Genomic DNA, 56,921 nt, shown 5'->3' with positions numbered 1-56,921 from the left:
GCCGGGCGCGGCTCGAAGGTCGGCTCGTCGTCGAACACGGGAGGCGCCGGCGGTGTCATCGCAGGCGCGGTCTCGTTGCGCATTGCGGCGTTGCGGCTGGTGTCCGCGGCCGTATCGCTGATGTTCAGGGCTTCCTGGATCGCAGAAAGCGCAACTTCTGTCGGGTCTTTGACCTTCTTGGGAGTATTCGCCATGTTCAGTCCGAGCCCTCGTTACTTGTACACGCCCCCCGCGAGCCCTGCGCGCGACGCAAGCTCACAGACCGGATCATGCCGCTTGCGCGGATCTCCGAGCCGTCCCCACCCGGACGGCTTGTCCGCTAATTTCCGCAACATCCTATTGGCAGAGCGTCGCGAATGAAATGCCCGCGATTAAGACAATCTTAATCATCGTTAACAGGATCGCGCCGTAAAGCCTTAGCAATAAATGCAATTCTCCACCGAACTTGGTCGATTGCGGCAACTTTTCGTCAATAAACGGGCAGAATTGCGTAAAACGGCCCAAACATTTCGTTAACCATTTCCATGCTTGGGTGGAGGGGAAGTCACCGCCGAACCGGCGGAACCATCGCGCGATGCCGGGGCCTGCGCCATGACGCCTGAACTGCAACGGATGGACTGGATGCCCTCGCCCCCGCTTGCGCCCATCGACAGCCCGCTCGACCTCGACCACCTCTCCCGCATGACGCTCGGCGATGCCGAGCTGGAACAGGAAGTGCTCGCGATGTTCGCCGAGCAGGCGGTCCGCCTACTCGCCGCAATGACTGCGTTGCCGGCCGAGACCGGCGCGCTCGCGCACAAGCTCAAGGGCTCGGCGAGGGGGATCGGCGCCTTTGCGGTTGCCGACGCGGCCGCCAGCCTCGAGATGGCGATCCGGACCGGCCACGACCGGCCGCACGCCTTCGCCGCGCTGAAGGTGGCCGTGGCCGAGGTCCGCGCGGCGATCGCGGCGATCCTCAAGCACTAGGCTCGCAAGCCCGATTCGTGCGGGGGCCTTGCGCGTTGGCCTTCTGTCTGAACGCGTTTTCCTCCGCGCGAAACGGGGCCCACTTCGCTTGAAAACGCTATAGCGCGGCCCTGACCGACCCGTTATAGGACAGCCCGGATACTCCTTTTTCCCCAACATCGCGGCAGCACGAGCACACATGGCCAAGATTCACTTTGTCGACCACAAGGGCGAAACCCGTACGGTGGAAGTCGAGAACGGCGCGACCGTGATGGAAGCTGCGATCCGCAACAGCATTCCCGGCATCGAGGCCGAATGCGGCGGCGCCTGTGCCTGCGCGACCTGCCATGTCTATGTCGACGAAGCCTGGCGCGAGAAGGTCGGCGGCCCGACGCCGATGGAAGAGGACATGCTCGACTTCGGCTTCGACGTGCGCCCAAACTCGCGCCTGTCCTGCCAGATCAAGGTTTCCGACGAGCTCGACGGGCTGGTCGTTGCGACGCCCGAACGCCAGGCCTGATCTTTCACTCTAGGAGTGCATGATCCCGGAAACCGCTACACACTTTGCGCTGTCGGGGCCCTGCGGGTCCGGATCATGCACTATGAGCCCGGCGGCACGACCTCGATGCCGCGCTTGTGCCAGGGCCTGAGCTTCTCGATCACCTCTGCTGTCAGCGGCGCCGGACGCCGCGTCGCCTCGTCGAGCAGGACGCCGACCGACGTCGCCGACGCAATGCACTTTCCGTTCGAGAACACGACCTGCTCGAAGGTCACTGACGTCCGTCCGAGCTTCACCACGCCGAGGCCGAGCTCGATCGTGTTCGGCCAATGCAGCTCGGCGCGGAAATGGATGTCGAGCCGCACCATGATCCAGGCGAGGCCCGGCGGGGTCAGCCCGTATTCGGGAAGCTTCATCAGCGTGACACGGCCGGTCTCGAAATAGGTGGCGTAGACCGCGTTGTTGACGTGCTGGTTGGGATCGAGATCGCCGAAGCGCACGTTGTCGCTGAGGCGGTAGGGGTAGTCCTCAAGGCGCGGCGTCGTGTCGAGGCGGCTTGGTGCGTTCACCGATTGATCTCCGTCATATCGCAGCCCGTTACAGCCCAGTTATCCTGACCCGGCAAGTGGGCGCGGCTGCGGGGCGCTCCCGCTTTTATGCCTTCCCTGATCCATCCCCGTTGGCTAGACAGGCAGGGTCACCTCTGCCCAACGGGCGCCGTCCAACCGATAACGACCGATAAAGAGACGACATGAGCGACGTGATCAAAACCGATGTGCTGATTATTGGCGCCGGCCCCTGTGGCCTGTTTGCCGCCTTCGAGCTCGGCCTTCTCGACATGAAGGCGCATTTCGTCGACATCCTGGACAAGGTCGGCGGCCAGTGCGCCGAGCTCTATCCGGAAAAACCGATCTACGACATTCCCGGCATTCCGCAGGTCTCGGGGCAAGGCCTCACCGACGCGCTGCTGGAGCAGATCAAGCCGTTCCATCCGACATTCCATCTCGGCGAGATGGTCGAGACTGTCGAGAAGATCGGCGATCCCCTGTTTCGCTGCACCACCGATGCCGGCAAGGTGTTCGAATGCAAGGTTGTGGTGATCGCGGCCGGCGGCGGCTCGTTCCAGCCGAAGCGTCCGCCGGTGCCGGGCATCGAGGTCTATGAGGGCACCTCCGTGCATTACGCCGTGCGCAAGATGGAGACGTTCCGCGACAAGAATGTGCTGATCGTCGGCGGCGGCGATTCCGCGCTCGACTGGACGCTCAATTTGCATCCGGTGGCAAAGCGCATCACGCTGCTGCACCGGCGCGATGAGTTTCGCGCAGCCCCGCACAGCGTCGAGCAGATGCGCGCGCTGGTGGCCGGCGGCAAGATGGATCTGAGACTCGGCCAGGTCACCGCGCTCTCGGGCGCCGACGGCAAGCTGAGCGGTGCCACCGTCAAGGGCAACGACAACAGCATCACCGAGGTGGTCTGCGACACCATGCTGCCGTTCTTCGGTCTCACAATGAAGCTCGGCCCGGTAGCGAACTGGGGCATTGCGCTCGAGAACAATCTGGTGCCGGTCGAGACATCCGCGTTCGAGACCAACGTGCCCGGCATCTTTGCCATCGGCGACATCAACACCTATCCCGGCAAGATCAAGCTGATCCTGTGCGGCTTCCATGAGGGCGCGCTGATGTCGCAAAAAGCCCATCGCTACGTCTATCCGGATAAGCGGCTGGTGTTCCAGTACACGACCTCGTCCTCCAGCCTGCAAAAGAAGCTCGGTGTCAACTGAGGGCGAGGGGCGGGAACGCCATGCCCCATGTTTCTGGTGCTGGAACCGTTCGCGAAATCGCCGTAGTCTGCGGCCATTCCAGTTGCCGCTTAGCAAGGTGATCATAATGCGGAATCTCTTTTCCAGCTTTCGGCTGCTCTCGCTGCTCGCGCTCGCACTGTCGACCGGCGCGGTGAGCCCGGCTGCGGCACAGGCGCAGCAGCCGACCGCAGCGGGCCTGTGGCAGAAGGTCGAGGACGGCAAGACAGTCGGATGGTTCCTCTTCATCGACCACAACGGCATCTTCGAAGGCGTGATCGCAAAGACCTTCCCGCGCCCCGGCGACGATCCGAACGAGGCCTGCACGAAGTGCACCGACGATCGCAAGAACCAGCCGGTGCTCGGTCTGTCCTTCATCCGCGACATGAAGCGTGACGGCTTGAAGTACGAGGGCGGCAACGTCGTCAATCCGCGCGACGGCAACATCTGGAAGGCCAAGATGACGGTGAGTCCCGATGGCCAGACCCTGACCATGCGCGGCTTCCTCGGCATTTCCCTGTTCGGCAAGGACGAGACCTGGCAACGCCTGCCGGACGCCAACATCGCCCAGGTCGATCCCGCCATCGTCGCGAAGTATCTGCCCGCGCAGGCCGCCGCGACCAAGCCGGCGCCCACGCCTGCAGCGAAGAAGGGCGGCGCGATGATGGCGCCCGCTCCGAAGCAGTAGGCGGTTTTCGCATCCCCTGAGAGTCGTCGCCGCGGCGGTCTTGTCCCGACGGCCATATCCGTCGAAAGGCGCATGCCGTTGCACCTTTCTGCCGTAGTTCCCCGGAATGCGCGTTGGCGCCGGATTTGCATAGCTGTCGCAAAGCTGCTGGGGGAACGAGTCGCCATGTCCATGCCTGCCTGACGGCGTGGCCGGCGGGCGACATCGTCTGTCCCTCGCGGCGCCATTGTGATCCGCGGGAAGACGACATGCGATTTGCAAAACCATGTGCGGCAGCGCTGCTAGTGCTGCTGACCAGCCCGGCGCTGGCGCGCGACGACGGCCGCTACGCCAACTCGCCGCTCAAGCCCTGGTTCGAGAGCCTGCACAGCGAATACGGACAGTGCTGCTCGGATGCCGACGGCTATGTCGTTGCCGATGTCGATTGGGAATCCGACAAGGGACGGTACCGCGTCCATCTCGACGACGAATGGGTCGTGGTGCCTGACGGCGCCGTGATCACCGTGCCGAACAAGATCGGCCGCACCATGGTGTGGAAGCACTATATCGACGGCCATCCGCGCGTGCGCTGCTTCATGCCGGGCAGCATGACATAGCATCTCTAAGGCGCGATGAGATCAGGATGAATCGTCATCGCGCTTCAGGTTGTTGTTTGAGCATAGTCTTTTCGAAAAACCGCTGCGCACTTTTTCGGATCATGCTCTAGAACTTATAGGTCACGCTGCCCAGCACGGTGCGGCCGATGCCGAGGAAGCAGTCGCCGCGCGCAAGGCACGTGGTGACGTGACGCTTGTCGAACAGGTTGCTGGCATTGACTTGAAGGCGCCAGGGACCGGTCTCGTAACGGACCATCGCATCGAACAGCGTGTAGTCGGGCGTGCGGATGGTGTCGGTGCCGTCCCAGGAGGCGCCGATGTAGCGCACGCCGCCGCCGAGCGTGACGCCGGGAAGGCCGATCAGCGACAGGCGGTACTTCGCCCAGAGCGAAGCCTGGTGATCCGGCACGGTCTCGACATGCTTGCCGGCGTTGTCGCCGCTTTCCACGCGCGCATCGAGATAGGTGTAGGCACCGATCAGATCCAGATCCGGCGTGAGGCGCGCCAGCACCTCGAGCTCGGCGCCGCGGATGCGCACCTTGCCGGTCTGGACCGAGAGCAGCGGATTGTCGGGATCGCTGGCCAGGCGGTTTCGTTCGGTGGTGTCGAAGATCGCGCCGTTGATCGCGTTGCCGGGTGCCGGATTGTACTTGAAGCCGAGCTCCACCATCTCGCCGCGCTGCGGCGCGCAGACACCCGCCGCGCAGACACCACTGCCGAACACAGGATTGAACGACTGTGCATAGGTCACGTAAGGCGTGACGCCGAACGGCAGCTCGTACATCAGCGCGGCGCGGCCCGTGGTCGCCTGGTAATGCTCGACCGGTGAGCCCTGCGTGTCGCTGGTGACGTAGTCGTGGCGCAGGCCGAGCACAGCGAGCCACGGTCCCAGCCGCAGCTGATCTTGACCGTAGAGACCGAGCTGGCTCTGGCGGAGATCGGGCTCGGCCGACATGTCCGGCGGCGTGACGCCGGTGTAGACCGGCGCGTAGAGATCGAACGGCGTTGCATCGTAACCTCCGCCGGACGAAGCGCGCTCCTTGTAGCCGCGGTAGTCGACGCCGAACAGCGTCTTGTGCTGGACGGAGCCCGTTGCAAATTTCAGCTCGGCATTGCTGTCCGAAGTGAAGTTGTCCTTGACGCTGTCGCGAGCCCAGATATAGCGCGCCACTGTGCGCCGGTCCGCATCGAGGAACGGATTGTCCGGATTGGAGTACACGTCCGGATAAAGCCCGTGATAGATGCCCTCCACATGCGTATAGCGCATGTTCTGCCTGACGACGAGCGCATCGCTGAAGCGGTGCTCGAACAGGCTGGAGACCGCGCCGGTCTCGGTCTGATAGCGGTCCCAGCCCGGCTCGCTGGTGAAGCGGTTGACAGGGATGAAGCCGTTTGGACCGGGATAGAGCGTGCCTTCATGCGGCAGGAAGGCCGTCGACGAGCCGGTGGTGTCCTTCTGGTAGGTGCCGAGCACGGTCCAGCTGGTGTTGTTGGTCGGCCGCCAGGTCAGCGACGGCGCCAGCAGGATGCGGTCGTCCTTGACGTAGTCGGTCTGCATGTTGCTGTCGCGGAACACGCCGACAAAGCGATAGAGCCACTCGCCGTCCTTGGTCAGCTTGCCCGTGGAGTCGAGCTGCACCTGCTTGCGGTTGAAGCTGCCATATTGCACGCCGATCTCGTTCGCGGATTCGGCCCGGGGGCGCTTCGAGATCAGGTTCAACAGGCCGGCGGTCGAGGTGTCGCCGTAAAGCACCGAGGATGGACCGCGCAGGACCTCAATGCGCTCCAGCGTGTAGGGCTCCGGCCGCCATTCGTTGAAGTTGAACGTGTTCACCACGCGCGTGCCGTCGAGATAGATGTTCGGATCCTGACCGCGGATGCGTGGAAAGTCGCCGCGCGAATCCGCACCGTACGCGTCGGCGAACACGCCGGGGACGTAGCGCAGCGCCTCCTGCACGGTGGTCACGCCCTGGTCGGTGACGCGATCGGCGGTCACCACGCTGATCGACTGCGGCGTCTCGCGCAGCGGCGTGTCGGTCTTGGTGCCGGTGCCGCTGCGGGTCGCGACGTAGCCGCGGACGGGGCCCGTCGCGGTCTCCGCGCCAGCACTCGCGTCCGCGGCTGGGGTGTTGGCGTTCGCAGCGGCCCGCTCGGCTTGACGACGACGGCTTGCCGCTTGCACAGCCTGGCGTGAGCGAAGCGGATGGGCGCGCGCCGCTGGTCGCGGCGATGATTGCTGGACGACGACAGCGGGCAGCTCCTGCGACGATGATTGCGCCGCGGCCGGCGCCGCGTCCATCAAGCTTGCCAACATCGGCAATGTGCCGCCGATCAATCCTGCCGTCGTCCTCAGCCATGTAGTCATTCGCGACCCCATCATTTGCGGGGCGGACGACTAACAAGCGCAGTCTCGGGCTTGAAGTGCAGGAAGGACTCAATGGTCCCTCAATCATCAGATTTAGAATTAGTATTCATGTAAGGAGATCGCGCGCCGCTTGATGGCGGCGCGCGGATCGGTGATTGTGAAAATGGCGCGGTGTGCCTTGGCGCGGCGTAGACCGACGCAGGGCCGCCCTACGCGTGGCCTGACGGCAGGCTCCGTCTGACCCGCGGCGAGAGTGGAACGGCTCCGTTGACCGCGCCGGCACGGGCAGCTTCCGTCGCGAGATACTGATTGCCCCACGTCCAGAGCATGCGAACGACCGGCTCGAGGGAGCGCCCCAGCGCCGTCAAGGAATACTCGACCCGCGGCGGGACTTCGGCGTAGATCTCGCGATGAATGAGGCCGTCGGCCTCGAGCTCGCGGAGCTGGCGCGTCAGCATGCGCTGCGTGATGCGGGACAGGCGCCGCTTGAGCTCGTTGAAGCGAATCGTGTCGTCGAGCAGATGATAGAGGATCACGCCCTTCCACTTGCCGTCGATCAGATCGAGGGTGGCCCCGACGGGACATCCAACGGCGCAATCATACGTCTTGCCGCCGAGCTTCTGCATAGTTCACTCCGTGATACTAGAGGACCGGCCTGTGCGTAATTGTCAGTCGCCAAATTAGCGCGCATCGTCGCTCTCGCAAAGACTGATGTCAGCGACGCCGTGATGAACGAGCTTCGGCCTGGATGGAAGTCTCTGCATTCAAAATCCTGCGGCGGCAACCGGCGCAAGACTGGTCGAACGCGCGCGGGAATAACCTTAGAAAACACAGGGAGCGAACGGTGCGAAGCGTGAGGAGAGGAATTCGACTTGTCACTCTGCTGTCGGCGGCAATCGTCACGGGCGCAGCCTGTGCGGAAAGCGGAAGCGGCAACGCTGAAGTTTTCGCGAGGCTGCCTCAGTCAGTCGGCAACATTGCGTTTACGCCCGACAACCAGCTGATCTTCAGCCACCATCCCTTCTTCAGTCCGGACATACGCGTGGCGCGGCTGACGTCGCCGACGACGTTCGAGCCGTTCCCGAATGCCGAATGGAATACGCCACGAAAAGGCACCGATCAGTACCTGGACAATGTGCTGGGCCTTCGTTCCGACGAAAGCGGTGTCGTGTGGATCATCGACATGGGATTCCGGACGCAGATCACGCCGAAGCTGGTGGGGTGGAATACGCGCACCAACAGGCTGGAACGCATCTATTACATGCCGGAGCCGGTGACGGTGAAAGGCTCGCAGCCGCAGGACATCGTGATCGACCAGAAGAACCGGAAGTTCTACGTCGCCGACGAAAACATCGGGCCTGGTGGCGACGGATCTCACGCTGCGATCATCGTCATCGATATGGATACGGGCGTCGCCCGGCGCGTGCTGGACGGCGATCGATCCACGGTCCCCGAGAATGTGCCAATCACCGTGGATGGCAATGATCTGACGGTGCCCGGCAAGGACGGCAAGCCTTCGCTCATCAAGGTCGGCTGCGACGGCATCACGATGGATGCGAGGTCCGAGTGGGTCTATTTCGCGCCGCTCAGCGGCGGTTCGTTGTACCGCATCAAGGCGGCCGACCTCGCCAACGAGAAGCTGCCCGCCGAAGAGCTGAGCGCGAGGGTGGAACGCTACTCGGACAAGCCGAACAATGGCGGCCTGTCGATCGACTACGCGGGCAACATCTACCTGACTGCGGTCGAGACCAAATCGATTGGTGTCGTCGGGACCGATCGGAAGTTTCGCACCTATCTGAGCGATGCGGACATGGTGTGGCCGGACGGGATCACGGCCTCTCCCGACGGCTATATGTACGTATCGGCGTCACAGGTCTCCGCAGCCGCCATGTTCCATGGCGGGAAAGCAGAAAACAAGACGCCGTATCTGATCTATCGATTCAAGCCGATCGCATCGGGCTATATCTCACGCTGACGGCGAGAGCGACGACCCCGGCAAGGACAGCCGGGGTCGCAAATTGTCTCAGCGTTCCTCGCTCGCCGCGGTCGCGCTCGCCAGCCGCTTGACGCGCGGCGACAGCACCGAGACTTGCGCGGGGGAGGCGGGCATGCCGGCGACGATCATCGCGGGCGCGGCCGACTGCTCCTCGACGCCGGCACCGCCGAGCACCTGCACCTGAGTCGTCGAGATCGGAAACGACTTGATTTCGTAAGAGGGAAGTTCGCCGGCGAACGCAGCCGTGGAGCTCGCAATCATCGCACCGGCGACGGCAATCATCGAAAGAAAACGCATTGGAGAATCTCCGTTGAAGATGTCAATCGGAGGTTTGGTCGCGGCGATGCCGCAGCAGGTTCGCTCGCATGCGAACATTCGACGGCGGCCGGCGATCTATTTGGTTGCGTCAGGCGACAGCGATGAAGCAATCCTGAAACATTTCCGCGCTTCGGTTTCATGACCGTTCCGCGCCACGCGACCGGACCCGCGGCAGGTTCATCGGAGCCGTAAAGCGGCAGAGCGGATGTCGGACGGAGTCGCGTTGTAGGCGCGTCGGAACGTCCTGTTGAAATAGGAGATGTCGCCGAAGCCGCACTCGAACGCGATGGCGCTGATGGTGCGGGTGGCGAAGCTCGGATCCTTCAGCATTTGCTGCGCGCAGTCGAGCCGGCGCGCCAGAACGAATTCCGAGAAGCCGGTGCCGTCGCGTTCGAACAGCTTGTGCACGTAACGCGGCGAGACGCCGTGCCGCAAGGCGAGCGTCGTTGCCGACAGTTCCTGATCGCCGAGGTTCTTGCGGATGTCGGTCTTGATGGCCTGAAGCCGGGCGGCCGCGAGGCCGCGCCCTTCCGCTTCATGGGCGACGTCGTCCTCCGCGCCGAGCGCGAGCGCTGCCAGATCGATGATGTGGCTCGCCACGGCGTGCGCGAGCGGCGGCGCATCGAGCGGGCCGGCCGCGTGAAGCGTGTTCACGTACTGCACCAGCAGTCGAAGCGCGCCGTTCTCGGCCGGAATCTGCCGCGCATAGGCGGAGTCCAGATCGCGGAGCAGCACCGCGAGTTCGGGCCGGGGCAGGACGATGGTCAGGAATTGCCCCATGCGGTGCATCGTGCTGACCGACGGATCGGTCCCGGAGATCACGACGGCGGTGCCGGGGCGCCCGACGATCTCGCGCCCGAGCTGTCTCGTCGTGGAAGCGCCGCTGATGAGCACGGAGATACCGAAGCCGTCCCGTGCGCCGGCGAGATGCTGGCGAGTGAGGTGGTAATGTGCCGGCGACCGCGATCCCGACACGATGCCGATGCCGGGCAGGCTCTGGAAGGTCACGCTGGCATGAAACGGCTCGTCGCCGATCGGCTCGATGTCCACATTCGCGATGCTGCGGCCGTAGATCTCCCGCCATTTGGCGAGGCGTTGCTGGACCGGAAATTCGTCCGTGGAGACATGGACGGGCGTGGAGCGGGACTTGGGCGGTGTCATGAAGGAATAGTTGCAGTCCATCGTCCGGCGGTTCGAGCCGATATCACCGATGACGCTATTTTTCAATCGGCGGCGCTTCCGTCGTGTTGTCGGAATGCACCATTGAGCCGGCAATCGGCGGGCGAGTTCATCATTGTCCGGACTTGTTCTCATCGGTCCAAGAGTCGTGCCGCGAGACCTCCTAGGCTTTGCGCAGCTGAAGTCGAGCGAAAGGAATCGGTCGTGAAGAAAGCGTCTCTCGTCGCCGTGGTGATGGTCATCGGCGGAACGGCTGCCGCAGGGGCGGCCGACCTGACCCGGCCGGCCTACGTCAAGGCGCCGCGGATCGAGGCCACGCTTTATGACTGGACCGGCTTCTATCTCGGCGTCAATGCCGGTTATGGCGTTGGCCGCAATCTGACCAGTGCCGGATTTACCGGCACGATCTTTACCGAGATCAACCGCCTCGGGCCGCAGGGCGGGCTCGGCGGCGCGCAGGCCGGCTACAACTGGCAGGGCGGCAATCTCGGTCTCGGCAACGTGGTCCTCGGTGTTGAGACGGATATCCAGGCCGCCGACCTGAAGGACGATCGTTGCGGCGTCTTCTCGCTCCCGGCCTGCAGCGCCCTGGGCCTCACTTATTCGCAACGGCTCGGCTGGTTCGGTACCGTGCGCGGCCGCGTTGGCCTGGCCAATGGCCCCGTGCTGAGCTATGTGACCGGCGGCTTTGCGTATGGCGACGTGCGGACCAGCGTCACCGAGATCCCCGACAGCTTCAGCATCAGCCAGGTCCGCACCGGCTGGACCATCGGTAGCGGTGTCGAGGCTGCTCTCGCGGGCAACTGGACCGGCAAGATCGAATATCTCTATCTCAATCTCGGCACCCAGACGGGCGCAGGCACCCTGCTGGGCACGCCTGCGAGTTTCTCGTCGGATACCCGCGAGCACATTTTCCGTGTCGGCGTGAACTATCGTGTCGGCGGCACCCCCTATCGGGAGCAGCCGGCGGCGAACTGGACGGGGCTTTATGTCGGCGGCAATGCGGGTGCCGCAATTGCGCGCAATGCCAGCACGTATGATGTCGTCGCTTCGACCGATCCCGGACGGCACGACTTGAGCCCGAAAGGCTTCATCGGCGGCGGACAGATCGGCTACAACTGGCAGGCCGCCAATTGGGTGTTCGGTCTCGAAGCCGACATCCAGGGCTCGACCCAGCGCGACAACGAGGTTTGCCTGTTGTGGTGCGGCCCGCCGATCGGCTTCGATCTCACCGTCGACCAGCGGATGACCTGGCTCGGCACGGCGCGGGCGCGCATCGGCTATTCGGTCGGCTCGTCGCTCTTCTATCTGACAGGCGGCGCCGCCTATGGCGACGTGAAGACGACCCTGGTCGACACCAATAATTTCGGTGTGTTCGTCGTGCAGCAGATCACCGCCAGGCACACCAAGAGCGGCTACACCGTCGGTGGCGGCCTCGAGTCGCCCGTCAATCCGTTCGGCTTGCTCGGTCCGAACTGGACCGCGAAGACGGAATATCTGTTCGTCGACCTCGGCAGCGTGACCGACCAGTACACCAGCGTTTTCGGTGCGACGTTCGCCCACACCAGCCACCTCCAGGAGCACATCTTCCGCAGCGGGCTGAACTATCACTTCAACACGCCGGTGGTGGCGAAGTATTGAGAGAGCGGCGAGGGCGCGCTAGCGCGCTTCCAGATCGAGCTGCGGAGATTTCGTCGCCGCCGCTCGTTCGGGAAAGCGCAGGCTCATCGTCGTGCCGTGGCCGGGCGCGGAGAAGATGGCGAGCTCACCGCCATGGGCGGTCATGATCTCGCGGACGATCGACAGGCCGAGGCCAGCGCCGCCGCCTGCGGTGTTGCCGGTCTGAAACGGCTCCAGCAGCTTGTGCTCGGCGCCGTCGGGCAGGCCTGCGCCGTCGTCTTCCACCGCGATGCTGCGGCCGGCGAGCGTGACGACGATGCGTCGGGCGCCATGGGCATGGATCAGCGCGTTGCCGACGAGATTGGCGAGCGCGCTGCGAATGGCGGCATCGACGCCCTGCACCAGCACCGGGCCTTCCTCGGCGCGCTCCAGCGCAAGCTCGATGCCGGCGTCCAGCGCCGAGGGACCGAAATCGGCCAGCACGTCCAGCGTGATCTCGGCAAGATCGATCGGCCGCTTTTCGATCGCATGATTTTGCAGGCGCGCCAGGTCGAGCATTGCGGACACCAGCGACGTCAGGCGGCGGACGTCGCGCACCAGCTCGGCCTTCAAGGCCGGCTCGGGCACGTCCTCGATCTTCGCGCGCAGCAGCGTCAGCGGCGTGCGAAGCTGATGGGCGGCGTTGCCGAGAAAGCGTCGCTGCATCCTGATATAGGCATCGATCTCGCCGAAGGCGCGGTTCAGCGCCTCGACCAGCGGCTTCAGCTCGCGAGGGACCTCGGACAGGGATATCAGACCCTGCGGGGCTGCAGGGTCGATCGCGAGCGCGCGAAGCGCCACCCGTTCGATGCCGCGTGAGACGAAACGCGCGGCCAGCGCCGCGCCGACGGCGACGGTCGCGGCGAAGGCCAGCGCCAGCAGCATGATCGAAAAGACACTGCGGATGAGAAAGTTTCGTGCAATCCGGCCGAACCGGACTTGAGGCTCGCCGATCATCATCGCGAGCTGCAACGAGCCCCTTTGCACGACGGCGAGGCAGAAGGTGCTCTTCTGGTCGAGCGTGTTGAAGACCGATGAGCCGACGGGCCCGTGATAGGGAAACGCGAAGGGAAGGGCCGGCCGGCGTTCGCTGCCGTACTCGCTGACCATGTCGCCTGCGGACACGACGTACCAGAGGTTCGGGCTGTCCGCCTTGAGCTCTTCGAGAGCGCGCGTCGGGCGCACCGTGAGGTTCTGCCCTTCGATCTCGGTGGCGCGGTCGAGAACGGCAACCACGACCCGGCACGCCCTGAACTCGCGCTCCTCCATCGGATAGCGCCACATGAAGAGGCCGAGCATGATCAGGAAGATCGTCGTCGCGGCGATGCCGAGCGACAGCGCAAAGGTCCGGGCGATCGAGGTCATCGCGGCGTGGCCAGCCGTAGGATGTAACCGATGCCGCGCATGCTGCGGATCTCGACGTCGCCGCCGTATGCCGCCAATTTTTTCCTCAAGCGCGAGACCTGCGCTTCGAGCGTGTTGGATTCGATCTCGTCGTCGAAACCGTAGATTTCCTCGATCAGGGCCTCGCGGGTGATGACGCGATCGCGGCGCATCAGCAGCGCGCCCAGGATCAGGGCCTCGCGCCGCCGCAGCAGGACCTTGGTATCGCCGACCATCGCCTCGTTGCTGCCGAGATGCAGCTCGACATTGCCAAGCGACAGCACCGCGGGCGCGAGCAGGCGAGGCCGGCGCAAGACCGCACGCACACGCGCGATCAATTCCTGCGGCTCGAACGGCTTGCCGAGATAGTCGTCGGCGCCGCCGTTGAGGCCGTCGACGACGTCCTCCTTGGCGTCCTTGGAGGTCAACATGATGATCGCGGGACGTTCCGGCGACTGGCTCAGCGCGGTGACCACCTCGAGCGCATCGCCGTCAGGCAGCATCCGGTCGACGATCGCGAGATCATATTTGAAATTGTCCAGCGCCTGGCGGGCATCGGCAATCGAGCCGACGAGGTCGACGACGCCGTGCAATTGTCCGAGCAGCCGGCTGACATAGGCGCCGATCTGCGGTTCGTCTTCGATCACGAGCGAGCGCACGCACCTCGTCCTTCTCTGCTGGGGCAATCGAACCCCGACCATGACGCTTCCTGGCCGAATTCCGGCATTTCGGTTCGTGCGCGAGGTTCCATTAAGGCAGCGAGCTAGGCGAATAAAAGGCAGGAGCCGGGGAGTTGCACCGGCTGCGGCGGCCAAAATTTGAGAGTGTGAGCGGGGGCCGGCAATGTTCGTGCAATGTTGGTCCGGCTGCACGGCTGACCGCGCGAAATGTCGCGGCGACGATCGCCCGTTGCAATCTTGGGGCAATTTTGCCGGGTCACATGCGGGGCTCCGAACCACATCAAGTCGACTCGGCCAGCAAGGCCGGTCCGGGGCCCCGTAATGACTTATCTTGACGAAGCCGCTCTCCGCCTCACGGCGAATGCGCGGCGGACGACCGCCTTGCTTGCCGCACTCGGCACGATCATCGCGCTTCCTCAGGCTGCATCGGCGCAGACCGCATTCACGCTGCCGGCGCCGCCATTCGACCTGCCGATGCTGCCATCGCCCTCCGGCAACTGGACCGTCATGGTCGGCATCGGTGGCGAATACACGCCTGACTTCGTCGGATCGAAGAACGGGAGATTTCTCCCGATCCCGATCTTCACCATCCGTCGTGCCGGATCCATCGACCAGTTTCGCGGACCTCGCGACAGCGCCAGCATTGCGCTGCTCGACGTCGGCAATTTTCGCGCCGGCCCCGCGTTCAAATATGTCTCCTCGCGCAAGAGCGACAGATATGCCGAGCTGACGGGCCTTGGCGACGTCAAGGCGGCCTATGAGCTCGGAGGTTTCGTCGAATATTATCCGGTCGACTGGCTGCGCCTGCGCAGCGAATTGCGCCAGGGCTTGGGTGGCCACACCGGCGCCGTAGCAGATGTCTCCGCCGACGTCATCGTGCCGCTGATCCAGAGGCTGACGGTCTCGGCTGGCCCGCGCTTCACCTGGAAGAGCACCAAGGCGACCGCGCCCTATTTCGGCGTCGACGCAGTGCAGGCGGCAGCGTCGGGATTGCCACTATATGATGCCAGGGGCGGCGCGCACTCGGTCGGCTTCGGCAGCCAGATCTCCTACCGCATCAATCCGCAATGGGAGGTCCATGCCTATGTCGAGTACGAGAAGCTGCTGGGCGATGCCGCTGACAGTCCGCTGGTCAAGCTGCGGGGATCGTCGAACCAGACCACGGTAGGCCTGGGCGCCTCCTATTCCTTCGATTTCAGGATTCGATAGGCGATGCGCCGCATAGCTGTTCTATGGATTGGCCTCGCGTTTGCCTCCGCCGTTCTCGGCGCCGCCGCCGCGTTCGAGACACGCACGAGCCGCCTGCAGGCGATCAAGACCGTCGGCATCATCTCGGCCATCGGCGAGGAGATGAGCCTGACGCAGGCCGGCCTGACCGGGTTCGGCAAGACCGGGCAAAGCGCTTCGATCAGCGCGTGGGGGCTGGACGAGTTCATCGTGCACCAAGCGACGAAGCTCCTCAGCGGCCGCTTTCGCGTGCAGCCGGTGAGCTATCGCCGCGTCGCGTTCGCCGCTGTCAGGGATTCGCCGGTTACGCCCGTCAATCTCCTGCGCAGCGATCCGTTCAAGGAGCTGGTTCGCAGCGATGTCTCTCCGCAAGGCCTGGACGCCTACATCGTGATCACGCGGGCGAAGTCGAAGCTCGGCAACGGCCGCAACGTCGAGGGTGTCGGGCTCGCCGAATACCGGACCCTCCTTGCGGATTACGGCCTGATCCACGCGCTGTACGAAGTCCGCGTCATCGATGGCAAGTCGTTCGACGTGATCGAGAAGCGGGCCGCCGCGCCGCTCGACAACACGGCGACGATGCGGATTGCCGGCCCGAGCGGCGCAGTCGACGCGACGTTTGACGGTCCGGCTTCGAGCGAACGGCTGCGCGCGGCGATTGCGGACCTCATCACGCGCAGCCTGCCGGTCACGCTCGGCGACATGCACCTGCTCGGCAGCCAGTGACCCTCAGGTCACCGGCGCCGGATTGAACAGCGTGAGATCGTTGTGGATGCCCCAGCGGTCCGACCACGGCTTGGTGCGGCCGGAGGCGACGTCGAGGATCAGGCGGAACAGGTCCCAGCCGCATTCCTCGATGGTCTTCTCGCCGGTGGCGATGCTGCCTGAATCGAAGTCGATCAGGTCCTTCCAGCGCCGCGCGAGCTCGCTGCGGGTCGCGACCTTGATCACGGGCGCGGCCGCAAGGCCGTAAGGCGTGCCGCGACCGGTGGTGAAGACCTGCAGCGTCATGCCGGAGGCGAGCTGGAGCGTGCCGCAGATGAAGTCGGAGGCGGGCGTTGCCGCGAACAGCATGCCCTTCTGCGTCGCCTTCTCGCCGGGCGAGAGCACGCCGGTGATGGCGGATGATCCGGACTTCACGATCGAGCCGAGCGACTTCTCGACGATGTTGGCAAGTCCGCCCTTCTTGTTGCCGGGCGTGGTGTTGGCGCTGCGGTCGGCGCCGCCGCGCGCGAGATAGGAATCGTACCAGGCCATCTCGCGCACCAGCGCGCGGCCGACGTCCTCGTTGATGGCACGGCGGGTCAGGAGCTGGATGGCGTCGCGCACCTCGGTCACTTCAGAGAACATCACGGTGGCGCCGGCGCGCACCAGGAGGTCCGCGGCGAAGCCGACGGCGGGGTTCGCGGTGACGCCGGAGAAGGCGTCGCTGCCGCCGCATTGCAGGCCGATGACGAGATCGGAGGCCGGGCAGGTCTCGCGCTTGCGGGTGTTGAGCACCTTCAGCCGTGCCTCGGCCTGGGTCATGATCGCATCGACGATCGCACCAAAGCCGTCGAAGGCCTCGTCCTGCATGCGCACGATGGCATCGCTGACGCCTTCCGGCACCAGCCGCTCCGGCGCGAGCTTCTCGCAGCCGAGGCCGACGACCAGAATCTCGCCCCCGAAATTCGGATTGAGTGCGAGGTTCTGCAAGGTGCGGATCGGCACGACTGCGTCGGGCGCGGTAATCGCGACGCCGCAGCCATAGGCGTGCGTCAACGGGACAACGTCGTCGACGTTCGGATATTTCGGCAGCAGCTCGGCGCGGATGCGCTTGACCGCATATTCCATCGTGCCCTTGACGCATTGCACGGAGGAGGAGATGCCGAGGATGTTTTTCGTTCCGACTGAGCCGTCCGGATTGCGGTAGCCTTCGAAGGTGAAGCCTTCGAGCGGAGGCAGCGGTGCGGGAACGGCGGTCGAGATCTCGAGCTTGTCGAGGGCTGGGGCCTCCGGCATGCGGATGCGGGCTTCATCGACCCATTCGCCGGCTGATATCGGCGAGAGCGCATAGCCGATGATCTCGCCATAGCGGATGATCGGGGCGTCTTGCGCGATGTCGACCAGCGCCGTCTTGTGCCCTTGCGGCACGAAGGCGCGCAGCGTCAGCCCGCTGGCAAAGCGGGAGCCGGCGGGAAGCCCGAAATCATTGACCACGATCGCGACATTGTCGCGCTCGTTGAGCTTGATGTAGCGGGGCTGTTCTTTCGCTGCGACGTCCTGGTCCATCTGCTTTGCCTCAGAAGTCGTAGGGTGGGCAAAGGCGCAACGCGCCGTGCCCACCTTGTTTCACGTCGAACGTAGCTGGTGGGCACGCTTCGCTTTGCCCACCCTACGATGTCTCAACCCGGGAAAGTATAAGCCGTCTTCACCGTCGTATAGAACTCGCGGGCATAGGAGCCCTGCTCGCGGGCGCCGTAGCTCGAGCCTTTCCGGCCGCCGAACGGGACGTGATAGTCGACGCCTGCGGTCGGCAGATTGACCATCACCATGCCGGACTCGCTGTTGCGCTTGTAGTGCGAGGCGTATTTCAGGCTGGTGGTGCAGATGCCGGAGGCGAGGCCGAACTCGGTGTCGTTGGAGATGGCGAGGGCCTCCTCGTAGTTCTTGGCGCGGATGACGGCGGCGACGGGGCCAAAGATCTCCTCACGCGCGATGCGCATGTTGTTGTTGGCTTCGGTGAACAGCGCCGGCTGCAGATAATGGCCGGGGTTCTCGCGCTTGAGCAGCTCGCCGCCGAAGGCGAGCTTGGCGCCCTCATCCTGGCCGATCTTGATGTAGCGCAGGTCCTGGTCGAGCTGGCTTTGGTCGACCACGGGGCCGATATGCACGCCCGCCTTGAGCGCGTCGTCCACCGACAGGCTGTTCAGGCGTTCGGCCATCGCCGCGACGAAGCGGTCATGGATGCCTTCAGTGACGATCAGGCGGGAGGAGGCAGTGCAGCGCTGACCGGTCGAGAAATAGGCGCCGTTGACGGCGACCTCGACGGCGGTCTTCAGGTCGGCGTCGTCGAGCACGACCAGCGGATTCTTGCCGCCCATCTCGAGCTGGAACTTCTTCATCGGGTTGGAGAGCACGCAGGCCTGCGCGATCTTGCGGCCGGTCTGCACCGAGCCAGTGAAGGAGATCGCGGCGACGTCAGGATGTTCGAGCAAGGTCTGGCCGACCACTGAGCCGGAGCCGACCACGAGGTTGAATACGCCGGCGGGAATGCCGGAGCGGGTGATGATCTCCGACAGCGCATGCGCCGAGCCTGGCACCAGCTCGGCCGGCTTGAACACCACGGTGTTGCCGTAGCAGAGCGCCGGCGCGATCTTCCAGGCGGGAATCGCGATCGGGAAATTCCAGGGCGTGATCATGCCGACGACGCCGACCGGCTCACGGGTGAGCTCGACGTCGAGGCCGGGGCGCACCGAGGCGCCCTTCTCGCCGATCAGGCGCAGCGCCTCGCCGGCGAAGAAGGCGAAGATCTGGCCAGCGCGGGCGACCTCGCCGATACCTTCTGGAAGCGTCTTGCCTTCCTCGCGGGCGAGCAGGCGTCCGAGCTCTTCCTTGCGGGCGAGGATTTCGGTCGAGATCTTGTTGAGCGCGTCGTAGCGCACCTGCGGGGTCGACTGCGCCCAGGCGGGGAAGGCGGCCTTGGCGGCGGCGATCGCCTTCTCGGTCTGCGCCTTGTCGGCTTTGGCGTATTCGCCGACGAGATCGTTGGTGTTGGAGGGATTGATGTTCTTCGTGATGCCGGATCCCTCGATCCATTCGCCGCCGATGAAGTTTCTCAGGATTTCTGTCATCTCATTCCTCCAGATTTTCTCTTAGCGCACGAGGCACGGACGCTTGTCGTCGAAGGTCCAGCCGGGGATCAGGTCCTGCATGGCCATAGCGTCATCCCGGGCGCCAAGTCCATGCTTCTTGTAGAGCTCATGCGCGGTCTCGATGGCCGCGCGGTCGATCTCGATGCCGAGGCCTGGACGGTCCGGGACCGCGATCTTGCCGCCCCTGATCTGGAGGGGCTCTTGCGTCAGCGCCTGACCGTCCTGCCAGATCCAGTGGGTGTCGATCGCGGTGACCTTGCCGGGGGCGGCGGCGCCGACATGGGTGAACATGGCGAGCGAGATGTCAAAGTGATTGTTGGAGTGCGAGCCCCAGGTCAGGCCGTTGTCACGGCAGGTCTGGGCGACGCGCACCGAGCCTTGCATGGTCCAGAAATGGGGATCGGCCAGCGGGATGTCCACCGCGCCCAGGCGCAGCGCATGGGAGAGCTGCCGCCAGTCGGTGGCGATCATGTTGGTTGCGGTCGGCAGCCCCGTGGCGCGGCGGAACTCGGCCATGATCTCGCGGCCCGAGAAGCCGGCTTCGGCACCGCAGGGATCCTCGGCATAGGCGAGGATGCCGTGCATGTCCTTGCAGAGGCTGATGGCCTCGTCGAGTGACCAGGCCCCGTTGGGGTCGAGCGTGACGCGCGCGTTGGGGAAGCGCTTTGCAATCGCGGTGACGGCCTCGATCTCCTGCTCGCCGCGGAGCACGCCGCCCTTGAGCTTGAAATCGGCGAAGCCGTAATGGTCGTGGGTCGCCTCGGCGAGCCGCACCACGGTCTCGGGCGTCATCGCCTCCTGATGGCGGAGGTTGAACCATTCCGCCTTGCCGGTCTCGCCCGTGACGTAGTCGAGCTTGCTCTTGCGACGGTCGCCGACGAAGAACAGGTAGCCGAGCGTCTCGACGCTCTTGCGCTGCTGGCCTTCGCCGAGCAGGGCTGCGACCGGCAGCGCGAGATGCTGGCCGAGCAGGTCCAGCAGCGCCGACTCGACTGCGGTGACCGCGTGGATCATGACGCGGAGGTCAAAGGTCTGCTTGCCGCGGCCGCCGGCATCACGATCGGCGAAGGCGGTGCGGATGTCGGCCAGGATGTTGTTCATCGCGCCGACGGTCTTGCCGATCACGAGATCGCGGGCGTCCTGCAGTGTCTGCCAGATCTTCTGTCCGCCCGGCACCTCGCCGACGCCGGTGTGGCCGGCATTGTCGGTGAGGATGACGATGTTGCGGGTGAAGAACGGCGCATGCGCGCCGCTGAGGTTGAGGAGCATGCTGTCGCGGCCCGCGACCGGGATCACCTGCATCGCCGTGACGACCGGTGCGCCGGAGATTTCCGTCTGGGCCATCGCACGCTCCTCCCTGTTGTCTGCTGCTATTCTGCAGCCTGTTGTGACGATCGTGCGGCGGGCAGCTTCTTCACCAGCGCGGCCAGCTCCGCGATCTCCTGCTCGGTGAGGTCGGTGAGCGGCGGACGGACCGGGCCGGAATCGCGGCCGATCACCTTCATGCCGGCCTTGATGATCGAGACCGCATAGCCCTTCTTGCGGTTGCGGATCGCGATCAGCGGCAGGATGAAGTCCTTCAGCCCGGCGTGGATCGCCGCATGGTCGCGCTTGCGCACGGCGGCGTAGAAATTGGTGGCGAATTCCGGCACGAAGTTGAACACGGCCGACGAATAGGTCGTCACGCCCATGTCGAGATAGGGCAGCGCGAAGGTCTCGGCGGTCGGCAGGCCGCCGACATAGGTCAGGCGATCGCCGAGCTTGGTGTAGACACGCGTCATCAACTCGATGTCGCCGATGCCGTCCTTGTAGCCGACGAGGTTCGGGCAGCGCTCGGCAAGGCGCGCGAGCGTATCGGGCTGGAGGATGGCGTTGTCGCGGTTGTAGACGATGACGCCGATCTTCACGGAGGCGCAGACCGCCTCGACATGGGCGGCAAGGCCTTCCTGCTCGGAATGGGTGAGATAGGGCGGCAGCAGCAAGAGGCCGTCGGCGCCGGCCTTTTCCGCGCCGATCGCGATCTCGCGGGCGATCGCGGTGCCGTAGCCGGTGCCGGCGAGCACGGGCACGCGGCCCTTGGTCTCGTCGACGGCGACTTTCACGACTTGCGGAACCTCGGTCGGGGTCAGCGAGAAGAACTCGCCGGTGCCGCCGGCGGCGAACAGACCTGCGACGTCATAGCCGCACAGCCAGTCCATGTTGGCGCGGTAGGTCGCCTCGTCGAAGGAGTAGTCCGCCTTGAACGGCGTGACGGGGAAGGACAGGAGGCCCGATCCGATCTTCTGGGCCATCTCCTGCGGGGTCATCTTGCTCATGGGCGCTGCTCCCTTGCCTCGTGTTGTGGAGGACGCAAGCAGAAGGCCGCGCGTCCATGCGCCGTGGTTTAGGAGACCGTTCGATGCGCGTCCAAGCCAAAGCCTATATCGACCGATGCGGATTGAGCATCAATCTTCCGCCACCTCCGCGGAGGACAATTCGCCGGCGATTTTGACCAGGGCCGACAGCAGCGGGTTCTCGTCGTCGCGGCGCCAGACCATGAACAGCTCGACGGGGACACGGGTGCGCAGCTTGAGCGGCCGCAGCCGCACGTCGGAGATCTTCAGGCTCGCGGCCGCAGCCGGCACGATGGCAAGGCCGAGGCCGGCGCGCACCATGGCGAGGATCGAATGGATCTGGCTGAGATGCTGAACATAGCGCGGCAGCACGTCGGCCCGCGTGAACAGCGCCACCAGGAGATCGTGGAAGTAGCGGCTCTCATAGGGCGAATACATCACGAAGGGCTGGTCGTCGAAGTCCTTGATGGTGATGCTGTCGGCATTCGCCAGCGGATGCTTCTTCGGGATCGCAGCCAGCAGCGGCTCGGCGACGACGCGGCGGCTGGTGAGCTCGGGACGCGCGATCGGCGGCCGCAGCAGGCCGGCGTCGATCTGGCCCGAGGTCAGCGCCTCGAACTGGTCGCCCGACACCATCTCCTTCAGCGAGAAATCGACTTCGGGCAGTTTCGCGCGGCAGGCGGCGACCAGTTCGGGCAGGAAGCCGTAGGCGGCGGCCGCGGTGAAGCCGATCTTGAGCGAGCCGGTCTTGCCGAGTGCGATGCGGCGGGCGACTTGCGAGGCGCTTTCCGCAAGCTTGAGGATGCGCCGCGCCTCGGGTAGGAAGCTGCGCCCCGCCGGCGTCAGCCGCACCGAGCGGCTGGTGCGCTCCAGCAGCGGCGCGTCGATGATGTGCTCGAGCACCTGGATCTGCCGGGACAGCGGCGGCTGGGTCATGTTCAGCCGCGCGGCGGCGCGGCCGAAATGCAGTTCCTCCGCCACCGTGACAAAACAGCGGAGCTGATTGAGGTCGAACATCGATACATGCCTTAGATGGATAAGGCGTTTCCCCGGCACTTCTAGCATCGATCACTCCCAAAACAAAGACGGCGGCTTTTGAGGGCCGCCGTTGAGTTGCCTGGTCAAGCTCCCATGGGGAGCCCTCAGGAGGAACGTTTGAGCACCACCCGCTCGATCTTGCCGACGATGACGAGATAGGCGAAGGCGGCCACCAGCGCGTTGGCGCCGACGAACACCAGTGCGCCGTTGAACGAGCCGGTGGCGGCCAGGATGTAGCCGATCACGATCGGGGTGGTGATCGAGGAGAGGTTGCCGAAGGTGTTGAACAGGCCGCCGGAGACGCCGCCGGCTTCCTTGGGCGAGGTGTCGGAGACGACCGCCCAGCCGAGCGCGCCGATGCCCTTGCCGAAGAAGGCGAGCGCCATGAAGCCGACCACCAGCGCCTGTCCGTCGACATAGTTGCAGGCGATGATCGACATCGACAGCAGCATGCCGCCGACGATCGGGATCTTGCGCGCCATGGTCAGCGAGCCGGTCCTGCGCAGGATCGCATCGGAGATGATGCCGCCGAGCACGCCGCCGATGAAGCCGCACAGCGCAGGCAGCGTCGCGACGAAGCCGGCTTGCAGGATCGACAGGCCGCGCTCCTTGACGAGGTAGACCGGAAACCAGGTCAGGAAGAAATACGTCAGCGTGTTGATGCAGTACTGGCCGAGATAGACGCCGAGCATCATGCGGTTGGAGAGCAGCTGGCGGATGTGGTCCCAGCCGGAGCCAGCCTCGGGCGCACGCTCGCGCAGCAGATCGTCCTTGGGCGCGTCGAGATCGACCAGCGCGCCGCCTTCCTTGATGTAGTCGAACTCCGCCTCGTTGATCGAGGGGTGCTCCTTTGGGCCGTAGATGGTCTTGAGCCAGGCGAGACCCATGACGACGCCAAGCGCGCCCATCACGAAGAACACATAGCGCCAGCCGTAATCATGCGCGATCCAGCCCATCAGCGGCGCGAAGATCACGGTGGCGAAATACTGTCCAGAGTTGAAGAAGGCCGATGCGGTGCCGCGCTCGTTGCCGGGAAACCACGCCGCGACGATGCGGGCGTTGGCGGGGAAGGAGGGGGCTTCAGCGACGCCGACCAGCAGGCGAAGCGCGAACAGCACGGCGACGGCGGCGCCGGCACTGAGGAAGCCGACCCAGCCCTGCATCAGCGTGAACAGCGACCAGACGATGATGCTGAAGGCATAGACGAGGCGCGAGCCGTAACGGTCGAGCAGCCAGCCGCCCGGCACTTGGGCAACGACATAGGACCAGCCGAACGCCGAGAAGATCCAGCCCATGGCGATGGGATCGAGATGCAGCTCCTTGGAAAGCGCAGGGCCCGCGATCGACAGCGTGGCCCGGTCGGCATAATTGACGGTGGTGACCAGGAACAACATGGTCACGATGAACAGCCTGACGCGAGACCTCCTCACGTCCGCTGCGGACACCACTGCGCTCATCATGCGCCTCCTTAGAACTCGAAACGTTTCCTCAAGGCGACTCCTAGAGGCGCGCGCGGCAAAGTGTCCAAGTTGAAGGGAGTATCGATCGATGCCGTTTTTGGATTGATGGAACGGCGGGTTGGGGGAACGATGCGTGGTGACGGCGAACACGTGCCACGCACTCAACTCTCATTCCCCGCGAAGGCGGGGAATCCAGTACGCCGCGGCGTCTCGATTCAAATCACCGCTGTCACGGAGTACTGGATCGCCCGCTCCAGTGCGCGATTGCGCACAAGGCGGACGATGACGGCGTGTGTGGAGGTAGCGTCGCTTCTACTGCCGCGCGCTCGGCAGCAACTGCGGCAGGAATCCGCTCGTCACGCCGGGCGGCACGGCGTCGAGACCCAGCACCGCACTTGCCGCCGGCAGCGCTGCGTCCGCCATCGCCGCATGGCCTTCCGCGCTCGGATGCACGGCGCCGCCATAGACCGCGGAGAGCACGCCCCAGGTGGCATCGTGGATGTCGGTCGGCTGGCTCGCGGCCGGCAAGCCTTGCGGATAGGTCATCGCGGCAAAATAGCTGTCATTGGCGTCGCGGATCCAGCGCGCGCGGGGCAGGTAGGCGCGGTACTCCGAGGCGCCGCGGCCGCACAGCATCGGCTGGCTCGCCGCGCTCACGATGTCAGGGTTGAAGCTCTGGCCGTTCTCCGCGAAGCAAGTGCGGTCGAATTCGGGATCGTTGCCCGAATGCGCGCAGAAGCCGTGATCGGCGAAAGCGGCCTGATGCGCATCGACGAAGGTCATGCGGTCGGATTCGGGATCGCGGCACAGCGCGCCGCGGGTGCAGGTGGCAAGTCCCTTCAGCTGCGGCAGAAACTCGGTGTCGACGAAGGTCGAGACACGCGCGAGGCGTTGCGGGTCGGCGTTGAAGGACGGATGGATGTCGAAGCCGGCGCGGCCGCCGCGGCAGGGCACGCCGCCATCGGCGAGCGCCGGATTGGCGTAGGAGACATAGACCACGTGCGAGAGGTCGCCGCCGACGAGCGGCTTCAAGGCCTCGCGCAAGCGAACGAAATTCTGCGGCAGCTCGCGCGCCAGCGCGTCGCGGGAATCGTCGACGCTCGCCATCACGCCGGAGCGGCGGAACAGCGCGCGCTCGGTCGCGGTGTCGACGATGACGTCGGCGACGAGGCCGGAGAAATAGACGTCGTTGGCGCCGACCGAGAGCAGCACGAGGTCGAGCGTGCGGTCGGGCTGGCGTTTCTTCGCCGCGGTGAGCGCCTCGCGCAGCTCGGCGACCTGCGCGTTCACGCTGGTGTTGCAGACGCCGGTCTTGCCGGGCGGGCATTCGCGGGCGCGCTGCGAGCCGAGCAGCCCGTCGCCGATGCTGGCGCCGGTGCAGGCGAGTGGTAGATAGGTCACGGCGATGTGGGTGTAGCGCACCGCGAGCGCCAGCGCGGTGCGGGCCTGGTAGCTGTAGAGCGAGCGGTGGCACGGCGCATTGAACCACAACGCGCTGTAGTGCTGCCAGTTGGCGAGCGTGTCCGGCGCCTCGCAGGCGCGACCGCCTTTGTAGCCGGCGCGGCTCGGCCGGTAGTATTGCGCGCCGGCGGTGCCGAGATAGGAGCGGAAGCAGAAGCCTTCGTCCGACAGCGCCAGCGGCCGGTCCGGATTGCCTTCGCCCGAGGCGATGCTGTCGCCGAGGCCGGCGATGAAGATATCGCGGACCTGGATTTCGGTCTGGACGCGCTGGGTCGGGTCGGAGCCGGAGGAGACGTCGACGGTTGCGACCGTCTGCTTGCCGTAGCGGACGCGCAGATTGACCGGCTCGGCGCAGTCGAAGGTCGATTGTTGCGGTCCGTCGCCGTCGTCGAAGCTCCAGGCGCAGGTGGCGCCGACCGGCACCGCGCCGGTCAGGCGCACGGTGATGGGGTGGTCGATCGGGGTGATGTAGTTCTCTTTGACGTTGTCGCGGGTGCAGGGCTGGTTGACCCGGCCCTGGAGGTCGATGCAGAGCCGGTTGACCATGTTGCGAGCCCAGCCGCGGCCCTCGCTCTGGAGCTCCAGCGATTGCTCGGCGGCGAGGATGTTGCGATTACGCGCATTCTCGACATGGAGCAGGAAGTCGCGCTCCTCGCGGAACAGGCGGAAGCGGTTGCGCACCTCCCAATTGACCTGCATCGCGCCGGCATCCTGCGCGGCAGCGCGCTCGGACGGCCAGACGGTCAAAATCCCGGCAAACACCAGGGCGCAGGCGGAGAGGGTGCGAAAGGAAAGTCGGATCATGGCCCGCGTCTTCAACGGCAAAGTTGAGGCGGAAATAAGAGAGCATTGCTCCCCCGCCTGCAACCTTCGTCTGCCGCTTTTGCGGGCGGGCGCCGCTCAGCGCTTGCTGGCCTGCCGCACCAGGCGCTCACGCTCCATCGGCGTCACCTGCTTGGGCAGATTGGCCTGCGCGCAGGCCTCCGCCAGCCGCCGCCGCTCCTGCCAGGGCTCGACCACGTTCATCCAGAGCTCGCGGGCGCCCATGATGGAGATGGCGAGGCCGAACGGGATCACGAAATAGAGGATGCGGAACACCAGCAGCGTCGCCAGAAGCTGTTCGCGGCCGAATTCGGGCAGCGCCACCAGCATGGCGGCATCGAACACGCCGATCGACCCGGGGGCATGGCTGGCAAAGCCCAGCAGCGTCGCCAGGATGAACACGACGGCGAGCGAGAGGAAATCGATCTGCGGAGTGGCCGGCACCAGGAGGTACATCGCCAGCGCGCAGAAGCCGAGATCGACCACGCCGATCAGGATCTGCACCAGCGTCAGGGGCGCCGACGGCAGCACCACCTTCCAGCCCTTCTGTCCGAGCTCGCGGCGCTTCTCGCCCATGCAGAGCCAGACCAGATAGGCGCTGATCGAGGCGAGGCCGCCGAACGCGATCAGCCGGTTGATGGAGGAGGGAAGCTGATCCATGTACGAGGCGGCGTCGGGATGGATCGCCATGCCGATCGAGAGCACGAAGATGTTACCGAGCCAGAAGGTCAGTCCCGACAGGAAGCAGATCTTGGCGACGTCGATCGCATTCAGCCCGTAATCCGAATAGATCCGGAAACGGATCGCGCCGCCGGTAAAAACCGTGGCGCCGATGTTGTGGCCGATCGAATAGGACGTGAAGCTGGACAGTGCTGCGATGCGATAGGGCACGTGCTTCTTGCCGATCGTTCGCAATGCAAAAAAGTCGTAGAAGGTCAGCGTACAGAACGCGAAGACGACGCAGATCGCCGCGAGCCCGATATTTTCCCGGGGAATCTCGGTCAGCGCGGTCAGGATGACGCCGGTATCGATGCCTTTGAGGGTACGCACAAGCGTGGTGACCGCGAAGGCGATGATGAAGACGCTCGCGGCAATTCCGAGCCGTCGCCAGCCGATCCATCGTTTGAAGCCGCGTTTCAGCGCGGTCAGCAGTCCGTGCATTCATCCTCCCGGCAGGGGGCAAGATCGATAGGGCCAGGCATTGGCCGGTCGGCCGCGATCACGGCCCGTGGGCGTCGATCGCTAGCATGATGTAGCTCATTTAAGGCAAAAACGGCGGCTTGTGCAGCCCTTGACAACGATAGGTTCTGCTTTGGACCTGCGACCTTTGTCATACGCGGTTCACATCCGGGGCGCGTTAAGCATATGAGTCGTAATGCGCGGCTTGGATCGCGCGTCCGGATTTTGACATGGTTTCAAATCCTGGCGCCCGTGTCCTTGTTCCACCGCAAGCGATGCGGGCTTTTTTGGAACGCCGATGCTGCGTACCCGTTAGCGCCCAATCAGCAATCGAACATGGCGGAATAAGCGGCTTTTTCATGCAAGCCGATGCCTCCGTGTTCCCAAAACCGAAAGAGGATTGGAACGATGGGACTGTTCACAAAAGACATCAAGACCATGAACGACCTGTTCGTGCACCAGCTCCAGGACATCTATTACGCGGAGCAGCAGCTCACCAAGGCGCTGCCGAAAATGGCAAGTAAGGCCACCGATCCGCAGTTGAAGCAGGGCTTTTTGACGCACCTCGAGGAAACCAAGCAGCACGTCACGCGGCTCGAGGAAGTGTTCAAGATGCATGGCGTCGCCGTCAAGGCGGTGGACTGCCCGGCGATCGACGGCATCATCGAGGAAGCCGATGAGACCGTCGGCGAAGTCGCCGACAAGGCAGTGCTGGACGCCGCGCTGATCAATGCGGCGCAGGCCGCGGAGCATTACGAGATCGTCCGCTATGGCAGCCTGATCGCCTGGGCCAAGCAGCTCGGCCGCAACGACTGCGCCAGCGTGTTGGCCAAGACGCTGGAGGAGGAGAAGGCGACCGACAAGAAGCTGACGACGCTCGCCGAGAGCAAGGTCAATCTCCGCGCAGCGAGCTAGCGATCCGGTCTTGATCTGGAGACGCCGCGCGGCTGTGCGGCGTCTCCTTCTATTCGCCTTGCGGGGCCTGCCCGCCCTGGTATTTCAGCCCGAAGATCAGGGCGATCACTGCGAAGGCCGCAATGGTGGCGGCAAACACCAGGCTCGCCACGGTCAGGCTGGTCAGGGTCGAGAGCACGCCGATCCCGATCACCGGAAGCGCGTTTCCGAGAAAGCAGCAGATGAAATAGGCCGAGACCACCTCGGCGCGGCGATCATCCGGTGCGATCTGGTTCACCACCTGCAGGCTGCCGCGATAGCCGAGGCCCGCCGCCACGCCGCAGGTCGCGGTCGATGCGATCATCACGCCGAGCGATCCCACGAATTGTGCCGTCACGAGCAAGGCAAGGCTCGGCAACATCAGGCCGAGCGACCACAGCATGGCGGTGCGGCTGGAGAGTGAGCGTGTCAGCGCGATGACCAGCGCCACGGCTGCCGCAAGCTCGAGGAAGATTGCGCCGGCGACGGCGTGGCTGGTGACATGCAGCTCGTTGGCGAGCACGCTCGGTGCAAGTGCGGCGAAAAAGGCAACGAGGGCCATGGCGCCAAAGCCTGTCACCGCGGGCGCCACGAAGCGCGACCGGATCGACGACGGAACGCCGGCACGCGGCCGGATCGACAGCTGCGTGAGCGCAGCCAGCGGCCGATCCACGGTCTCGCGCGCGAAGGCGAGGAGGGTCGCGACAACCACCAGCACCACGAGATAGCGTTGAACGGCGTTCGCAGCGGAAGCGCGACATATTCGGCAAGCAGGCCGGCGACGAGCGCGCCGAGGCCGAGGCCGGTGAAATTCGCGATCGTCGCGATCACGGTGGCGCGGGAGCGGTCCTGCTCGGCGATCAGTTCGGCGAGCCACGCCGTGCCGGTTCCGGCGCCGATCCCGATGGCGAGGCCGCTCAGCACCCGTGCCACGTAAAGCGAAGCGACCCCGTGTGCGAGCAGGAAGACCACTGCCCCCGCGACGGCGATGCCGATGGCAATGACCGCCGTGCGCCGCCGCCCGACCTCGTCCGACATCCGGCCGAACACCAGCAGTGCAGTCAAATTGCCGACGATGTAGACGGCATAGATCAGCGTCAGGGTGATCTGGGAGAAGCCGAACTGGTGCTTGTAGATGACGTAGAGCGGCGTTGCGATGGTGCTGCCGGCGAACAGGACGCCGATCAGGCAGCCGACGGCAATGACGGTTGCGGTCTTGCCGAACTCCGATCTTGCGCCAGACGGAATTGAGGTGTTGCCAACTCTTGCCATGAGGTCACTGCCGAGAAGGGAACGTGAAGGGATCAACAGAGACAATCTCGCGCTGTTCCCATGCTTCCGCGCGGACGGGAGTTGCACGGCGAGCAGAACGCGAAGTTTCGTTGTTGTTGCTGAAGGATACGATTCCTCGCGCGATGATGCTTCGATCATAATCGAATCATGTTGGCGCGGTGAAAGCGTATGTTTCGCATGGGGCTGCAATCGAGGTGCAGCATGCGAGCTAACACCATCAAATATCAAACCTTCGACGACGGAGCCGGCGCGCCGCGAGCCCGTTCGCCTCTTGCGACCTCGCTCACGCTGGCGGCGATGAGCCTCGGCTATGGCGTGGTGCAACTCGACGTCACCATCGTCAACACCGCGCTGGATGCGATGGGCAAGACGCTCGGCGGCGGCGTCGCGGAGCTGCAATGGGTGGTCAGCGCCTACACCATTGCGTTCGCCGCCTTCATTTTGACGGCCGGCGCGCTCGGCGACCGCATCGGCGCCAAGCGCATCTTCATGGCGGGGTTCGCGATCTTCACCGCGGCCTCGCTGGCCTGCGCGCTGTCGCCCAACGCCATCGTCCTGATCGCCGCGCGGCTGGTCCAGGGACTGGCGGCGGCGATCCTGGTGCCGAATTCTCTCGCGCTGCTCAATCATGCCTACACGGACGATCGTGCGCGCGGCCGCGCCGTCGCCGTCTGGGCGGCCGGAGCGAGTCTCGCACTCACCGCCGGCCCGTTCGTCGGCGGCGCGCTGATCACGCTGGTCGGTTGGCGCGCGATCTTCCTGGTCAACCTGCCGATCGGGCTCGGCGGCCTCTGGCTGAGCTGGCGCTATGCGGCCGAGACCACGCGAGCGACCTCGCGTGAGATCGATCTGCCCGGCCAGCTTGCCGCGATCGGTGCGCTCGGGGCGCTTGCCGGCGCGATCATCGAAGGCGGCGCGCTCGGCTGGGACCATCCGGCGGTGATCGCGGCCTTCGTCGGAGCCGCCGTTCTCGCCGTGCTCTTCATCTGGCGCGAGAGCCGCGCGGCGCAGCCGATGCTGCCGCTGTCGCTGTTCGGTCACCGCTTGTTTACCCTGACCACGATCGTCGGCCTGCTCGTCAATGTCGCGATCTATGGCCTGATCTTCGTGCTCAGCCTGTACTTCCAGCGGATCAACGGGCTGTCGGCGTGGTGGACGGGTCTGGCCTTCGTGCCGATGATGGGGGCGGTGCTGCCGGTCAACCTGCTGGCGCCGCGCCTTGCCGAACGGATCGGCCCATGTCCCACCATCGTCGTCGGCGCCTGCGTCTCGGCGCTCGGCTGCCTCGGTCTGGTCTGGATCGAAGCCGGGACAAGTTACTCCGCGATCTTTGCGCAGATGATTGCGATCAGCGGCGGGCTCGGCCTGCTGGTGCCGCCGCTGACCTCGACCTTGCTGGGTAGCGTCGAGAAAGCGCGCTCCGGCATCGCCGCAGGAGTCCTGAACGCGACGCGGCAGACCGGCAGCGTGCTCGGCGTCGCGCTGTTCGGCTCGCTGGTGGTCTCGGAAGCAACGTTCATGACGGGGCTGCACCTGTCGCTGATCATTTCTGCCGCTGTCCTGCTGCTTGCTGCGGCCGTGATCGGCCTCGGCGCAAGGGCGCAGGGGCCGACAATGTGAGCGACCGCACACATTGTCTGTTCACCATTTTCCGAACCGCTGAATAGCCGGTTACCTGCTATCCATCTCTGCCGGTTCAGATGTCGGGTGGAACAGGAATCGGCAATGTATCAGGTCCTCTACTGTCTCACCGACGAGCATGATTGGCGACTTGTTGCGCTTGGCGGCGCGGTGTGTCTGCTCGCGAGCGCTGCAGCGATCAGCCTGTTTCACCGGGCCCGCGCGGCCCGTGGGAGCGCTCGCGTGGCGTGGATTGCGCTCGATGCTGCCGTTGCCGGCTGCGGCATCTGGGCGACCCATTTCATCGCGATGCAGGCGTACGGGCCGGGCGCCGGCGGCGCTTACAACATCCCCGTGACGGTGCTGTCGCTGATCTTTGCGATCGCAGTCACCTTCATCGGTCTCAGCATCTCGGTGTCGACGACGCGCGGGCTCCTGGTTGCACTCGGTGGCGCCGTTGTCGGCGGCGGCGTGGCCGCCATGCATTACACCGGCATGATGGCGTTCGAGATTCCGGCTCATGTCGGCTGGGCGACCGGTACCGTGACCGTCTCGATCCTGCTCGGCATCCTCTTCGGCTCGCTCGCTCTGTTTGTCGCGGGACGGCGCGACGGCGTGTCCGGTGCCCTCGGCGCGACGGTCCTGCTGACGGTCGCCATCGTCTCGCATCATTTCACCGCCATGGGCGCGCTGGAGCTGACGCCCGATCCTACGCTCGTGGTCAGCGGCCTTTCGATCCCGCCGGCGTCGCTGTCGATCCTGACCGCCAGCGCGGCGGCTGCCATCATCGCGATCGCGCTCGCGGCCGCCGTGCTCGACCGTCGTGCCAAGGGCGAGCTCGGACGCCAGCAGGTCGTGCTGGATGCTGCGCTCGAGAACATGTCGCAGGGCCTGTGCATGTTCGATGCGGACGGCAAGATCCAGCTCTTCAACGAACGCTACGCCGCGATGCTCGGCCGCACCGGCATTCCGCTCGCCGGGCGCCTGCTCGTCGACGTGCTGCGGGAGGAGCAGGCGAAAGGCCAGTGGCAGGGCGATGCGGGCGAGTTCTTCGCGCGTCTCGTCGCCGATGCGCGCGAGGGCCGCACGACCAGCCAGGTCGTCAACCGGCTCGGCCGCTCCATCCGCGTCGTCAACCAGCCGATGCAGGGCGGCGGCTGGGTCGCGACCTTCGAGGACATCACCGAATGGCTGGAGGCGCAGGCCAAGATCTCGCACATGGCGCGCCATGACGCGCTGACCAGTTTGCCCAACCGCGTGCTGTTCCACGAGCAGCTCGAGCAGGGACTGCGGCGCACCATGTCGGGCGACCAGCTCGCGGTGCTCTGTCTCGATCTCGATCATTTCAAGGACATCAACGACTCGCTCGGCCATCCGATCGGCGATGCGCTGCTGAAGGAGGTCGGCCGCAGGCTGAAGGCCACCGTCGGCGAGAACGACACCGTGGCGCGGCTCGGTGGCGACGAGTTCGCCGTGGTCCAGATCGGACGCTCCGAGGAAGCCGCGGCGAGATCGCTCGCCGGCCGTCTCGTCGAGGTGATCTCGGCGCCCTACGAGATCGACGACCATCAGATCGTGATCGGCGTCTCGATCGGCATCTCGCTGTCGCCGCAGGACGGCAACAATCCGGACGAGCTCTTGAAGAACGCTGATCTCGCGCTGTACCGCGCCAAGGCCGACGGCCGCGGCACCTATCGCTTCTTCGAGACCGGCATGGACGCGCGCGCGCAGGCGCGGCGGCTGTTGGAAATGGATCTGCGCGCGGCGCTGCAACGCGATGAATTCGAGGTGCACTACCAACCGATCCGCGACGTCGCCAGCGATCGCGTCGTCGCCTTCGAGGCGCTGCTGCGCTGGAACCATCCGCAGCGCGGACTGATCTCGCCCGTCAACTTCATTCCGCTGGCCGAGGAGACCGGTCTCATCATCCAGCTCGGCGAGTTCGTGCTGCGCGGCGCCTGCGCCGATGCGGCCACCTGGCCTGACGATATCGACGTCGCCGTCAACCTGTCGCCGGTGCAGTTCAAGAGCCCGAACCTGATCGCGTCGGTGACCGCGGCGCTGGCCGCCTCGGGACTGAGCGCACGCCGTCTCGAGCTCGAGATCACCGAATCCGTGCTGCTCCAGAACAGCGAGGCGACGCTGACCACGCTGCACGAGCTGCGCGCCATGGGCGTGCGAATCTCGCTCGACGATTTCGGCACCGGCTATTCATCGCTGAGCTATCTGCGCAGCTTCCCGTTCGACAAGATCAAGATCGACCGCTCGTTCGTGTCGGAGCTCGCAACGCGCGAGGATTCCATGGCGATCATCCGCGCCGTGACGAGCCTTGGCCGCAGCCTCGGCATCGTCACCACCGCGGAAGGCGTCGAGAACGATGCGCAGCTCGAGCTCCTGCGGCGCGAGGGCTGCACCCAGGCGCAGGGTTATCTGTTCAGCAAGCCGCGGCCTGCCTCGGGCGTGGCGTTGATGCTGGAGCGTCCGCGTTTGCGGGCGACCGCCTGAACGGTCAGCCGCGGCGCAGGGCGAAATGCGCGCCGCAGAACGCCATCACGGCGCCGAGGCACAGGGCGGCGAGCCCGGCGAGCACGACCGAGACGGTCGGGATCGGGCTCGGTGCCGAGGCCGCCTGGCCCGCGCCTGCGAGCAGGAGCACGCCGACCGCGATCAGGAACTGCCGCATCCGCTGCGGGATCTGGCCGTCGACGGCGCTCTGCATCAGGCTCGCCGTGAAATAGCCGCCGGAGAAGCCGACGGTTGCGATCAGCCACCAGGCGATCGCCGCGCCCGCAGGCATGAATTCGTGGGTATCGGAACGCCAGAGGCCGCCGAGGTCGAGCCCATAGCGCGCGCCCAGCATGTGCACGGCGAGCGCGAGCAGCACGCCGGAGATCACAGCGGCGCCGAGAATCAGGCGACGCGGAAAAAAGGTCGTCTCAGCCATGGCTCGCTTGTAGGATGGGCGAGGGCGGTCGCGCAAGCATATCGCGGACGGGATTGATTTCGAGATGCAGGTTTCCGGAGCCGAGGCGACCACGAGCTACGCCTACAAGGCATCGCTGATCGGCTCGGCGCATCGCTTCGAGCTGACGCAGGAGGGGCTGTCCTGGCACATCGCCGGCCGCTCGGGCCTGTGGCGCTATGACGAGATCAGTGCTGTCAGGCTGTCGTTCCGCCCGGTCTCGATGCAGCAGCACCGCTTCCGCGCCGATGTCAGCCACAGCGGCGGCGGCCGCATCGCAATCCTCTCGACGAGCTGGCAGACCGCCGCGCTGATGGCGCCGCAGGACAACGGGTTTCGCGACTTCATCCTCGAATTGCATGCGCGGATGGCGAAGGCGGGCAGTCGCGCGGCGCTCACCGCGGGCCTCGGCGCTAAGACCTATGCCGCGGTGCTGGCGTTCCTGGCGCTGCTGACGGTTGCGATGGCGGGACTCCTGATCCGCGCGCTGATGATCGGCGAGTTCGCGGGCGTGCTGTTCATCCTCGGCTTTGCCGCGCTGTTCGCCTGGCAGGTCGGCGGCTTCGTGCGGCGCAACCAGCCGCAGAGCTACAGTTTTGATTCCGTGCCGAAGGCGCTGCTCCCTTAGTCTCCCCGACGCGCTACTCCGTCGAGTCGAAATCTTCTTCCTTGGTGCCGAGCAGCGACACGATCGTGCGCAGGCCCGAATCGAGCTGCTCGAAGCTGGGTGGGGCGAGCGCGAGGCGCACCGCATTCGGCGCATGGCCATGCGCGATCGCGAAGGTGGAGGACGGCGTCAGCGCGATGCCGCGACGGGCTGCGGCGGCCACGAAAGTCTGCGAGCGCCAGTGCGGCGGCAGCGTCAGCCAGAGATGATAGGAGCGCGGATCGGCGGCGTGCTGATAGCCCGCGAGCAGCCTTGCCGCGGTCTGTTGGCGGCGCGTGGCGTCGATGCGCTTCAGCCGCGTCAGCTCGGCGACCGTGCCGTCGGCCATCAGCCGCTGCCCGGCCGCCAGCGCATGGCCGGAGGCGGTCCAGCCGCCGGTGCGCACCGCGCTCATCACGCTCTCGCGCAAGTGCGGCGGCGCGACCAGGATGCCGAGGGCAAGGCCCGGCGCGACCTTCTTGGACAGGCTGTCGATGACGATGCAGCGGTCCGGTCCGAGCGCAGCCAGCGGCGTGTCGTCGGCGAGGAAGCCGTAGACGGTGTCCTCGATGATGGTGAGATCGAGCTTCTCGGCGACGCGCATGATATCGGCGCGCCGCGTCGCGTTCATGGTGACGCCGAGCGGGTTCTGGATGATGGGCTGGAGATACAGCGCCGACAGATGCGCCTCGCGATGGGCCTTCTGGATCGCATCGGGCCGCGCGCCGAATTCGTCCATTGGAATCGGCACCAGCGTGATGCCGAGCCGCGCGGCGATGCTCTTGACGTAAGGATAGGTCAGCGCCTCGACGCCGCAGCGGCCGCCGGTGGGCACGAGCGCGGCGAGCGCTGCCGCGAGCGATTGCTTGCCGTTGGCGGTGAACACGATCTGCTCGGCCTGCGGCGCAAAATCCTTGCGCGCGAGATAGGCGGCGGCCGCGTTGCGCGCGCTCTTGGTGCCGGTGCTGGTGGAGACGCGCAGCGCGGATTCGAGCGCATCGACGCGCTCCAGCCCCGCAAGGCTCTTGGCGATCATCGCCCATTGCTGCGGCAATAGCGGATAATTGACCTCGAAGTCGATCCGCGCATCGCGCGGCTCGCTGACGGTCTCGACCTCGCGCCTGACGTCGCCGGAGATAAAGGTGCCGCGGCCGACCTCGCCGACGACGAGGCCGCGGCGGAGCAATTCCGTATAAACCCGGCTCGCGGTCGAGACCGCGATGCCACGGTCATAGGCAAAATTGCGCTGCGGCGGCAGCCGGTCGCCGGGCCTTAACGTGCCGTTAGTGATATCGGCCGCAATGGCATCGGCAAGCTTCACGTACTCGAACTTGGACATTATTGCACCGAGAGCAATGTTTTACTTGCTCCGAGAAGTGTACTGGAGCATTTAAGTTCCATCAAGTTCCGCGATTGAGCCGAGGAGAGCGAGAGCAATCCGACGGCAAATGAGGTGCAGGCGCTGACCGCGTCTGCGCCAACGGCACCTGCTTCGCCGCGCGGAATGATACGCCGGAGAAGAAACATGACCACGATCTCGCAAACTGCCGGGCGGAGCTTACGCCCATCCTCGTCGAGCGGATTTTTTGCAACGCTTGCCAACGCCGCCTATGCGCTGTTCGACCGCCTGGAGCGCCGCTCCGCCGTCAAGACATTGAACGAGCTCGACGACCGCGCCCTGCGCGACATCGGGATCAACCGCAGCCAGATCGAGGACGCGGTGTACGGGCAGGTCAAGGCCGAGCTGAGGCGCTATCTGTAAGCGCGCCTTCTAGAAAACTTCGGGGCTCAGGCCATCGCAGCCTGACCCCACATCCCGCCGAAAGCTCGATCATCTTCGGACTGGTTGGGCTTGCGGCGAGGCCTCGGCGCCGAACCCGCTCCGCGCCGCTGCCTGGGGTCGATCCGCCGCATGCCGGTGCGAAGGCGCGCAAGCAGTGCCGCGGCGCGTATAGCGGCCCGCTTCACGAGAAACGCGATCGTCGCGGCTCGGCTCAGGATGCTGAGCATCAGCACCACCGAGAAGATGTCGATATAGGCGACGAGGTCGCCGATCAGCATCAGCGCGGGAGGCAGCGGCACGCTGTGGTAATAGGCCAGCAGCAGGACGGCCACCGGGGCGAGGGCCGCCACCTTTCGCCAGGTCAGCCGGTCCAGCAGTGCCGCGAATTGCACGACCAGGATCTCCCACAACGCATCGCCGATCGCGAGCGGGATTTCATAGCTCCACTTGCGCCACCAGTTCTTCACGGCATTGCTCCGCGTTCAGTGCCGGACCACCAGCACCGAGCACTTGGCGTAACGCACGACGTGCCCGGCATTGGAGCCGAGGAAATAGGTGCGCATTGCCGGCCGATGCGAGGTCATCACGATCAGGTCGGCCTTCATGTGCGCGGCCTCCTCCAGGATCTCGTGATAGATGCCGCCCTGGCGCACCACGCTGGAAATGCGTCCCGGCTCGATGCCGGACTCGCGCGCGACGATGGCGAGCGCCTCTTCCGAGGTTTGGCGCTGCTGTTCGTCGAAATCGGCCGGGACGTATTCGGCGAGCATCACCGGCGTCATCGGCAGCACGTTGAGCAGCCGGACCGATCCGCTCCAGTTTTGCGACAACGTTGTCGCGGTCGCGATCGCCGGCTTGGCGAGATCGGTGTCGGCGAGGTCGATGGGCACGAGGATGGACTTGAACATCTGCGCCTCCCTAGGAACCAGGCTGGATCGACCGGTCGAGACGGCGCCCGCGCGTCTCTAGCCCGATCGAAGCAGCTTGGGGCTGACGAACAGCACCAGTTTGCCGCGGCGGTAGGCCACGTCGCTCCAATCCTTCACGTCAAAGTCGAAGATCGCAAGTCCCGCGGTGGGCAGATTGTCGGCGAGCGCCTTGGCGCCGGCGGGATCACCGCCGCCCATCAGCATCAGGGCGACCTCATGCATGCCGGGATTGTGTCCGATCAGCAGCAAACGCCTGGGGTCGGCGGGGGCGGTTGCAGTGCGAATGGATTCCAGGATCTGCGCGGGATCGGCTCCGTAGAGTTCCGGAAGGACCTCGACCTCAGGCGCCGCAACGCGGTCCTTCATCGCCTCCCAGGCGATGTCCCAGGTCTGCCTGGCACGGACGGCGTGCGACACCAGCACGATCTCGGGGACGGGCGGATGCGCGGCGATCCAGTCGCCCATCTGGGCGGCGTCCTTGTGGCCGCGGTCGTCAAGCCGGCGGTCCTGGTCACGGCCGCTCGGCGCGTCAGTCTCGGTCTTGGCGTGACGCAGCAGCATCAAACGGCGCATGGCATTCTCGAATCGTTCCACGTCCAAAATAATCTACAGGCGCCCGTTGAGGACAAGGTGACAGGCGCCCGATCGGTCTTTAATGCGCGACGAGGCTTAGAACAAATCGTCATCGCGATTTAAGTTGTTGTTTTGCGCATGATCTTTTCTGAAAACCGCTGCACACTTTTCCGGATCATGCTCTAAGAAAACTGCATGAGCGAGACTTTCACAAGCGTGTCCCAGCAGGAAGCCGGCTTTCGCGACCGCGTGCGGCTGTCGTTCGATCTCGACGCCGACATCTGCGTGATTGGGGCCGGGCTGGCCGGCCTCTCGATCGCGCTGGAGGCCGCCCGGCTCGGGGCCAGCGTCGCGGTGCTCGAGGGCCGCCATATCGGCTGGAACGCCTCCGGCAACCAGCTCGGCACCGTGATGCCGGGCTTTGCCCTGCCGCTCACCGACCTGATCGAGCGGATCGGTTTCGAGGACGCCAGCGAATTGTGGACGCTGTCGAAGGAGGGCGCCGAGTTCGTCCGCGCCAATGCCAGCAAGGAGAACATGCCGAGCATCGGCCTCAGCGAAGGCGTGCTGGAGGTCTCCAATGTCGATGCCGGCGACCGGCTGATCAGCCGGTTGCAGATGCTGAACGAGGATTTCGACACCGAGGTCGAGGGCTGGCAGGTCGATCGTGTCCGCGAGGCGCTCAAGACCGATCGTTACTTCCACGGCGTGTACTATCCCAGGGCGTTCCAGGTCGACGGACGCAAATATGTGCACGGCCTTGCGGCACTGGCGCGGCGGGCAGGGGCCCGCATCTTCGAGGACACGCCGGTGGTCAGCATCGATCATTCCGGCATCCGCAAGCGCATCGTCACGCCCTCGGCGCGGCTGCGCGCGACCCACATCGTGCTCGCCGGCAACATCCATCTCGGCGCGCCCTTGCGGCGGCTGTCGGAGACGCTGCTGCCGGTCTGGCGCTATGCCGGCATCACTGCGCCGCTCGGCGAGCGCGTGCACGAGATCGTCGCGTTCAAGGGATCGGTGATGGATACCGACGGCGTCGACCATTTCCGCATCGTCGACGGCGACCGGCTGATGTGGGAGAGCCCGGAGACCACCTGGGCCGCACGGCCGCAGCGCTTTGCAGGCGGCGTCAAGCGGCGAATCCGCACCATCTTCCCGGCTCTCGGCGATGTCGAGATCACCGACATGTTCGGCGGCGCCACCGGCCAGACCGTGCACGGCATGCCGCAGATCGGCCAGTTGCGCAAAGGCCTGTGGGTGGCGAGCGGGTTCGGCCGCCAGGGCATGAACACCTCGGCCATGGCCGGGCAGCTGATCGCGCGCAGCATCCTGTGGGGCGATGAACGCTGGAAGCTGTTCTCGCCGTTCGAGCTGGTCTGGGCGGGCGGGGCGACCGGTCGTGTCGCAGGCCAATTGGTCGGGCTCTGGGGCAGGGCGAGTTCCGCCGCCGCGGGCTCGCTCGCGCGCTACCGCGAGCGTGCCAGGGTCAAGGACCGGGAACGCGAGGCACGGCTGGCCGAAGCCAACCGCGCCGCCGGCACCGGCCCGCGCCGTCCGCCGCCGGGCGTGCGGCCTCGGCTCGCTCCGACCCCGAAACCTGCGCCGGAAGCCGTGGAACCGGTTCCGCAGGACGCCAGCGTCTCGCAATAACCCTGAGAAAAATTCCGCCCGGAAGTGTAACGTCGGCCGTTAGAGCCCGTATCTCAGGGCGTGGACTCCCGCGCACGGAGAATGAGATGTTTGACCGCCGCATCCTGCTAACGACTGCCGCCGGCCTGTTCGGCCTTTCCGCCTTCCGCTGGCTGAGAGGATCCCCCGCCGAGGCTGGTGAGAAGGCCGCGGAAAAGTTCGAGATCGAGAAGACGGAGGCCGAATGGCGCGCCCAGCTGACGCCGCAGCAATATGAGATCCTGCGCAATCACGGCACCGAGCGGCCGGGCTCCAGCCCGCTGCTGAAGGAGCACCGCAAGGGCGTTTTCGCCTGTGCCGGCTGTGACCTGCCGCTGTTCGCGTCCGACACCAAGTTCGAGAGCGGCACCGGCTGGCCGAGCTTCTACCAGCCGATCGAAGGCAACGTCGGCAAGACCGAGGACCGCACATACGGCATGCTGCGCACCGAGGTGCACTGCCGGCGCTGCGGCGGCCATCTCGGCCACGTCTTCGACGACGGTCCGAAGCCGACCGGCTTGCGCTACTGCATCGACGGTTTCGGGCTGGTCTTCCACCCGGCCGCGGCGTCGGCGACGTAGTTAGTGAGGTGTCATTTCGGAGCGATGCGTGAGCATCGAATCCGGACTCTCGAACTTCTCAGGTGCGCAAGTGCGCATCATAGTTCGATGCTTCGCATCGCCCCGGAACGACAGGATGTCCCGGCAATTGTTGCCGGCCCGGCAATTGTGCCCCGGTCACCCGACCGGGGCCTGTCTATTTAAGTCATTGATTTCCTGAAGATACCCGCATTGGCATAGCCCTTGCGACTGTCTCTTCCGACTGCGGCCATGGTCGACCGGCCGCCGGGATCGGATTTGGAGACAAAGTTATGGGTATCTTCGATGCAATGAACACCTCGGTGGGTGGCCTGCAGGCGCAATCCTATGCGCTGCAGAACATTTCCGGCAACATCGCGAACTCATCCACCACCGGTTACAAGGGCATCGGCACCAGCTTCGTCGATCTCATTCCCGACGCCTCGGTCCCGAGCAAGCAGGTCGCGGGCGGCGTGACGGCCAACGCCAAGGCGACGATCACGACGCAGGGCACGATCTCCTCGTCCACCGTCGCCACCAACATGGCGATCACCGGCGACGGCTTCTTCTCGATCCAGAAGGCGACCGGGATCGTCGACAACGTGCCGGTGTTCAGCGGCGTCACCTATTACACCCGCCGCGGCGACTTCCAGCTCAATGCCAACGGCAACCTGGTCAACGGCGCCGGCTATTATCTGATGGGCACCACGGTCGACCCCAAGACCGGCAACCCGACCGGCAACGTCGCCACCGTCCTGAAATTCCAGAACAACTTCATTCCGGCGCAGGCGACAACCTCGATCCAGTACGCCGCGAACCTGCCGTCGCAGCCGAACACGGCGGCGAGCTCGACCGCGGCGGCCAAGACGCTGCTGGCGGCCGGGGGCCTGAACCCGTCGGATTTCGCCGCCAACCCGCTGATCGTCGGCACGCCGCCGCCGCCTTATGTGAACGCGACGGTCTCCGGCGCCGCCGCTACCGGCAATCTGCGCTCGGCCTACACGTCGACGACGGTAACCGGCTCGGTGGCCCTGCTGAACAGCGCATCGGCCGCAGCGAGCACCGGTACGTCCCTCGACCCGAGCGCAAGCCCGCATCTCGGCGTGTCGTTGGCCGGCCAGACGTTGACCATCAACAACGGCAGCGGCCCTTATACGATCACCTTCGACAACACCGCGACGGGCATCACGACGACTGCGAACAGCACCGTGATCGGCGTGAAGGCCGGCGCCACGACGACGGTGAACGATATCCTCACTGCGATTCAAACGGCCGGTGGCGCCGGCAACGGCGTCACCGCCACGATCACCGGTACCGGCAACATCCAGATCGCAGGCGGCACCCTCGTCGATCTTGCGATCAGCGGTAGCGCAGCGACCACGCTCGGCCTCAGCAACGTGACGCGCGGTGGCAACGTGCTGTCCACGCCCGCGATCACCGGCAATACGCTGCTCGGTGGTGCCGCTATGCCCGGCGCTTCGGAAGTTCTCTCCTCGGGTTTCCAGGCAGGGTCGGCGGGGCCGCCCGTCGTTAATCCCGATACGATCACGGTGAACGGTCAGACGCTCACTTTCGTCTCGGGTGCTGCGAGCGGCGCGAACCAGATCAGCGTCAACGACGACATCTCGACCTTGCTTCAGAAGATCGACTTTCTCGCCGGCACTTCAGGCTCGTCGATCAGCAACGGAGTGATCACGCTGAATACCGGCACCGCAAACCCCTCTTTGAACGTCTCCAGCAGCAACCCCAATGCGTTCGCGGCGCTCGGCTTCACCTCAGCCGTTTCCAAGCCTCGCGGCGGCGGCGGAACGGCCGGCACGGGCACCGTGATCGGCAACGACGTCGCGACCTTCACCAAGGAAACGATCAGCGGTGGCGCGGTGACCGCCTACAATGCGGCCGGCACGCCGGTGAATCTGCAGCTCCGTTGGGCCAAGACCGACAGCGCCTCGCTGGGAACCGGTCATTCCGACACCTGGAATCTGTTCTATCAGACTGACCCGAACGCGACCGGCACGAACGTTGCGTGGATGAACACGGGACAGGCCTTCACCTTCGCCGCCGACGGCTCGCTGACCTCGCCGAGTGGCTCGGGCATCACCATCAACAACGTCACCGTCAGCGGCCAGCAGCTCGGCTCGGTCGCCTTCAACATCTCCCAGGGCGGGCTGACGCAATATGCCAGCACGAGCGGCGCCGTGACCATCAACACCATCACGCAGAACGGCTACGCCGCCGGCCAGCTCCGCTCGGTGTCGGTCAACAACAGCGGCCTCGTGGTCGGAACCTTCTCCAACGGCCAGAACCTCGATCTCGCCCAGGTGACGTTGTCGCATTTCAACGGCACCAACTATTTGAAGGCGCTGGACGGGGGCGCCTACGCTGCGACCGAACAGTCGGGACCTGCGATCGACGGCGCTTCGGGCACCATCAGCGGCTCGTCGCTGGAAGGCTCGAACACCGACATCGCCGACGAGTTCACCAAGCTGATCGTGACCCAGCAGGCCTATTCGGCCAACACCAAGGTGATCACGACGGCCAATTCGATGGTGCAGGACCTCCTGAACGTGTTGCGCTGATCGGCGCGTGACGTAACCAAAGGCGGTAAGTACACATGGGTTTGAGTTCAGCCCTCGCCAGTGCGATGAGCGGTCTGCGTGCCAACCAGGCCGCGCTCTCGATCGTCTCTTCGAACGTCGCCAACTCGCAGACGCCGGGTTACGTCGTCCAGACGGCGAACCAGATCGAGGTCACCACCGGCGACTTCGGCTCGACGGCGATGACGACCGGCGTCAGCCGGGAGCTCGACACCTATGTGCTGAACCAGCTCCGCACCGAGACCGGCGGCAGCGGCTATGCCGACCAGATGGCCAACATTCTGAAGCAGCTTCAGAATGTCTATGGCACGCCCGGCAACGACGGCACGCTCGAAAGCGCGCTGAACAAATTCACCACGGCGCTGCAGGCGTTGTCGACGAGCTCAGGCGCCTCGTCGGCGCAGACCGTTGCGCTGGGCGCGGCGCAGGCGCTGGCGCAGCAGCTCAACGTCACCACCAAGGGCATCCAGTCGCTGCGCTCCAATGTCGAGCAGGATCTCGGCACCTCGGCGCAGGCGGCCAACGCGGCGATGCAGAAGGTCGCCGACATCAACACCAAGCTCCAGGGCCTGTCGGCCAACGATCCCTCCGCCGCGACGCTGATGGACCAGCGCGACCAGGCCATCAACACGCTGTCGAAATATGTCGACGTCCGCGTCACCACCGACGGCTCCAATCAGGCCAACATCTACACCACCACCGGCATCCAGCTGGTCGGCGCCGGGCTCGCCTCGCAATTCTCCTTTGCCTCTGCCGGCGCGTTGTCGGCGACCTCGCTCTACAACAGCGATCCCGCCAAGTCCGGCGTCGGCGCGTTCAACATCAAGCTGCCGAACGGCTCGCAGCTCGACGTCGTCGCCAACAACGTGGTTTCCTCGGGCCAGATCGCGGCCGATCTGAAGCTCCGCGACCAGACGCTGGTGCAGGCGCAGACCCAGATCGACCAGCTCGCCGCCACGATGTCGAGCGCGCTGTCCGACAAGACCACCGCCGGCAGCACGGTCTCCGGTCCGCCGGCCGGCTTCGACCTCGACCTTGCCGGCGCGCAAGCAGGCAACACGGTCAACATCACCTACACGGACACGGCGACCAACACCCAGCGCCAGATCACGCTCGTCAACGTGACCGATCCGGCGGCGCTGCCGCTCCAGAACGCCACCAACGCCAATCCGATGCGGGTGGGCGTCAATTTCTCTAGCGGCATGGGTGCGATCGCCTCCGCGCTCAACACCGCGCTGGCAGGCTCGCATCTGTCGTTCTCCGCCGCGCCGTCGCCGGCGACCGCGACGACGCTGCGGGTCACCGACGACAACACCGGCCTTGCCAAGATCAATTCGGCTTCCACCTCCAAGACGATGTCGTCGCTGGCCTCGGGCAATCCGCAACTGGCGCTGTTCACCGACGGCGGGCAGGCGCTCTACACCGGCGCGATCACCGCATCGGGCTCGCAGATGACCGGCCTTGCCGGGCGCATCGCCGTGAACACGCAGCTGGTCGCCGATCCGACCAAGCTGTCGGTCTACAACACCTCGCCGGTGACGCCCCCGGGCGACACCACGCGTTCGGACTATCTCTACTCGCAGCTCACCAGTGCGGTGTTCTCCTATTCGCCGACCACCGGCCTCGGCTCCGCGAACCAGCCCTTCACCGGCAGCGTCTCGAACTATCTCCAGCAGTTCCTGAGCGTGCAGGCCAACGCCTCGACCCAGGCGACCCAGCTCCAGCAGGGCCAGAGCGTCGTGGTCTCGACGCTCCAGGCCAAGTTCAACTCGACCTCCAGCGTCAACCTCGACTCGGAGATGTCGAACCTCATCCAGCTTCAGAATGCCTATGCCGCCAACGCCCACGTCATGTCGGTGGTGCAGAGCATGATGAACACTTTGATCCAGGCTCAAGCGTAACCAGTACAGGGCTCTGAAAGATGTCGATCAGCAGCATCAACTACTCCTCGTCGGTTCTCGGCGCGCAGATCCGCAACATCAACCAGCAGCTCACCGATCTGTCGACGCAGCTCTCGACCGGCAAGCTGTCGCAGAACTATTCGGGCATGGGCACCAACGAGGGATTTGCGATCGCCGGGCGCTCGCAGCTCTCCAACATCGCCGCCTATACTGACACGATCACCAACGTCAACGTCAACATCAACCTCGCCAATACCGCGCTCCAGTCGCTGACGACCATTCGCACCAACACCCAGACGGGTTCGGCCAGCACGGCGCAGGATCTCAACGTCAACGGACAGACGGTGGCGCAGAACACGGCCGCGGCCCAGTTCGGCTCGATGGTCGGCGTGCTGAACACGCAGTCCGGCAACCGCTATCTGTTTTCCGGGACCGCGTACAACACCCAGCCGGTCGCCAATGCCGGGGACATCATCAACGGCACCACGACGCAGGCGGGCTTCAAGACCGTCATGGCCGAGCGCCAGGCCGCCGATCTCGGCGCCAACGGCATGGGGCGCCTGGTGCAGGCGCAGCCGACGCCGAGCTCGGTGAAGGTGTCGGAAGACGCCGCGGGATCGCCGTTCGGACTCAAGATCAAGGCGGTGTCCTCGACGCTGACAGGGGCGACCGTCACCGGTCCAAGTGGCTCGCCGGTGTCGTTCTCGGTCGATCTCAACGGCGTCAATCCGAGCAACGGCGACAAGCTGAGCGTCCAGTTCACGCTGCCGGACGGCACCACCGAGCAGATCGACCTGACCGCGTCCACGGCGACACCTACGCCGCTCGGCAGTTTCGCGATCGATGCGAGCGTCCCGGTCAACCCGAACAATACCGCGGCGAATCTCAACACGGCGCTGAACACCGCGATCAAGAAGCTTGCCAACACGTCGCTGGTCGCGGCTTCGGCCGTGACCGCGGGTGACAACTTCTTCAACACGGCAAGCTCGGTGACCGGGACGGCAGTCACCAATCAGGTCGCCCCGCCGGCTTCGAACATCGCCACGGGCGCGACGGCGCTGTCCGGCGCAAGTGGATCGGACTCAATCACGCCGGGCTTTTCCGCCGGCGACAGCATCACCGTCAACGGCACCACGCTGACCTTCGTCAATTCGGGGGCGACCGGCAACCAGCTCAACGTGACCGACAGCATCCAGACGCTGATGAGCAAGATCGACCAGATCACCGGCACTTCCAAGCCGTCGACGATTCATGGCGGCGTGATCACGATCAACACCGACGATGCGGCGAGCCTGAACATCACGGGCTCGACCCCGGGCGCGACCGCCGCGCTGGGCTCGCTCGGTTTCAGCACGACGCCCGTGACCGCCACGCAGCCGCCGCTGCGCGTTGGCTCCTCTCCGGCGAGCTCGGCCACCACTCTGGTCAATGGCTCGGCGAACACCATTAAATGGTACCAAGGCAATGACGGACCGGGCTCGCCGCGTTCGACCGCGGTCGCGCGGGTCGACGATTCCGTCACGGTGCAGTACGGCGCGCAGGCGGACGAGGACGCGATCCGCCGGCAGTTGCAGGCGATTGCCGTGTTCGGCACGTTTTCGACGACCCCGGGCGGGCAGTATTCGGGCGGGCAGGTCGCCGCGCTGAGCCTGCGCACGACCCAGGCGCTGACCCAGCAGCCCGGACAGCAGCGCATTGAGGACATCCAGACCGACATCGCGATGGCCCAGAACACGATGAAGGACGCGACCACGCGCCAGACCCAGGCCAAGGCGCAGCTCCAGTCCATCATCGACCAGGCGGAATCGGCCCCGCAGGACCAGGTGGCGAGCGAGATCCTGGCGCTCCAGAACGCGCTTCAGGCGTCCTATCAGGTGACCTCGAACCTCGCCCAGCTCTCGCTCGTCAAGTTCCTGTAAGGATACGTTAAGGCGTCGTTAACCATGCTTCTTTACCTCTTGGTGAGGATTGGAGCGGGGCGGAGCGGCCGATGTCGGACAGGATGCAGCTGGTGGTGGCGACGCCGTGCTTCGGCGGCCAGGTCTCGAGCATCTATGCCAGCTCGATCTTTGCGCTCCAGCGCGCCGTGCAGGGCATGTCCAATCTCGATCTCAAGGTGCACCTGCGCGACGGCGACGCGCTGATCACGCGCGCGCGCGCCAATTTGGTCGCGATGTTCCTGGACGATCCCAAGGCGACGCATTTCCTGTTCATCGACGCCGACATCGGCTTCAGGCCGGAGCAGGTGTTCCGGCTGATCGAGTGCGGGGCGGACGTCGTCGCCGGCTGCTATCCGATCAAGCGGGTGAACTGGGACAAGGCGAAGCGGGCGATCGAGGCCCGCCGCATCGATCTGCCGGCCGCCGCGCTCGACTACGTGCTCGAGGTCGAGGACCCCGACCGCATCGTGGTCGTCAACGGTTTCACCCGCGTGCGCTACGCCGGCACCGGTTTCCTGATGATCCGCCGCCACGTGCTGGAGGCGATGTGTCGCCATCCGGCCTACGCGAATCTGCAGTTCTTCCGCGAGCATTCGCACGACACGCTGGCGGCGAGCCAGAACCGGTTCGCGCTGTTCGAATGCATGATTGATCCTGCGACCGGCACGTATCTCTCCGAGGACTTCGCCTTCTGCAAGCGCTGGACTGACATCGGCGGCGAGATCTGGGCCGACATCCAGAGCTCGCTCGACCATGTCGGGCCATCGGTGTTTCACGGCGACATCGCCTCGCAATTCGCAGCCGCGCCTGCGGCGGCGGCGGCCGACGCGGCGTGAGCCTTGCGGGATGAGCACCGGCGCATCCCGTCCGTCAGCTTCGGAACGCGCGCCCGACGGCGGTTCGCGCTACCTCTTGCGCGATCTCTTCACGCCATTGGACACGCTGCTGGTCTCCGGCGGAGACCCGCGCCTGGTGCTCGATCCCCGGGATCGTGTCAACGCCTATGGCTGTGCGGCCTCGCCCGAGCCAGAGATCTGGAATTTCGCGTCCTCGACCGCGTCGACCATCTCGCAAGCGGCCTATGACCGCGCCGCGCTGGCGCGCGAGGAGCTGATGCACAGGTGCCTGTTCGACGAGGTCGAGATCGCCTTCGACGCGCGCTGCGAGGGTATGCGCGAGGAGCTGCGCGGCCACCTTCAGCTCTCGCCGAGGGTCGACGTCGTGTTCTCGCCCTCCGGCACGGACTCCCAGCTTCACGCGCTGTTCCTGGCGAGCGCGGTGCTCGGCGCGCCGCCGGTGACGATCGTGGTCGGCACGGATCAGACCGGCAGCGGCACGGTTCATACCGCGCGTGGACACCATTTCAGCTCGATGACGGCGAGCGGCGTTGCGGTGCGCAAGGATGCCGCGGTTGCGGGTCTTTCCGCCGACAGCATCGCGGTTCCGCTGATGGATGCCGCCTCCGGCATCGCGATGCGCGCGGATACGGATGCTGCGGTGATGCGTGCCATTGAGACCAGCCTCGCGCAAGGCCGCTGCGTTCTTCTGCACATCATGGATTCGTCAAAACTCGGCTGGCGCGCGCCGAGTGCTGCCTGCCTCGATGAGATCGCGCGGCGCTGGCCGCGCAAGGTTCAGGTGGTCGTCGATGCCTGTCAGGCGCGGCTCGGCCGCCGCCGGCTGCGCTGCTATCTCGACCGCGGATACATGGTGCTGATGACCGGCTCGAAGTTCTTCGGCGGACCTGCCTTCAGCGGTGCGCTGCTGGTGCCGAAAGGCCTGTCGCGGTCGATCGACCGGATCGGCGCGATCGCGCCGGGCATTTTCGATTATGCCGGCCGCGGCGACTGGCCGACGGCCTGGACGGTGCTGCGCTCGCGGTTCGAGCGCCGGCCGAATTTCGGTCAGTGGCTGCGGTGGGAAGCCGCGCTCGCGGAGATCGGCAGGTACTACGCAGTGCCTGGCGCTTTCCGCGCCAGGGCGCTGGCCGAGCTTGCGGCCGGCATCGACAGCATGATCGCGCTGTCGCCGTCGCTGCGTTCCATTCCAGCAGCGACCGAGAACATCGGTGCAGATGACGAGGAATTCGCCCGCGCCACGATCCTTCCGTTCATGCTGCTGCGCGACGGCAAACCTGTCTCGTTCGCCGAGACCAGCGCCGTTCATCGGGCGCTCGCCCGCGACATGAACGAGGAGCTCAGCGGCAGCGCGGCGGACCGGCAGGTCGCCGCACAACGCTGCCTGGTCGGCCAGCCGGTCCGGCTCGAGCGGCAGGGCGAGGCGCCGCAGGCCGCATTGCGGCTTTGCGTCGGCGCGCGGCTCGTCACCGAAGCCTGGTCGGCGGATCCCGCACAGGCGCAACGCAATCTGCAACATGTGCTCGATCGCATCGCCCACGTCCTGGTGAAGATCGAGCTGCTGCTTGACCGTGTCACGGCTGCGCCGGGGAAGTTTGTGCTCGAGGCCCAAAGATGCTGAATCCTGTTTCCGCGCCTGATAGCGTGACCACGCCGAACTATTCCGACCGCATCGGCTTTGCGCAGTTGACGCGGCGGGCCTTCGAGGGCGGCGATCTGCATCCTTTGCGCGAGCATCTGCTGGCGCGCATCGCGGAAGGAACGGCGGAGGCGGGCGAGGGCCTCGACCTGTCGTTGATTGCCCAGCTTCTCGGTGAGAAGGAGGCCGGGCTCGTGATCCAGACCGAGGTGCTCGCCTTCCATCAATTGTTTCGCACGCCGTGCGCGGTTGCCAAGCCGCGCCTGCGCGTGCTCGCGCTCGCGGCCGATATCGACATGGGCGGCAACACCCCGATCGAATTCCTGCTCGAAGGCTCCGACATCGAGCTGCTGACGCTGTATGTGGTCAAGGGAGTCGGTCTGCCCGAGACGTTGCCCGATCACGACGTCGCCATCGTGGTCGCTTCCGATTCCGAGGAATGCCGCGAGACGCTCGCGGTGATCGAGCAGGCTGCACCGCGCTGGCCGCGGCCGCTGCTCAATCGCCCCGAGCTCATCGGTAATCTCGATCGCGACAAGCTGTACCGGTTGCTGGCTGATATCCCCGGTCTCGACATTCCCGTGACCGTCCACACAACGCGCGCGCAATTGTCCGAATTGCTGGAAGGCAAGATCGCCTGCGCTGACATCACCGGTGAGCTGCGCTTTCCGATGATCGTGCGGCCACGCGGCACGCATGCCGGTGTCGGACTCGCGAAGGTCGACGATGCAGCGGCGCTCAAGGCCTATCTCGCCGAGCGGCAGGAGCAGGACTTCTTCGTCGCGCGTTTCGTCGATTATGCGAACCCCGACGGGCTCTACCGCAAATATCGTCTCACCATGGTCGACGGCAAGCCTTACGCCTGCCACATGGCGATCGCCGACCGCTGGGACATCTGGTATCTCAACGCCTACATGGCGTTCAGCGAGGAGAAGCGCGCTGAAGAAGCCACCTTCATGCTCGACTTTGACAACGCTTTCGCCGCGCGTCATCGCAGCGCACTCGCCGAGATGAGCAAGCGCGTCGGCCTCGACTATTTCATCGTCGATTGCGCCGAGAACCGCGATGGCGAGCTGCTGGTCTTCGAAGCCGACAACACCGCCGTCGTGCACAACATGGATCCGCCGGCCGTGTTTCCCTACAAGCCGCCGCAGATGCGCAAGATCTTTGCTGCGTTCACCGCGATGCTGTCGCGGCACGCCAGCGCCGGCGCGGAGAGTGCAGCATGAACGAGATCATCCGCAACACGCAGAGCTCGATCACGAACGGCTCGCTCGATCCGCAGGACTGGAGCGAATTTCGCGCGCTCGCCCATCGCATGCTGGATGAGACCATCGACGGCATCGCCAACATTCGCTCGCGTCCGGTGTGGCAACCGATCCCCGACGAGGTCCGCACGGCGTTGAAGAGCGACGTGCCGCGCGGGGCGAGCGAGCTCGCCGAGGTCTATCGCGAATTCGCAGAGCACGTCGCGCCCTATGCGACGGGCAACGTCCATCCCGGCTTCATGGGCTGGGTGCATGGCGGCGGCACCGCGGTCGGCATGCTTGCGGAGATGCTCGCGGCCGGCCTCAACGCCAATCTCGGCGGGCGCGACCACATGCCGATCGAGGTCGAGCGCCAGATCGTCGGCTGGATGCGCAATTTGTTTGCCTTCCCGGACAGCGCCAGCGGCATCTTCGTCACGGGCACGTCGATGGCCAATCTGATGGCGGTGCTGGTGGCACGCACGGCAGCGCTCGGCACGCTGGCGCGACAGCACGGTATCGGCAATGACGGCGCGCTGCTCGCCGCCTACACCTCGCGTGCCGCGCATGGCTGCGTCTCGCGGGCGATGGACATCGCCGGGCTCGGCACCGATGCGCTGCGCAAGATCGATGTCGATGCCGATCATCGCATCGACGTCGCCGCGCTGCGCGCGCAGATCGCCGCGGACCGCGAGATCGGCTTCAAGCCGTTCCTCGTCGTCGCCTCCGCCGGCACGGTCGATATCGGCGCGATCGACGACCTCGGGGCGGTCGCGCAGCTGTGCCGCGAGGAAGGCATCTGGTTTCACGTCGACGGTGCCTTCGGTGCGCTCGCAATTCTCTCGCCTGAGCTCGCGCCACTGCTCGGCGGCATCGAGCTCGCCGATTCCATCGCGCTCGATTTCCACAAATGGGGACAGGTGCCGTACGATGCCGGCTTCCTGCTGGTGCGCGATGGCGAGCAGCATCGGCAGGCCTTTGCGCAGCCGGCGGCCTATCTCAGCCGCGAGGCGAGGGGGCTTGCGGCCGGCACGGTCTGGCCGTGCGATCTCGGCCCCGATCTGTCGCGCGGCTTCCGCGCGCTGAAGACCTGGTTCACGTTGAAGACGTTCGGCACCGATCGGCTCGGCGCGGTGATCGCGCGGAGCTGTGCGCTGGCAAAATATCTGGAGGCGCGCATTCTGGCCGAGCCGCGGCTGGAATTGCTGGCGCCGGTGAATCTCAACATCGTCTGCTTCCGCTATCGCGCCGCCGACGCGGTCAACCGCGAGGTGGTCGCCGACATCCAGGAGTCCGGCATCGCGGCGCCGTCGAGCACGACGCTGGATGGCAAGTTCGCGATCCGCGCGGCGATCGTCAATCATCGCACCGAGGAGACCGACATCGATGCGCTGGTTGCGGCCGTGCTCAAGTTCGGCGCGCAGCGCAGCGGCGGCGTGATCGAGGTCGAGGCGCCGCCAATCGCGGCGCAGTGATCACGAAACGCCGATGAAAAGCGAACGGCCCCGGAGGTGATCCGGGGCCGTTGTCGTTCAGGCGGAGGATGCGGCTCGATCAAGCGGCCGAACTGACGTCGCCGTTCGGATGGGTGGCTTTGTACTGGTCGCGCAGCTTGTCTTCATAGGCGATCAGCTTGCGGGCCTCCTTGAGGGCCCGGTAGAGGTCGCCGCTCATGATGTTGTTGTTGATGCCCTCGATGATCGGCCAGGAGCTCGGCACTGCGGTGACGATGTCACGCACGAGGTTGAAGTAGGTGCCGTGCTGGGTCTGCGGATCCGGCGAGATGTACATCAGCTGGACCGCCAGATAGACGAGCTTGGCGGGGCTGTCGGCGGTCTCCGGCGTGAGGATATCGCGCTCGCGCAGGATCGGCACGTTCTCGCCGTCGATCAGAAGACGGGCGCGCTGGTCCGTGTTGGTGATCACGGAGTTGCCGACGATGATGCGTTCGTGCGGTTTGAGCTCGACCTTGAGAGCCATGCCTGTTCTCCATCAACTATTTTGTAACGAGCGGCGCGCGTCCCGGTGAATGACAACTGCCGACCCTGATTTGGGTCCAATCCTTGCTGAATGTGGTTAACGGGTCGTAAAGATTCGCGGTCGTGTTGAAGAGCGTAACGATCTCAATGGCTTGAGCGGCTGCAAAGAGCTGCGCTGCAAGCGTGCGGGACGGCGCTTGGGGCCCGACGCGGACAAACCGGCGGTTTCATTTCACGGATTGTTAGAGGCTCGGAGGCACCGTCCGCCGGTCGTTTGATCAATCTCGGTCAAACAGGACGCGTAGCTACCAGAAAGGTAACAGTATGTCCGGTATCGTTCTCTCCTCTTCGGTTCGTCAGAACCTCCTCTCCCTCCAGTCCACCGCCGACCTCCTCGCCACCACCCAGTCCCGTCTGTCGACCGGCAAGAAGGTGAACTCGGCGCTCGATAATCCCACCAACTTCTTCACGGCACAGTCGCTCGACAACCGCGCCAGCGACATCAACAACCTGCTCGATGGCATCGCCAACGGTGTGCAGGTGCTCCAGGCCGCCAACACCGGTATCACCTCGCTGCAGAAGCTGCTGGACTCCGCGAAGTCGATCGCCAACCAGGCGCTGCAGACCACGGTCGGCTATTCGACCAAGTCGAATGTCTCGACCACGATTGCTGGCGCAACGGCCTCCGACCTGCGCGGCACCACGACCTACACCAGCACGACCGCGCTCTCCAACGTGCTGTTCTCCGGCGCGTCCGGTGGCGCGACCGTTGCGACCGGAACGACGACGCTCGGCGGTGTCACCGCTGCCCTGACCGGCTCGGCTGCAGTGGCCGGCGACGGTACGACCGCCTTCACCGGCGCCTTGAAGCTGGCCGGTACCGCCGGTGCGACGACCATCGCTTCCGGTGCGGCACCAACCGACGGTGAAACGCTGACCGTCGATGGCCACACGATCACTTTCAAGGCCGCGGACGTTCCGACCGGCGCGAATATCCCGTCGGGATCCGGCACCGTCGGCAATGTCCTCACGGACGGTAACGGCAACTCGACCGTCTATCTTGGCGCTACGGCTGCCACGGGTAGTGCGCAGGACCTGCTGAATGCCATCGACATTGCCAGCGGAGCTCAGACGGTTTCGATCGCCAGTGGCACTGCTACCCTGAGCGGCGGCGGCACTGCTAACAGCATCGCCGCCGGCAAGGTCACCCTGAACACGGGTACCGGCGCTGACCTCAGCATTTCCGGCAGGGCCGACCTTCTGAAGGCCCTCGGCCTGACGGGCGCGGCCGGCAGCGGCCAGGTCACCGTCACCCAGGCGCGTTCGACCACTTCGACCACGCTCGGAACCCTGATCCAGGACGGATCGACGCTGAACGTGGACGGCAAGACGATCACATTCTCGAACGCGAAGACGCCCACCACAGTCGCAACCGGTTCCACCCAGGTCGGCAATTTGGTCACGGATGGCAACGGCAACTCGACCGTTTACCTTCAGGCCGGCAACGTCAACGACGTTCTGAACGCCATCGATCTTGCGACCGGTGTGCAGACCGTCAAGACGGCGGGTGCTTCCGGTGCCCTGCAGACGACCGCAGGCGCCAAGAACTCGTCGATCGTGGCCGGCGCGCTCAACCTCTCGACCGGTGCGAACGCGGACCTGTCGATCACCGGCACCAAGAATGCGCTGTCGGCGCTCGGCCTGACCGGCTCCACCGGCACCGGCACCGCCTTCACCGCGAGCCGTTCCGCGGCGTCGGGTGGCATCTCGGGCAAGACCTTGACCTTCAGCTCCTTCAACGGCGGCGCGGCGGTCAACGTCACCTTTGGTGATGGCACCGGCGGCACGGTCAAGACGCTCGATCAGCTCAACACGCAGCTGCAGGCGAACAACCTGTCGGCCACGATCGACGCCAACGGCCTGCTCACGGTCTCGGCCACCAACGACTACGCGTCCTCGACGATCGGATCTGCCACCGCCGGTGGTACGATCGGTGGTACGATCACCTCGGCTCTGACCTGGTCGAACGCCACCGCGCCGGTTGCCGATGCCGTTGCTCAGGCCACCCGTACCAACCTGGTGTCCCAGTACAACAACATCCTGACCCAGATCGACACGACCTCGCTGGACGCCTCGTTCAACGGTGTCAACCTGCTCAACGGCGACCAGCTCAAGCTGGTGTTCGACGAGACCGGTAAGTCCAACCTGAACATCACGGGCGTGACCTTCAACTCGAAGGGTCTGGGTCTCGCCTCGCTGGTGCAGGGCACCGACTTCATCGACAACGCGGCCACCAACAAGGTCCTGACCAACCTGAACTCGGCGTCGAGCACGCTACGTTCGGAAGCCTCGACGCTCGGTTCGAACCTCTCGGTGGTGCAGGTGCGTCAGGACTTCAACAAGAACTTGATCAACGTGCTCCAGACCGGCTCGTCCAACCTGACGCTGGCCGACACCAACGAGGAAGCGGCCAACAGCCAGGCGCTGTCGACCCGCCAGTCGATCGCGGTCTCGGCGCTGTCGCTCGCCAACCAGTCGCAGCAGAGCGTGCTCCAGCTGCTCCGCTAATAAGCGGCTGACATCGCAATCAAGTCATGGCGGCGGGGCTTCGGCCCCGCCGCTTTCTTTTTGCGCAGCCGATCGAGAGGTGGTCTGGCGGCTCCGAAAAGTAACTCTTGGTTATGGTTAACAGGGAGCAAACGCCGAAAAAACGTGAGGAGTTTCAGGTCGATCGTCAACGATCTTGACCCGCTCTCTGAGCCTTATGGTGAACCGGCGCTTACGGCTCGTGAGAAGGTTTCACCCTTTGTTAGCCATGTCCGCGCAGGCTGTGCCCGTCACTCGATCCGAAGCGATCGAACGAAGACGCGTAAACCAGAAGGGTAAGAGTTATGTCCGGTATTGTTCTCTCTGCGTCGGTTCGTCAGAACCTGCTCTCTCTCCAGTCCACCGCCGACCTCCTCGCCACCACCCAGTCGCGTCTGTCGACCGGCAAGAAGGTGAACACGGCGCTCGACAACCCCACCAACTTCTTCACGGCACAGTCGCTCGACAACCGCGCCAGCGACATCAACAACCTGCTCGATGGCATTGCCAACGGCGTGCAGGTGCTGCAGGCCGCCAACACCGGCATCACCTCGCTGTCGAAGCTGCTGGACTCCGCGAAGTCGATCGCCAACCAGGCGCTGCAGACCACGGTCGGCTATTCGACCAAGTCGAATGTCTCGACCACGATTGCTGGCGCAACGGCCTCCGACCTGCGCGGCACCACGACCTACACCAGCACGACTGCTCTCTCGAACGTGGTGTTCGACGGTAGTGCGGGCGGTACCACCGTTGCGTCCGGAACAACCACGCTCGGCGGCGGGTCCGCTTCGCTGGTCGGATCCGCGGCGCCTGACGGTGCAGGAACTGCGGCCAAACTGGCTACGACCCTTACGCTCGCCGGCACCCCCTCAGCGACAACCATTGCCGCCAAGGGCGCGCCTTCGGACGGCGAGACGTTGACGGTCGATGGGCACACGATCACCTTCAAGGCGGCCGACGTTCCGACCGCGGCGCCCTCAGGCTCGAGCAAGGTTGGCAACATCGTTACGGACGGCAACGGAAACTCTACCGTCTACACGGGTGCCACGGCTCCAACCGGCTCGGTGCAGGACCTGCTCAATGCGATCGATCTGGCGACCGGAGCTGGGAAACTTAACGGCGCTGGTAATGCCGTCGTCGCCGGCTCGGGCACTTTGGCTTCCGTTAGCGCAGGTGGTGTTCTTACCCTCACGACTGGTACCGGTGCTGATCTTAGCGTCACTGGCCGGGCCGACCTCCTGAAGGCCCTGGGCCTGACCGGGGCAGGGGGCAGCGGTAGCGTCACTGTGACCCAGGCGCGCTCAACCGCCTCAGGCACACTCGGCACTTTGATCAAGGACGGCTCGACGCTGAACGTGGACGGCAAGACGATCACGTTCTCGAACGCGGCGACGCCCACCACAGTCGCAACGGGCTCCACCCTGGTCGGCAATTTGGTCACGGATGGAAACGGCAACTCGACCGTTTACCTTCAGGCCGGCAACGTCAATGACGTTCTGAACGCCATCGATCTCGCGACCGGTGTGCAGACCGTCAAGACGGCGGGTGCTTCCGGTGCCCTGCAGACGACCGCAGGCGCCAAGAACTCGTCGATCGTGGCCGGCGCGCTCAACCTCTCGACCGGTGCGAACGCGGACCTGTCGATCACAGGTTCGGGCAACGCATTGTCGGCGCTCGGCCTGACCGGCTCCACCGGCACCGGCACCG

At 65.2% G+C, this 56,921-nt stretch carries 49 protein-coding genes (2 of these 49 cut by a window edge); 25 read left to right on the top strand and 24 right to left on the bottom strand.

Annotated features, from left to right (window positions below; all coding sequences use genetic code 11):
* Positions 1-194, bottom strand: partial view of an apolipoprotein A-IV repeat region-like domain-containing protein gene (locus tag WN72_RS32065; protein WP_027560385.1) — the 5' end (the start) only. The gene continues 5,458 nt to the left of window position 1, outside the view; the window shows 194 of its 5,652 coding nt (coding positions 1-194); it begins with the start codon at positions 192-194; its stop codon lies beyond the left edge, outside the window.
* A 397-nt stretch (positions 195-591) separates the two neighbouring features.
* Between WN72_RS32065 and WN72_RS32060 the strand changes: the two genes are divergently transcribed.
* On the top strand, positions 592-966 hold the full coding sequence (locus WN72_RS32060; RefSeq protein ID WP_027560384.1) for an Hpt domain-containing protein: 375 nt from the start codon (positions 592-594) through the stop codon (positions 964-966).
* 178 nt (positions 967-1,144) lie between these two features.
* Complete coding sequence (locus WN72_RS32055; RefSeq protein ID WP_092213319.1) at positions 1,145-1,465, top strand: 2Fe-2S iron-sulfur cluster-binding protein; 321 nt, start codon at positions 1,145-1,147, stop codon at positions 1,463-1,465.
* Positions 1,466-1,545: 80 nt separating this feature from the next.
* On the opposite strand, the gene WN72_RS32050 is transcribed toward WN72_RS32055, so the two are convergent.
* Positions 1,546-2,013 carry an acyl-CoA thioesterase gene (locus WN72_RS32050; protein WP_092213321.1) on the bottom strand — a complete coding sequence of 156 codons (468 nt, stop codon included), beginning with the start codon at positions 2,011-2,013 and terminating at the stop codon, positions 1,546-1,548.
* Positions 2,014-2,195: 182 nt separating this feature from the next.
* On the opposite strand from WN72_RS32050, the gene WN72_RS32045 reads away from it, so the two are divergent.
* The 3 genes from WN72_RS32045 to WN72_RS32035 all read left to right on the top strand — a co-directional run bounded on the left by WN72_RS32045 (position 2,196) and on the right by WN72_RS32035 (position 4,526).
* Positions 2,196-3,224 (top strand): NAD(P)/FAD-dependent oxidoreductase, encoded by a 1,029-nt coding sequence (locus WN72_RS32045; protein ID WP_027560381.1) that lies wholly within the window; start codon positions 2,196-2,198, stop codon positions 3,222-3,224.
* 106 nt (positions 3,225-3,330) lie between these two features.
* Entirely contained in the window at positions 3,331-3,930 is a 600-nt protein-coding gene (locus WN72_RS32040; RefSeq protein WP_167380648.1) for a DUF2147 domain-containing protein, read from the top strand.
* Positions 3,931-4,178: 248 nt separating this feature from the next.
* Positions 4,179-4,526: a hypothetical protein gene (locus WN72_RS32035; RefSeq protein ID WP_027560379.1), complete on the top strand. Its 348-nt coding sequence runs from the start codon at positions 4,179-4,181 to the stop codon at positions 4,524-4,526.
* Between the two features lie 106 nt (positions 4,527-4,632).
* On the opposite strand, the gene WN72_RS32030 is transcribed toward WN72_RS32035, so the two are convergent.
* Positions 4,633-6,891 (bottom strand): TonB-dependent siderophore receptor, encoded by a 2,259-nt coding sequence (locus WN72_RS32030; protein ID WP_092213323.1) that lies wholly within the window; start codon positions 6,889-6,891, stop codon positions 4,633-4,635.
* A 209-nt stretch (positions 6,892-7,100) separates the two neighbouring features.
* On the bottom strand, positions 7,101-7,517 hold the full coding sequence (locus tag WN72_RS32025) for a winged helix-turn-helix transcriptional regulator (RefSeq protein WP_092213325.1): 417 nt from the start codon (positions 7,515-7,517) through the stop codon (positions 7,101-7,103).
* A 122-nt stretch (positions 7,518-7,639) separates the two neighbouring features.
* Between WN72_RS32025 and WN72_RS32020 the strand changes: the two genes are divergently transcribed.
* Positions 7,640-8,866: an L-dopachrome tautomerase-related protein gene (locus WN72_RS32020; RefSeq protein ID WP_092213327.1), complete on the top strand. Its 1,227-nt coding sequence runs from the start codon at positions 7,640-7,642 to the stop codon at positions 8,864-8,866.
* Positions 8,867-8,914: 48 nt separating this feature from the next.
* On the opposite strand, the gene WN72_RS32015 is transcribed toward WN72_RS32020, so the two are convergent.
* Positions 8,915-9,184, bottom strand: a complete 270-nt coding sequence (locus tag WN72_RS32015) for a hypothetical protein (protein WP_027560376.1) — start codon at positions 9,182-9,184, stop codon at positions 8,915-8,917.
* A 198-nt stretch (positions 9,185-9,382) separates the two neighbouring features.
* Positions 9,383-10,432, bottom strand: a complete 1,050-nt coding sequence (locus tag WN72_RS32010) for an AraC family transcriptional regulator (RefSeq protein ID WP_167380649.1) — start codon at positions 10,430-10,432, stop codon at positions 9,383-9,385.
* Between the two features lie 156 nt (positions 10,433-10,588).
* Here WN72_RS32010 and WN72_RS32005 point away from each other — a divergent pair, with 156 nt between their 5' ends.
* A complete protein-coding gene (locus tag WN72_RS32005) occupies positions 10,589-12,025 on the top strand; it encodes an outer membrane protein (RefSeq protein ID WP_244553674.1) in 1,437 nt (478 codons plus the stop codon).
* An 18-nt stretch (positions 12,026-12,043) separates the two neighbouring features.
* On the opposite strand, the gene WN72_RS32000 is transcribed toward WN72_RS32005, so the two are convergent.
* Positions 12,044-13,408 (bottom strand): sensor histidine kinase, encoded by a 1,365-nt coding sequence (locus WN72_RS32000; protein ID WP_092213333.1) that lies wholly within the window; start codon positions 13,406-13,408, stop codon positions 12,044-12,046.
* The gene (locus WN72_RS31995; RefSeq protein ID WP_092213335.1) at positions 13,405-14,085 is read right to left on the bottom strand and encodes a response regulator transcription factor; all 681 of its coding nucleotides are present in this window, start codon (positions 14,083-14,085) and stop codon (positions 13,405-13,407) included. Before WN72_RS31995 ends, WN72_RS32000 begins: the two co-directional genes overlap by 4 nt.
* Before the next feature lie 342 nt (positions 14,086-14,427).
* On the opposite strand from WN72_RS31995, the gene WN72_RS31990 reads away from it, so the two are divergent.
* Together WN72_RS31990 and WN72_RS31985 are read left to right on the top strand one after the other, a co-directional pair.
* Complete coding sequence (locus tag WN72_RS31990) at positions 14,428-15,315, top strand: MipA/OmpV family protein (RefSeq protein WP_167380650.1); 888 nt, start codon at positions 14,428-14,430, stop codon at positions 15,313-15,315.
* 3 nt (positions 15,316-15,318) lie between these two features.
* Entirely contained in the window at positions 15,319-16,059 is a 741-nt protein-coding gene (locus WN72_RS31985) for a hypothetical protein (RefSeq protein ID WP_092213337.1), read from the top strand.
* A 3-nt stretch (positions 16,060-16,062) separates the two neighbouring features.
* Here WN72_RS31985 and garD read toward each other — a convergent pair whose 3' ends face one another.
* From garD to WN72_RS31945, 8 genes are all read right to left on the bottom strand, one after another.
* Positions 16,063-17,604, bottom strand: coding sequence for a galactarate dehydratase (gene garD / locus WN72_RS31980; protein ID WP_027560370.1), 1,542 nt, complete (start codon positions 17,602-17,604; stop codon positions 16,063-16,065).
* A 113-nt stretch (positions 17,605-17,717) separates the two neighbouring features.
* Positions 17,718-19,166, bottom strand: a complete 1,449-nt coding sequence (locus WN72_RS31975) for an aldehyde dehydrogenase family protein (RefSeq protein WP_092213339.1) — start codon at positions 19,164-19,166, stop codon at positions 17,718-17,720.
* Positions 19,167-19,187: 21 nt separating this feature from the next.
* The gene (gudD, locus tag WN72_RS31970) at positions 19,188-20,531 is read right to left on the bottom strand and encodes a glucarate dehydratase (protein WP_092213342.1); all 1,344 of its coding nucleotides are present in this window, start codon (positions 20,529-20,531) and stop codon (positions 19,188-19,190) included.
* 26 nt (positions 20,532-20,557) lie between these two features.
* Entirely contained in the window at positions 20,558-21,502 is a 945-nt protein-coding gene (gene kdgD / locus WN72_RS31965; RefSeq protein WP_092213344.1) for a 5-dehydro-4-deoxyglucarate dehydratase, read from the bottom strand.
* A gap of 129 nt (positions 21,503-21,631) precedes the next feature.
* Positions 21,632-22,537: a LysR family transcriptional regulator gene (locus tag WN72_RS31960; protein WP_092213346.1), complete on the bottom strand. Its 906-nt coding sequence runs from the start codon at positions 22,535-22,537 to the stop codon at positions 21,632-21,634.
* Between the two features lie 125 nt (positions 22,538-22,662).
* Complete coding sequence (locus tag WN72_RS31955; RefSeq protein ID WP_167380651.1) at positions 22,663-24,015, bottom strand: MFS transporter; 1,353 nt, start codon at positions 24,013-24,015, stop codon at positions 22,663-22,665.
* A 315-nt stretch (positions 24,016-24,330) separates the two neighbouring features.
* A complete protein-coding gene (locus tag WN72_RS31950; protein WP_092213350.1) occupies positions 24,331-26,283 on the bottom strand; it encodes an SGNH/GDSL hydrolase family protein in 1,953 nt (650 codons plus the stop codon).
* Positions 26,284-26,379: 96 nt separating this feature from the next.
* Entirely contained in the window at positions 26,380-27,462 is a 1,083-nt protein-coding gene (locus WN72_RS31945; protein ID WP_092213352.1) for a lysylphosphatidylglycerol synthase transmembrane domain-containing protein, read from the bottom strand.
* Between the two features lie 426 nt (positions 27,463-27,888).
* Here WN72_RS31945 and WN72_RS31940 point away from each other — a divergent pair, with 426 nt between their 5' ends.
* Positions 27,889-28,395 carry a YciE/YciF ferroxidase family protein gene (locus tag WN72_RS31940; RefSeq protein ID WP_027560362.1) on the top strand — a complete coding sequence of 169 codons (507 nt, stop codon included), beginning with the start codon at positions 27,889-27,891 and terminating at the stop codon, positions 28,393-28,395.
* 49 nt (positions 28,396-28,444) lie between these two features.
* Here the strand turns inward: WN72_RS31940 and WN72_RS47095 are convergent, their stop codons facing one another.
* Positions 28,445-28,975, bottom strand: a complete 531-nt coding sequence (locus tag WN72_RS47095; protein WP_244553675.1) for a hypothetical protein — start codon at positions 28,973-28,975, stop codon at positions 28,445-28,447.
* Between the two features lie 14 nt (positions 28,976-28,989).
* On the bottom strand, positions 28,990-29,685 hold the full coding sequence (locus WN72_RS47090) for an MFS transporter (protein ID WP_244553676.1): 696 nt from the start codon (positions 29,683-29,685) through the stop codon (positions 28,990-28,992).
* Positions 29,686-29,907: 222 nt separating this feature from the next.
* On the opposite strand from WN72_RS47090, the gene WN72_RS31930 reads away from it, so the two are divergent.
* Positions 29,908-31,326: an MFS transporter gene (locus WN72_RS31930; protein ID WP_092213354.1), complete on the top strand. Its 1,419-nt coding sequence runs from the start codon at positions 29,908-29,910 to the stop codon at positions 31,324-31,326.
* Between the two features lie 105 nt (positions 31,327-31,431).
* Complete coding sequence (locus WN72_RS31925; protein ID WP_092213356.1) at positions 31,432-33,831, top strand: bifunctional diguanylate cyclase/phosphodiesterase; 2,400 nt, start codon at positions 31,432-31,434, stop codon at positions 33,829-33,831.
* A gap of 4 nt (positions 33,832-33,835) precedes the next feature.
* On the opposite strand, the gene WN72_RS31920 is transcribed toward WN72_RS31925, so the two are convergent.
* Entirely contained in the window at positions 33,836-34,270 is a 435-nt protein-coding gene (locus WN72_RS31920; protein WP_027560358.1) for a hypothetical protein, read from the bottom strand.
* Positions 34,271-34,334: 64 nt separating this feature from the next.
* Between WN72_RS31920 and WN72_RS31915 the strand changes: the two genes are divergently transcribed.
* On the top strand, positions 34,335-34,916 hold the full coding sequence (locus WN72_RS31915; protein ID WP_092213358.1) for a hypothetical protein: 582 nt from the start codon (positions 34,335-34,337) through the stop codon (positions 34,914-34,916).
* Positions 34,917-34,929: 13 nt separating this feature from the next.
* Here WN72_RS31915 and WN72_RS31910 read toward each other — a convergent pair whose 3' ends face one another.
* Entirely contained in the window at positions 34,930-36,273 is a 1,344-nt protein-coding gene (locus WN72_RS31910; RefSeq protein WP_092213360.1) for an aminotransferase-like domain-containing protein, read from the bottom strand.
* 186 nt (positions 36,274-36,459) lie between these two features.
* On the opposite strand from WN72_RS31910, the gene WN72_RS31905 reads away from it, so the two are divergent.
* The gene (locus WN72_RS31905; protein ID WP_092213362.1) at positions 36,460-36,696 is read left to right on the top strand and encodes a DUF1127 domain-containing protein; all 237 of its coding nucleotides are present in this window, start codon (positions 36,460-36,462) and stop codon (positions 36,694-36,696) included.
* 26 nt (positions 36,697-36,722) lie between these two features.
* On the opposite strand, the gene WN72_RS31900 is transcribed toward WN72_RS31905, so the two are convergent.
* The 3 genes from WN72_RS31900 to WN72_RS31890 are packed head-to-tail and all read right to left on the bottom strand — an operon-like array spanning position 36,723 to position 38,219.
* Positions 36,723-37,184, bottom strand: coding sequence for a hypothetical protein (locus WN72_RS31900; protein ID WP_092213364.1), 462 nt, complete (start codon positions 37,182-37,184; stop codon positions 36,723-36,725).
* A gap of 15 nt (positions 37,185-37,199) precedes the next feature.
* Complete coding sequence (locus WN72_RS31895) at positions 37,200-37,625, bottom strand: universal stress protein (protein ID WP_027560353.1); 426 nt, start codon at positions 37,623-37,625, stop codon at positions 37,200-37,202.
* Between the two features lie 57 nt (positions 37,626-37,682).
* Positions 37,683-38,219 (bottom strand): SixA phosphatase family protein, encoded by a 537-nt coding sequence (locus WN72_RS31890; protein ID WP_027560352.1) that lies wholly within the window; start codon positions 38,217-38,219, stop codon positions 37,683-37,685.
* 195 nt (positions 38,220-38,414) lie between these two features.
* Between WN72_RS31890 and WN72_RS31885 the strand changes: the two genes are divergently transcribed.
* From WN72_RS31885 to WN72_RS31845, 9 genes are all read left to right on the top strand, one after another.
* A complete protein-coding gene (locus WN72_RS31885; protein WP_092213366.1) occupies positions 38,415-39,872 on the top strand; it encodes an NAD(P)/FAD-dependent oxidoreductase in 1,458 nt (485 codons plus the stop codon).
* 86 nt (positions 39,873-39,958) lie between these two features.
* Entirely contained in the window at positions 39,959-40,471 is a 513-nt protein-coding gene (msrB, locus tag WN72_RS31880; protein WP_027560350.1) for a peptide-methionine (R)-S-oxide reductase MsrB, read from the top strand.
* A 290-nt stretch (positions 40,472-40,761) separates the two neighbouring features.
* The gene (locus WN72_RS31875; RefSeq protein ID WP_027560349.1) at positions 40,762-43,047 is read left to right on the top strand and encodes a flagellar hook-basal body complex protein; all 2,286 of its coding nucleotides are present in this window, start codon (positions 40,762-40,764) and stop codon (positions 43,045-43,047) included.
* Between the two features lie 35 nt (positions 43,048-43,082).
* Entirely contained in the window at positions 43,083-44,966 is a 1,884-nt protein-coding gene (gene flgK, locus WN72_RS31870) for a flagellar hook-associated protein FlgK (RefSeq protein WP_092213368.1), read from the top strand.
* 20 nt (positions 44,967-44,986) lie between these two features.
* Complete coding sequence (locus WN72_RS31865) at positions 44,987-46,885, top strand: flagellar protein (protein ID WP_092213371.1); 1,899 nt, start codon at positions 44,987-44,989, stop codon at positions 46,883-46,885.
* 71 nt (positions 46,886-46,956) lie between these two features.
* The gene (locus WN72_RS31860; RefSeq protein ID WP_092213373.1) at positions 46,957-47,742 is read left to right on the top strand and encodes a hypothetical protein; all 786 of its coding nucleotides are present in this window, start codon (positions 46,957-46,959) and stop codon (positions 47,740-47,742) included.
* A gap of 10 nt (positions 47,743-47,752) precedes the next feature.
* Positions 47,753-49,384 (top strand): hypothetical protein, encoded by a 1,632-nt coding sequence (locus WN72_RS31855; RefSeq protein ID WP_027560345.1) that lies wholly within the window; start codon positions 47,753-47,755, stop codon positions 49,382-49,384.
* Complete coding sequence (locus WN72_RS31850) at positions 49,378-50,631, top strand: ATP-grasp domain-containing protein (RefSeq protein WP_027560344.1); 1,254 nt, start codon at positions 49,378-49,380, stop codon at positions 50,629-50,631. Before WN72_RS31855 ends, WN72_RS31850 begins: the two co-directional genes overlap by 7 nt.
* Positions 50,628-52,124 carry a pyridoxal phosphate-dependent decarboxylase family protein gene (locus WN72_RS31845; protein WP_092213377.1) on the top strand — a complete coding sequence of 499 codons (1,497 nt, stop codon included), beginning with the start codon at positions 50,628-50,630 and terminating at the stop codon, positions 52,122-52,124. The genes WN72_RS31850 and WN72_RS31845 overlap by 4 nt, the downstream gene beginning before the upstream one ends.
* A 79-nt stretch (positions 52,125-52,203) precedes the next feature.
* Here WN72_RS31845 and flbT read toward each other — a convergent pair whose 3' ends face one another.
* Entirely contained in the window at positions 52,204-52,629 is a 426-nt protein-coding gene (flbT, locus tag WN72_RS31840) for a flagellar biosynthesis repressor FlbT (RefSeq protein WP_092213379.1), read from the bottom strand.
* Positions 52,630-52,952: 323 nt separating this feature from the next.
* On the opposite strand from flbT, the gene WN72_RS31835 reads away from it, so the two are divergent.
* On the top strand, positions 52,953-55,196 hold the full coding sequence (locus WN72_RS31835) for a DUF1522 domain-containing protein (protein ID WP_194482933.1): 2,244 nt from the start codon (positions 52,953-52,955) through the stop codon (positions 55,194-55,196).
* A gap of 323 nt (positions 55,197-55,519) precedes the next feature.
* Positions 55,520-56,921 carry the 5' portion of a DUF1522 domain-containing protein gene (locus WN72_RS31830; protein ID WP_027560340.1) on the top strand. Its footprint extends 839 nt past the window's final position, so the window shows 1,402 of its 2,241 coding nt (coding positions 1-1,402); the start codon lies at positions 55,520-55,522; its stop codon lies off the right edge, out of view.

The sequence above is a fragment of the Bradyrhizobium arachidis genome, assembly GCF_015291705.1.
Taxonomy (GTDB): domain Bacteria; phylum Pseudomonadota; class Alphaproteobacteria; order Rhizobiales; family Xanthobacteraceae; genus Bradyrhizobium; species Bradyrhizobium arachidis.
This window is presented reverse-complemented; position numbering and strand designations above follow the sequence as displayed.

What these genes read in the sequence shown, in the direction of transcription:
- WN72_RS32040 (WP_167380648.1), top strand. Translation starts at nt 3,331, where the DNA reads ATGCGGAATCTCTTTTCCAGCTTTCGGCTGCTCTCGCTGCTCGCGCTC.
- WN72_RS31845 (WP_092213377.1), top strand. Translation starts at nt 50,628, where the DNA reads ATGAACGAGATCATCCGCAACACGCAGAGCTCGATCACGAACGGCTCG.
- WN72_RS31895 (WP_027560353.1), bottom strand. Translation starts at nt 37,625, where the DNA reads ATGTTCAAGTCCATCCTCGTGCCCATCGACCTCGCCGACACCGATCTC.
- WN72_RS31985 (WP_092213337.1), top strand. Translation starts at nt 15,319, where the DNA reads ATGCGCCGCATAGCTGTTCTATGGATTGGCCTCGCGTTTGCCTCCGCC.
- WN72_RS32055 (WP_092213319.1), top strand. Translation starts at nt 1,145, where the DNA reads ATGGCCAAGATTCACTTTGTCGACCACAAGGGCGAAACCCGTACGGTG.
- WN72_RS31890 (WP_027560352.1), bottom strand. Translation starts at nt 38,219, where the DNA reads ATGCGCCGTTTGATGCTGCTGCGTCACGCCAAGACCGAGACTGACGCG.
- WN72_RS31950 (WP_092213350.1), bottom strand. Translation starts at nt 26,283, where the DNA reads ATGATCCGACTTTCCTTTCGCACCCTCTCCGCCTGCGCCCTGGTGTTT.
- WN72_RS31910 (WP_092213360.1), bottom strand. Translation starts at nt 36,273, where the DNA reads ATGTCCAAGTTCGAGTACGTGAAGCTTGCCGATGCCATTGCGGCCGAT.
- WN72_RS31990 (WP_167380650.1), top strand. Translation starts at nt 14,428, where the DNA reads ATGACTTATCTTGACGAAGCCGCTCTCCGCCTCACGGCGAATGCGCGG.
- WN72_RS31860 (WP_092213373.1), top strand. Translation starts at nt 46,957, where the DNA reads ATGTCGGACAGGATGCAGCTGGTGGTGGCGACGCCGTGCTTCGGCGGC.
- WN72_RS31850 (WP_027560344.1), top strand. Translation starts at nt 49,378, where the DNA reads ATGCTGAATCCTGTTTCCGCGCCTGATAGCGTGACCACGCCGAACTAT.
- msrB (WP_027560350.1), top strand. Translation starts at nt 39,959, where the DNA reads ATGTTTGACCGCCGCATCCTGCTAACGACTGCCGCCGGCCTGTTCGGC.
- WN72_RS31835 (WP_194482933.1), top strand. Translation starts at nt 52,953, where the DNA reads ATGTCCGGTATCGTTCTCTCCTCTTCGGTTCGTCAGAACCTCCTCTCC.
- garD (WP_027560370.1), bottom strand. Translation starts at nt 17,604, where the DNA reads ATGGACCAGGACGTCGCAGCGAAAGAACAGCCCCGCTACATCAAGCTC.
- WN72_RS31975 (WP_092213339.1), bottom strand. Translation starts at nt 19,166, where the DNA reads ATGACAGAAATCCTGAGAAACTTCATCGGCGGCGAATGGATCGAGGGA.
- WN72_RS31945 (WP_092213352.1), bottom strand. Translation starts at nt 27,462, where the DNA reads ATGCACGGACTGCTGACCGCGCTGAAACGCGGCTTCAAACGATGGATC.
- WN72_RS31875 (WP_027560349.1), top strand. Translation starts at nt 40,762, where the DNA reads ATGGGTATCTTCGATGCAATGAACACCTCGGTGGGTGGCCTGCAGGCG.
- WN72_RS32025 (WP_092213325.1), bottom strand. Translation starts at nt 7,517, where the DNA reads ATGCAGAAGCTCGGCGGCAAGACGTATGATTGCGCCGTTGGATGTCCC.
- gudD (WP_092213342.1), bottom strand. Translation starts at nt 20,531, where the DNA reads ATGGCCCAGACGGAAATCTCCGGCGCACCGGTCGTCACGGCGATGCAG.
- WN72_RS31925 (WP_092213356.1), top strand. Translation starts at nt 31,432, where the DNA reads ATGTATCAGGTCCTCTACTGTCTCACCGACGAGCATGATTGGCGACTT.
- WN72_RS31855 (WP_027560345.1), top strand. Translation starts at nt 47,753, where the DNA reads ATGAGCACCGGCGCATCCCGTCCGTCAGCTTCGGAACGCGCGCCCGAC.
- WN72_RS31865 (WP_092213371.1), top strand. Translation starts at nt 44,987, where the DNA reads ATGTCGATCAGCAGCATCAACTACTCCTCGTCGGTTCTCGGCGCGCAG.
- flbT (WP_092213379.1), bottom strand. Translation starts at nt 52,629, where the DNA reads ATGGCTCTCAAGGTCGAGCTCAAACCGCACGAACGCATCATCGTCGGC.
- WN72_RS31885 (WP_092213366.1), top strand. Translation starts at nt 38,415, where the DNA reads ATGAGCGAGACTTTCACAAGCGTGTCCCAGCAGGAAGCCGGCTTTCGC.
- WN72_RS47090 (WP_244553676.1), bottom strand. Translation starts at nt 29,685, where the DNA reads ATGGCAAGAGTTGGCAACACCTCAATTCCGTCTGGCGCAAGATCGGAG.
- WN72_RS31960 (WP_092213346.1), bottom strand. Translation starts at nt 22,537, where the DNA reads ATGTTCGACCTCAATCAGCTCCGCTGTTTTGTCACGGTGGCGGAGGAA.
- WN72_RS32000 (WP_092213333.1), bottom strand. Translation starts at nt 13,408, where the DNA reads ATGACCTCGATCGCCCGGACCTTTGCGCTGTCGCTCGGCATCGCCGCG.
- flgK (WP_092213368.1), top strand. Translation starts at nt 43,083, where the DNA reads ATGGGTTTGAGTTCAGCCCTCGCCAGTGCGATGAGCGGTCTGCGTGCC.
- WN72_RS47095 (WP_244553675.1), bottom strand. Translation starts at nt 28,975, where the DNA reads ATGGCCCTCGTTGCCTTTTTCGCCGCACTTGCACCGAGCGTGCTCGCC.
- WN72_RS32015 (WP_027560376.1), bottom strand. Translation starts at nt 9,184, where the DNA reads ATGCGTTTTCTTTCGATGATTGCCGTCGCCGGTGCGATGATTGCGAGC.
- WN72_RS31915 (WP_092213358.1), top strand. Translation starts at nt 34,335, where the DNA reads ATGCAGGTTTCCGGAGCCGAGGCGACCACGAGCTACGCCTACAAGGCA.
- WN72_RS31920 (WP_027560358.1), bottom strand. Translation starts at nt 34,270, where the DNA reads ATGGCTGAGACGACCTTTTTTCCGCGTCGCCTGATTCTCGGCGCCGCT.
- WN72_RS32035 (WP_027560379.1), top strand. Translation starts at nt 4,179, where the DNA reads ATGCGATTTGCAAAACCATGTGCGGCAGCGCTGCTAGTGCTGCTGACC.
- WN72_RS32030 (WP_092213323.1), bottom strand. Translation starts at nt 6,891, where the DNA reads ATGACTACATGGCTGAGGACGACGGCAGGATTGATCGGCGGCACATTG.
- WN72_RS32060 (WP_027560384.1), top strand. Translation starts at nt 592, where the DNA reads ATGACGCCTGAACTGCAACGGATGGACTGGATGCCCTCGCCCCCGCTT.
- WN72_RS31955 (WP_167380651.1), bottom strand. Translation starts at nt 24,015, where the DNA reads ATGAGCGCAGTGGTGTCCGCAGCGGACGTGAGGAGGTCTCGCGTCAGG.
- WN72_RS31905 (WP_092213362.1), top strand. Translation starts at nt 36,460, where the DNA reads ATGACCACGATCTCGCAAACTGCCGGGCGGAGCTTACGCCCATCCTCG.
- WN72_RS32045 (WP_027560381.1), top strand. Translation starts at nt 2,196, where the DNA reads ATGAGCGACGTGATCAAAACCGATGTGCTGATTATTGGCGCCGGCCCC.
- WN72_RS31930 (WP_092213354.1), top strand. Translation starts at nt 29,908, where the DNA reads ATGCGAGCTAACACCATCAAATATCAAACCTTCGACGACGGAGCCGGC.
- kdgD (WP_092213344.1), bottom strand. Translation starts at nt 21,502, where the DNA reads ATGAGCAAGATGACCCCGCAGGAGATGGCCCAGAAGATCGGATCGGGC.
- WN72_RS31940 (WP_027560362.1), top strand. Translation starts at nt 27,889, where the DNA reads ATGGGACTGTTCACAAAAGACATCAAGACCATGAACGACCTGTTCGTG.
- WN72_RS32020 (WP_092213327.1), top strand. Translation starts at nt 7,640, where the DNA reads ATGGAAGTCTCTGCATTCAAAATCCTGCGGCGGCAACCGGCGCAAGAC.